This window comes from Nakamurella sp. GG22 (assembly GCF_052976845.2).
On sequence record NZ_JBRIIO020000018.1, the window covers coordinates 57,672 to 115,342 of the forward strand.

The 57,671-nt window shown below is 68.4% G+C and carries 49 protein-coding genes, 1 tRNA gene and 3 pseudogenes (2 of these 53 cut by a window edge); 23 read left to right on the forward strand and 30 right to left on the reverse strand.

Annotated features, from left to right (window positions below):
• From ACVBEQ_RS17925 to ACVBEQ_RS17945, 5 genes are all read right to left on the reverse strand, one after another.
• A protein-coding gene (locus ACVBEQ_RS17925) for an acetyl-CoA acetyltransferase (protein WP_447154659.1) crosses the window boundary here: on the reverse strand, positions 1-793 show its 5' portion. The gene continues 770 nt to the left of window position 1, outside the view; 793 of the gene's 1,563 nt are visible here — the first part of the coding sequence; the start codon lies at positions 791-793; its stop codon lies off the left edge, out of view.
• Positions 790-1,803 (reverse strand): MBL fold metallo-hydrolase, encoded by a 1,014-nt coding sequence (locus ACVBEQ_RS17930; protein ID WP_447154660.1) that lies wholly within the window; start codon positions 1,801-1,803, stop codon positions 790-792. Before ACVBEQ_RS17930 ends, ACVBEQ_RS17925 begins: the two co-directional genes overlap by 4 nt.
• 1 nt (position 1,804) lies before the next feature.
• The gene (locus ACVBEQ_RS17935; protein ID WP_447154661.1) at positions 1,805-2,632 is read right to left on the reverse strand and encodes an enoyl-CoA hydratase-related protein; all 828 of its coding nucleotides are present in this window, start codon (positions 2,630-2,632) and stop codon (positions 1,805-1,807) included.
• Positions 2,633-2,886: 254 nt separating this feature from the next.
• Positions 2,887-4,290: an MFS transporter gene (locus ACVBEQ_RS17940; RefSeq protein WP_447154662.1), complete on the reverse strand. Its 1,404-nt coding sequence runs from the start codon at positions 4,288-4,290 to the stop codon at positions 2,887-2,889.
• A gap of 358 nt (positions 4,291-4,648) precedes the next feature.
• Positions 4,649-5,551, reverse strand: a complete 903-nt coding sequence (locus ACVBEQ_RS17945) for a LysR family transcriptional regulator (RefSeq protein ID WP_447154663.1) — start codon at positions 5,549-5,551, stop codon at positions 4,649-4,651.
• Positions 5,552-5,698: 147 nt separating this feature from the next.
• On the opposite strand from ACVBEQ_RS17945, the gene ACVBEQ_RS17950 reads away from it, so the two are divergent.
• Together ACVBEQ_RS17950 and ACVBEQ_RS17955 are read left to right on the forward strand one after the other, a co-directional pair.
• Complete coding sequence (locus ACVBEQ_RS17950; protein ID WP_447154664.1) at positions 5,699-5,854, forward strand: hypothetical protein; 156 nt, start codon at positions 5,699-5,701, stop codon at positions 5,852-5,854.
• A gap of 59 nt (positions 5,855-5,913) precedes the next feature.
• Positions 5,914-6,677 (forward strand): annotated as a pseudogene (locus ACVBEQ_RS17955) (IS3 family transposase); the annotation flags it as partial.
• Positions 6,678-6,740: 63 nt separating this feature from the next.
• On the opposite strand, the gene ACVBEQ_RS17960 reads toward ACVBEQ_RS17955, so the two are convergent.
• The gene (locus tag ACVBEQ_RS17960; RefSeq protein ID WP_447152261.1) at positions 6,741-6,974 is read right to left on the reverse strand and encodes a hypothetical protein; all 234 of its coding nucleotides are present in this window, start codon (positions 6,972-6,974) and stop codon (positions 6,741-6,743) included.
• Here ACVBEQ_RS17960 and ACVBEQ_RS17965 point away from each other — a divergent pair.
• Together ACVBEQ_RS17965 and ACVBEQ_RS17970 are read left to right on the forward strand one after the other, a co-directional pair.
• A complete protein-coding gene (locus ACVBEQ_RS17965) occupies positions 6,964-8,187 on the forward strand; it encodes an IS110 family RNA-guided transposase (protein WP_447152262.1) in 1,224 nt (407 codons plus the stop codon). The genes ACVBEQ_RS17960 and ACVBEQ_RS17965 overlap by 11 nt on opposite strands.
• Positions 8,188-8,209: 22 nt before the next feature.
• Positions 8,210-8,713: pseudogene (locus ACVBEQ_RS17970) on the forward strand (IS3 family transposase); the annotation flags it as partial.
• Positions 8,714-9,045: 332 nt separating this feature from the next.
• Here the strand turns inward: ACVBEQ_RS17970 and ACVBEQ_RS17975 are convergent.
• The 8 genes from ACVBEQ_RS17975 to ACVBEQ_RS18010 form a co-directional block, all read right to left on the reverse strand.
• The gene (locus ACVBEQ_RS17975) at positions 9,046-9,339 is read right to left on the reverse strand and encodes a hypothetical protein (RefSeq protein WP_447154665.1); all 294 of its coding nucleotides are present in this window, start codon (positions 9,337-9,339) and stop codon (positions 9,046-9,048) included.
• Between the two features lie 133 nt (positions 9,340-9,472).
• On the reverse strand, positions 9,473-13,243 hold the full coding sequence (locus ACVBEQ_RS17980; RefSeq protein WP_447154666.1) for a multifunctional oxoglutarate decarboxylase/oxoglutarate dehydrogenase thiamine pyrophosphate-binding subunit/dihydrolipoyllysine-residue succinyltransferase subunit: 3,771 nt from the start codon (positions 13,241-13,243) through the stop codon (positions 9,473-9,475).
• A gap of 115 nt (positions 13,244-13,358) precedes the next feature.
• Positions 13,359-14,171, reverse strand: coding sequence for an amino acid ABC transporter permease (locus ACVBEQ_RS17985; protein WP_447154667.1), 813 nt, complete (start codon positions 14,169-14,171; stop codon positions 13,359-13,361).
• Positions 14,168-14,815: an amino acid ABC transporter permease gene (locus ACVBEQ_RS17990; protein ID WP_447154668.1), complete on the reverse strand. Its 648-nt coding sequence runs from the start codon at positions 14,813-14,815 to the stop codon at positions 14,168-14,170. Before ACVBEQ_RS17990 ends, ACVBEQ_RS17985 begins: the two co-directional genes overlap by 4 nt.
• Before the next feature lie 63 nt (positions 14,816-14,878).
• Positions 14,879-15,769, reverse strand: coding sequence for a glutamate ABC transporter substrate-binding protein (locus tag ACVBEQ_RS17995; protein WP_447154669.1), 891 nt, complete (start codon positions 15,767-15,769; stop codon positions 14,879-14,881).
• Between the two features lie 28 nt (positions 15,770-15,797).
• Entirely contained in the window at positions 15,798-16,595 is a 798-nt protein-coding gene (locus tag ACVBEQ_RS18000) for an amino acid ABC transporter ATP-binding protein (protein WP_447154719.1), read from the reverse strand.
• A gap of 135 nt (positions 16,596-16,730) precedes the next feature.
• Entirely contained in the window at positions 16,731-17,942 is a 1,212-nt protein-coding gene (locus ACVBEQ_RS18005; RefSeq protein ID WP_447154670.1) for a CaiB/BaiF CoA transferase family protein, read from the reverse strand.
• Positions 17,939-18,892 (reverse strand): hydroxymethylglutaryl-CoA lyase, encoded by a 954-nt coding sequence (locus ACVBEQ_RS18010; RefSeq protein WP_447154671.1) that lies wholly within the window; start codon positions 18,890-18,892, stop codon positions 17,939-17,941. The genes ACVBEQ_RS18005 and ACVBEQ_RS18010 overlap by 4 nt, the downstream gene beginning before the upstream one ends.
• Before the next feature lie 469 nt (positions 18,893-19,361).
• Here ACVBEQ_RS18010 and ACVBEQ_RS18015 point away from each other — a divergent pair, with 469 nt between their 5' ends.
• A complete protein-coding gene (locus ACVBEQ_RS18015; RefSeq protein ID WP_447154672.1) occupies positions 19,362-20,054 on the forward strand; it encodes an IclR family transcriptional regulator in 693 nt (230 codons plus the stop codon).
• A 352-nt stretch (positions 20,055-20,406) separates the two neighbouring features.
• Here ACVBEQ_RS18015 and ACVBEQ_RS18020 read toward each other — a convergent pair whose 3' ends face one another.
• Entirely contained in the window at positions 20,407-20,730 is a 324-nt protein-coding gene (locus ACVBEQ_RS18020) for an RraA family protein (RefSeq protein ID WP_447154720.1), read from the reverse strand.
• Positions 20,731-21,558: 828 nt separating this feature from the next.
• On the opposite strand from ACVBEQ_RS18020, the gene ACVBEQ_RS18025 reads away from it, so the two are divergent.
• Complete coding sequence (locus tag ACVBEQ_RS18025; RefSeq protein WP_447154673.1) at positions 21,559-22,536, forward strand: cyclase family protein; 978 nt, start codon at positions 21,559-21,561, stop codon at positions 22,534-22,536.
• Between the two features lie 321 nt (positions 22,537-22,857).
• A pseudogene (locus ACVBEQ_RS18030) lies at positions 22,858-23,187 on the forward strand (alpha/beta fold hydrolase); the annotation flags it as partial.
• A 96-nt stretch (positions 23,188-23,283) separates the two neighbouring features.
• Here the strand turns inward: ACVBEQ_RS18030 and ACVBEQ_RS18035 are convergent.
• Positions 23,284-23,366 (reverse strand) — tRNA-Leu (locus ACVBEQ_RS18035).
• A gap of 111 nt (positions 23,367-23,477) precedes the next feature.
• Here ACVBEQ_RS18035 and ACVBEQ_RS18040 point away from each other — a divergent pair.
• Positions 23,478-24,815, forward strand: coding sequence for a M20/M25/M40 family metallo-hydrolase (locus ACVBEQ_RS18040; protein WP_447154674.1), 1,338 nt, complete (start codon positions 23,478-23,480; stop codon positions 24,813-24,815).
• Between the two features lie 27 nt (positions 24,816-24,842).
• On the opposite strand, the gene ACVBEQ_RS18045 is transcribed toward ACVBEQ_RS18040, so the two are convergent.
• From ACVBEQ_RS18045 to ACVBEQ_RS18070, 6 genes are all read right to left on the reverse strand, one after another.
• Positions 24,843-25,727, reverse strand: a complete 885-nt coding sequence (locus ACVBEQ_RS18045; RefSeq protein WP_447154721.1) for an aminoglycoside phosphotransferase family protein — start codon at positions 25,725-25,727, stop codon at positions 24,843-24,845.
• Position 25,728: 1 nt separating this feature from the next.
• On the reverse strand, positions 25,729-26,043 hold the full coding sequence (locus ACVBEQ_RS18050; protein WP_447154675.1) for an AzlD domain-containing protein: 315 nt from the start codon (positions 26,041-26,043) through the stop codon (positions 25,729-25,731).
• Entirely contained in the window at positions 26,040-26,735 is a 696-nt protein-coding gene (locus ACVBEQ_RS18055; protein ID WP_447154676.1) for an AzlC family ABC transporter permease, read from the reverse strand. Before ACVBEQ_RS18055 ends, ACVBEQ_RS18050 begins: the two co-directional genes overlap by 4 nt.
• 6 nt (positions 26,736-26,741) lie before the next feature.
• Positions 26,742-27,041 (reverse strand): DUF5703 family protein, encoded by a 300-nt coding sequence (locus ACVBEQ_RS18060; protein WP_447154677.1) that lies wholly within the window; start codon positions 27,039-27,041, stop codon positions 26,742-26,744.
• A 129-nt stretch (positions 27,042-27,170) separates the two neighbouring features.
• Positions 27,171-29,120 carry an AAA family ATPase gene (locus ACVBEQ_RS18065; RefSeq protein WP_447154678.1) on the reverse strand — a complete coding sequence of 650 codons (1,950 nt, stop codon included), beginning with the start codon at positions 29,118-29,120 and terminating at the stop codon, positions 27,171-27,173.
• Positions 29,121-29,183: 63 nt separating this feature from the next.
• Positions 29,184-30,122 (reverse strand): aldo/keto reductase, encoded by a 939-nt coding sequence (locus ACVBEQ_RS18070; RefSeq protein WP_447154679.1) that lies wholly within the window; start codon positions 30,120-30,122, stop codon positions 29,184-29,186.
• Between the two features lie 270 nt (positions 30,123-30,392).
• Between ACVBEQ_RS18070 and ACVBEQ_RS18075 the strand changes: the two genes are divergently transcribed.
• The 8 genes from ACVBEQ_RS18075 (at position 30,393) to ACVBEQ_RS18110 (ending at position 36,833) form a co-directional block, all read left to right on the forward strand.
• Positions 30,393-31,445 carry an LLM class F420-dependent oxidoreductase gene (locus ACVBEQ_RS18075; protein WP_447154722.1) on the forward strand — a complete coding sequence of 351 codons (1,053 nt, stop codon included), beginning with the start codon at positions 30,393-30,395 and terminating at the stop codon, positions 31,443-31,445.
• A complete protein-coding gene (locus ACVBEQ_RS18080; protein ID WP_447154680.1) occupies positions 31,442-32,272 on the forward strand; it encodes an undecaprenyl-diphosphate phosphatase in 831 nt (276 codons plus the stop codon). Before ACVBEQ_RS18075 ends, ACVBEQ_RS18080 begins: the two co-directional genes overlap by 4 nt.
• Positions 32,273-32,305: 33 nt before the next feature.
• The gene (locus ACVBEQ_RS18085) at positions 32,306-33,133 is read left to right on the forward strand and encodes an MSMEG_4193 family putative phosphomutase (protein ID WP_447154681.1); all 828 of its coding nucleotides are present in this window, start codon (positions 32,306-32,308) and stop codon (positions 33,131-33,133) included.
• Between the two features lie 27 nt (positions 33,134-33,160).
• The gene (locus ACVBEQ_RS18090) at positions 33,161-33,724 is read left to right on the forward strand and encodes a DUF3090 domain-containing protein (RefSeq protein WP_447154682.1); all 564 of its coding nucleotides are present in this window, start codon (positions 33,161-33,163) and stop codon (positions 33,722-33,724) included.
• The gene (locus ACVBEQ_RS18095; RefSeq protein WP_447154683.1) at positions 33,711-34,529 is read left to right on the forward strand and encodes an SCO1664 family protein; all 819 of its coding nucleotides are present in this window, start codon (positions 33,711-33,713) and stop codon (positions 34,527-34,529) included. The genes ACVBEQ_RS18090 and ACVBEQ_RS18095 overlap by 14 nt, the downstream gene beginning before the upstream one ends.
• A complete protein-coding gene (locus ACVBEQ_RS18100) occupies positions 34,514-35,263 on the forward strand; it encodes a M10 family metallopeptidase domain-containing protein (RefSeq protein WP_447154684.1) in 750 nt (249 codons plus the stop codon). Before ACVBEQ_RS18095 ends, ACVBEQ_RS18100 begins: the two co-directional genes overlap by 16 nt.
• A gap of 67 nt (positions 35,264-35,330) precedes the next feature.
• On the forward strand, positions 35,331-36,548 hold the full coding sequence (gene mshC / locus ACVBEQ_RS18105) for a cysteine--1-D-myo-inosityl 2-amino-2-deoxy-alpha-D-glucopyranoside ligase (protein WP_447154685.1): 1,218 nt from the start codon (positions 35,331-35,333) through the stop codon (positions 36,546-36,548).
• Positions 36,549-36,617: 69 nt separating this feature from the next.
• Entirely contained in the window at positions 36,618-36,833 is a 216-nt protein-coding gene (locus ACVBEQ_RS18110) for a hypothetical protein (RefSeq protein ID WP_447154686.1), read from the forward strand.
• Between the two features lie 27 nt (positions 36,834-36,860).
• Here the strand turns inward: ACVBEQ_RS18110 and ACVBEQ_RS18115 are convergent, their stop codons facing one another.
• Together ACVBEQ_RS18115 and ACVBEQ_RS18120 are read right to left on the reverse strand one after the other, a co-directional pair.
• The gene (locus ACVBEQ_RS18115; RefSeq protein ID WP_447154687.1) at positions 36,861-37,223 is read right to left on the reverse strand and encodes a VOC family protein; all 363 of its coding nucleotides are present in this window, start codon (positions 37,221-37,223) and stop codon (positions 36,861-36,863) included.
• Complete coding sequence (locus ACVBEQ_RS18120; protein WP_447154688.1) at positions 37,220-38,086, reverse strand: PAC2 family protein; 867 nt, start codon at positions 38,084-38,086, stop codon at positions 37,220-37,222. Before ACVBEQ_RS18120 ends, ACVBEQ_RS18115 begins: the two co-directional genes overlap by 4 nt.
• Positions 38,087-38,179: 93 nt before the next feature.
• Here ACVBEQ_RS18120 and metH point away from each other — a divergent pair, with 93 nt between their 5' ends.
• The 3 genes from metH to ACVBEQ_RS18135 are packed head-to-tail and all read left to right on the forward strand — an operon-like array spanning position 38,180 to position 42,824.
• Positions 38,180-41,725, forward strand: coding sequence for a methionine synthase (metH, locus tag ACVBEQ_RS18125; RefSeq protein WP_447154689.1), 3,546 nt, complete (start codon positions 38,180-38,182; stop codon positions 41,723-41,725).
• Positions 41,722-42,435 carry an HAD family hydrolase gene (locus tag ACVBEQ_RS18130; RefSeq protein ID WP_447154690.1) on the forward strand — a complete coding sequence of 238 codons (714 nt, stop codon included), beginning with the start codon at positions 41,722-41,724 and terminating at the stop codon, positions 42,433-42,435. The genes metH and ACVBEQ_RS18130 overlap by 4 nt, the downstream gene beginning before the upstream one ends.
• Positions 42,432-42,824: an SRPBCC family protein gene (locus tag ACVBEQ_RS18135; RefSeq protein WP_447154691.1), complete on the forward strand. Its 393-nt coding sequence runs from the start codon at positions 42,432-42,434 to the stop codon at positions 42,822-42,824. Before ACVBEQ_RS18130 ends, ACVBEQ_RS18135 begins: the two co-directional genes overlap by 4 nt.
• A 101-nt stretch (positions 42,825-42,925) precedes the next feature.
• Here the strand turns inward: ACVBEQ_RS18135 and ACVBEQ_RS18140 are convergent, their stop codons facing one another.
• The 6 genes from ACVBEQ_RS18140 to glgX form a co-directional block, all read right to left on the reverse strand.
• Positions 42,926-43,567, reverse strand: coding sequence for a winged helix-turn-helix transcriptional regulator (locus tag ACVBEQ_RS18140; protein ID WP_447154692.1), 642 nt, complete (start codon positions 43,565-43,567; stop codon positions 42,926-42,928).
• Positions 43,568-43,572: 5 nt separating this feature from the next.
• Entirely contained in the window at positions 43,573-44,007 is a 435-nt protein-coding gene (locus ACVBEQ_RS18145; RefSeq protein ID WP_447154693.1) for a VOC family protein, read from the reverse strand.
• A 155-nt stretch (positions 44,008-44,162) separates the two neighbouring features.
• Positions 44,163-45,659, reverse strand: a complete 1,497-nt coding sequence (locus ACVBEQ_RS18150) for a cryptochrome/photolyase family protein (RefSeq protein WP_447154694.1) — start codon at positions 45,657-45,659, stop codon at positions 44,163-44,165.
• Positions 45,660-45,664: 5 nt separating this feature from the next.
• Positions 45,665-47,443 carry a malto-oligosyltrehalose trehalohydrolase gene (treZ, locus tag ACVBEQ_RS18155; RefSeq protein WP_447154723.1) on the reverse strand — a complete coding sequence of 593 codons (1,779 nt, stop codon included), beginning with the start codon at positions 47,441-47,443 and terminating at the stop codon, positions 45,665-45,667.
• Between the two features lie 42 nt (positions 47,444-47,485).
• Positions 47,486-49,822: a malto-oligosyltrehalose synthase gene (treY, locus tag ACVBEQ_RS18160; RefSeq protein ID WP_447154724.1), complete on the reverse strand. Its 2,337-nt coding sequence runs from the start codon at positions 49,820-49,822 to the stop codon at positions 47,486-47,488.
• Positions 49,823-49,928: 106 nt separating this feature from the next.
• The gene (gene glgX / locus ACVBEQ_RS18165; RefSeq protein WP_447154725.1) at positions 49,929-52,301 is read right to left on the reverse strand and encodes a glycogen debranching protein GlgX; all 2,373 of its coding nucleotides are present in this window, start codon (positions 52,299-52,301) and stop codon (positions 49,929-49,931) included.
• 264 nt (positions 52,302-52,565) lie between these two features.
• Between glgX and uvrC the strand changes: the two genes are divergently transcribed.
• The 4 genes from uvrC to whiA form a co-directional block, all read left to right on the forward strand.
• Positions 52,566-54,755 (forward strand): excinuclease ABC subunit UvrC, encoded by a 2,190-nt coding sequence (gene uvrC / locus ACVBEQ_RS18170; protein ID WP_447154695.1) that lies wholly within the window; start codon positions 52,566-52,568, stop codon positions 54,753-54,755.
• A 79-nt stretch (positions 54,756-54,834) separates the two neighbouring features.
• Positions 54,835-55,692, forward strand: coding sequence for an RNase adapter RapZ (rapZ, locus tag ACVBEQ_RS18175; RefSeq protein WP_447154726.1), 858 nt, complete (start codon positions 54,835-54,837; stop codon positions 55,690-55,692).
• Complete coding sequence (locus tag ACVBEQ_RS18180) at positions 55,692-56,726, forward strand: gluconeogenesis factor YvcK family protein (protein WP_447154696.1); 1,035 nt, start codon at positions 55,692-55,694, stop codon at positions 56,724-56,726. Before rapZ ends, ACVBEQ_RS18180 begins: the two co-directional genes overlap by 1 nt.
• Before the next feature lie 90 nt (positions 56,727-56,816).
• Positions 56,817-57,671, forward strand: the 5' portion of a protein-coding gene (whiA, locus tag ACVBEQ_RS18185) for a DNA-binding protein WhiA (RefSeq protein WP_447154697.1). Its footprint extends 126 nt past the window's final position; the window shows 855 of its 981 coding nt (coding positions 1-855); the start codon lies at positions 56,817-56,819; its stop codon lies beyond the right edge, outside the window.

A 57,671-nucleotide genomic window follows, 5' to 3' on the forward strand; every position in this document is an offset into this window, starting at 1 on the left:
GGACGGCAGCACCCTGGTTCACCTGATCACGGGCGACGACGAACCGCGGATACGGGTCGGTGATCATCCGGTTCCGTTCGGTCACAGTGACCAGTTCGGCGGCGGAACGCTCCACCGGTGCCGCGGCGAATGGATTGGCCGCCGCGACGGTGGTGAACGGCGCGAACAGCTCACCCATCTCCGTGGCGTACTCCGCGCGGCTCTTCCCGGTCCGGCGCCGTCGGGCGTTCTCGAGCAACGCGTACTGCGACGGTGCATCCGTGAGACCGTGCGCGATCTGCGCCTCGTCGATCAATCCTTCCATCCCGTATCCACGGTCTTCGAGGTCCCCATCGGTGTTCTCCGTGAAGTCGGGTGCGTCGGGCTTTCCGGCCCACGCGCGGGTGGTGGAGATCGCCTCGGACCCGACGACGAGCACCATCTGCGCATCGCCGCGGCCGATCGCCGTGGCGAACTCGGTGACCAGATGTTGTGACGACTGACCACCGACGACCTCGAGGACCGCGCGGTGCGGATCGGCACCGACTCGTCGGGCGACGGACCTCGGATAGTTGTCGGATCGCCCCAGGGGGGCCGTGAAGAAGTCCCCGGAGATCTCAAACTGGCGCACCCCGGCGATGGTGTCGATGAGGGCGGGGTCGCAGCCGGCGTCGGCGATCGCGGCTGCTGCGGCGGCGGCGGCCAGATCGACTGCGCTCCACCGGTGGTAGTCGGGGGCGTCCAGCGGGTCGCTGGACTGGCCGACGCCGATGAGCACGGGCGTCGTCGGGGCCAGGTCGTCGAAGGCGTTCATTGGGTGGGTCCCATCGTGAGCGGTTGAGTGTTCGTGGTGGTGGTGGTGGAAATGAGGTCCAGGCGCATCGCCGTTTGTGCCAGCGCGGAATACAGCAGGAAGCCCCGCATTTCCTCCCAGCCGCGCGACCAGGTCAGTGCGGCGGCGACCTGGTAGACGGCCGCGGCGGGATCGGCGCCGATCACGGCTCGGACCTCCGAGGTGCGCCGTGCGTGGTGGCCTGTGACCGTGCCGATGCGTTCGGCGAGCCCGGTGAAGCGGTACTGGTGCCCCGGTAACACCTCGTGGTCGTCGAAACGGGTCAGCAGGGCGAGGCTCTCGAGATGGTCGGCGATCGGGTTGGTGTCCGACGGGCCGCCGAGGCCCAGACCCGGATAGCTGGCCGGTAGGACGTGGTCGCCGGTCAGCAGGAGGTTTTCGGTGGGCAGTCGCAAGCAGATGTGGCCGGTGGTGTGGCCGGGCGTGTGCAGGACCTCGACGGGCAACCCTGGATAGGACAGGGCGTCGACAGCACCGTGGATGACCAGATCGGCGTTGACCGGTCGGTACGCCTCGCGCGAGCGGGCCGGCACGTCGAGTTCTGGTCGGCGGCCCGGCGGGACGCCCCAGCCCTCCAATTCGACGGGCTGGTCCTCGAGCATGGATCCGAGGGCTACGACCTCCTTCTCGTGCATCACGATCGGTGCTCCGCAGTGCTCCCGCAGCCGTGGCGCCATCGCCAAGTGATCGGGGTGCAGATGCGTGACGATGATCGATCCGAGCGGACCGCCCACCCGGTCCAATGCGGCGGCGAGCAGCGCGGCGTTGTCGTCGGAATCCCAGCCGGGATCGACCACGTGAACATGGCCGTCTGTGCTGCGCAGCAGATAGGTCAGCGTGTACCGCAGTCCCATCACGCCGCCGGGCATGGGCGTCGCGAGAGCCCAGACGTTGTCACGGATCCGCTCTAGCTGCGGCAGGCTGCCGTCGTCGAAGGCCCGTCGCTGAGCGGCGCTGGTCGCGACGGTCACGTCAGCGTCCCTGCCAGCGGGGTGCGCGCTTGTCTGTAAACGCCCGCATCCCCTCCATGGCGTCGGCGCTGCGCATCAGCAGGGCACCCTCGGCAGCGCTGCGGGCCCAGTCCTGGTCCTCAACGGCGACGTGAGCGTCCGTGATACCCCGGGCTATCCGCTTGCTCGTCTGTACCGCCAGCGGGGCGTTCGCGCTGATGGCGTCCGCGAGCGTGAACGCGGTGGCGAGCAGCTCCGACCCGGGTACCACCCGGTTCACCAGGCCCAACGCCAGGGCCTGCGCCGCGGGCATCGGATTCCCGGTGAGGATCGCCTCCATGGCGATCTTCTCGGGGATCTGCCGGGGAAGTCGAAAGGCGCCGCCAGCACCGGCGAAGATGCCGCGGGTGACCTCCGGCAGCCCGAAGACGGCTGTGTCGACAGCAACGGCGAGGTCGCTGGCGAGCACGATCTCGGTACCACCGCCGAGGGCGAAACCGTTGACGGCGGCGATCGTGGGCTTGGAGATCGCGTGGCTCACATAACCGGCGAAGCCCCACCGCGCCAGGCGCTGGTCGGTTCCCGACAACTGCCCTGCGGCAGCCTCCTTGAGGTCCGCGCCTGCGCAGAACGCCGTATCCCCGGCGCCGGTGAGGATGACCGCCCGCACGTCAGCGGTGTTCTCGGCGAAATCGAGCGCGTCGCCGACCCCGATGGACAGCGGCACGTTGACGGCGTTCCGGGCCTGCGGCCGGTTGAGCGAGATGAGCAGGACGTGGTCGTGGAGCTCGGCGACAACGGTTCCCTGACCGCCGATCTGGACGGGGAAAGGGTTCGGCGATTGAGGCATGGGCTACTTTCTGGTTCATCGATCAGTCGCAGTCAAACGGGACGGGTGGCTGTGTTCCACGAAGGCAACGTCGCCGGGGCAGCCTCGGCGCTGCACCTGAACGCTTCACCTGTCCGTCGTACGCTGCGCCACCACAAGCGCATCGCCGCAGGCACTGTGTTCAGGGTGGGCGTGCCTCGTGACTTACTCCCGGCCGGCCGACGTCCCGCCGGTCTCCATCGGCTGCGCGGAGCTGAGCCGTCGGCGGAGGCATCTCAGTGGGCGATCTCGGTGAGTGCGCGCTGCCGGGTGCGTGGACCGAACGCCACTGACACGGTCGCGATCAGTATCGATGCGGAGAGCACGAGCATCGCCCATTCGGCGCCGAAAGCGGCGAGTACGGGCAACACGATGAACGGCGCGACAGCACCGCCCAGGTGGCCCACGCCGTCACCAATGGCCGCCGCCGTACCGCGGCTGCGGGTCGGGAAGATCTCCGCGGTGTAGGTGAAAGCGGGAGGAACGAGAATTCCGAGGGCGAAGGTGAACAGAAGGTTGGCCACGACGAAAATGAACCCTCCTTCGCCGATGATCAGTAGCCCGAAGCTCGCGATGATGGCAAGCGAACTGATCACGATGATCGTGCGGCGCTCGAAGCGTTCGATCAGGCCGAGCAGGATGAGACACGACAAGACACCAGAGACGCGCCCGACAACGGTCAACCAGAGGGCCTGGGATCGTTCGACGCCGAGTCCCTCGAGCAGGAGCGGCTGATAGGAGGAGAAGGCGTAGAACCCGATGTAGAAGAAGAACCAGAACGACGAGATCAGCAGCACCCGGCGGAGCAGCGGCCCGCGGAGCAGTGAACGCAGGGGGCTGTGATGATCGTCGATCGGCGCTTCGGCCACGACGTCGGCCGTCCGAAGGACCGGGACTGCCCCGTCCCGATAGGCTCGCCGCTCCATCTCGGCGGTGATCCGCTCGGCACGATCGAGATCGCCGTGCCCGGCGAGCCAGCGTGGCGATTCGGGTACACAGCGATCGGTGAAACCCGGTAGCACGAGCAGAACTAACGCGCCGAAGCCGATCAGAATGCGCCAGCCGACGGGGCCGAGGTCGAGCACCGGGAGCGAGCCGAAACCGACGACGCTGATCAAGAGGGCCTGTGCCAGATAGATGAGTGTCAGGTAGCGGCCCCGCTTGTCCCGCGGTGCGATCTCGCCGATGTAGGCCGAGGCCAGGGCCAGGACCGCGCCCATGCCACAGCCGCAGATGAAGCGGAAGACGGCGAAGGACCACACGTCCCATGAAAGCGCGGTCAGGAGTCCACCGATGCCCAGGACGACGATGGTGCCGCGGAGACCGACCAGTCGGCCCCGTCGGTCGGCGATGTGCCCGAGTGCGTAGGCGCCCACCGCGTAGCCAATGAGGTTCAGGGTGACCGGCCAGGACAGGTCCGTCACTTTGAGATCGAGATCGGCGGACAACGACGGCAACGTGATGCTGACGACGCCGATGTCGTAGTTTGCGAAGAAGAAGGTGAAGAGCAGCACGGCGCTCGCAACAGTCGGCAGGCCAACCCTCGGCAGCCGGTCGATGCGTGCCCCGACGGCCGCCGATCGGCGGGTTCGGTCCGCGCCGGCCGGCACGGTAGCTGTCGTGTCTTTGTGGGGGTCCATGAGCATCCTTACGACGTTGTCAGGACGTGCGGGAGGCACGCGGCACCGCACCGGCGGGGGTGAGCCGGCGGTGGCGCGGTTCGATTCAGGAGCGCCAGACGATGAGCGCGTCGAGTGCTCTTAGTGTCGCCCTCGACGCGCAATGGATTTACCTGGAGGGCGGCGAGTTCGGGGCCCACAACATGCCGACCTGAGGATGGTCCCGCGATGTCCGCCGCGCGTCGAAAGTGGTTGCTGCACCTGTCATATGGCTGCGCTCCGTTGGGTGGGCCGCGATGTCGTGCCCGTTCGGCGGGGCGACTCCCTGTACCCGAAGACTAAGAAACAGCGGCCCGAGGGGCCAGGATCAAGTTGATCGCTACGGCGGACCAGAATGGTCCTCGACCGACGCCGTTGTCGCTCGTAGAATCCGCTTGACGATACCGCTCAGGTCAGACCGTCGCCGGGGCCAGATCAGGCTCGTCGTCGCATACACCGGCCGGAACGGAGGCAGCAGCGACAACCCCAGGTCGGCCAGACGTGCGGCGTTTTCTGCGGACGTCGCATCCGCCACGCAGGTGAACGCCGCACCGTGGCTGACAAGCGCGAGAAGGGCATGGGCGTCTGCGCCGGCCACGACTCGGATGTCGGTGCAGTTGACCTCGTGTAGGTAAACGCTCAGATCGTCGACCAGTTTCGGGGGGTAGCTCGTGACGAACTGCAGGCCGGAGAGATCGGTCGGCGTGCCGTCACTGGCGAATCGATGCCGTAACCGGGGTGTCGTCACGAGGGACAGCGGCTCGCGGACCAGCGTCGAACGTCCGAGCCGAGGGTCGGTGTCGACGACCCTAACGGTGGCCAGGTCCATGGTCCCGGCGAGTACGGCGTCGGTGTGCTGCACCGACGAGCCCGGCCGGTAGTCCACGACGGTCCCCGGGCGCTCCGCCTCGACGGCGTGGTCGATGAGGCGGGTGATGTGCAGCGGGACCGTGGGCACGAGCCCGACGGACAACGGTCGGGTACCACTGAGGCGACCCCTGGCCGACTCGATCAATGACATGTCTGCGATGACCTGATCGGCGAGCGGCAGCAACTGGTGTCCGGCGTGTGTGAGTGTCAGCGGCTGGGTGCCGCGGTTGAACAGCGGGCCACCCATGTAGCGCTCGAGGTCGCGGATGCGTCGGTTGAGCGGCGACGCGGAGACACCCAGCTGGTCAGCGGCACGCACGAAGGAGCCGGTCGTGGCCACTGCGACGAAATACCGGAGGTGATGTATGTCCATGGGCCTGCTGATCGTGTCACGACGGTGGTGAACCTGCGAGGTCCCTGATTGTCCCCCGCAGGTGGGGTGCTGTCACGACATGGCCGCCCCGTGACCGGTTCAGACTTTCGCCGCCAATTCGGTGTGGATTATGCTGGCCGCGATGGCTTGCGACGTGACCCGCGCCGCCGGCTGCTGGCCGATCGGTTCGACGTCAAGGACGTCACCGCGACATTCCCTGGCTACCTGATGATCAACTTCGTCGCACGGTTCACCCGCTTCGCCCGACGCACCGCCCAGCGGCTACCGAAAGACTGGCCCTGAGCAACCTGAACCGCCCCGGAGTGTGTCCGGAGACTTCGAACCTTGGGAAGGTTGGAGTCATGCCAGGGAACAGCACCAGGAGGTATCCGCCTGAGCTGAAAGAGCGGGCGGTTCGGATGGTCGCCGAGATCATGCCGGAACAGGAGTCGGAGTGGGCGGCGATGGGCCGGGTCGCTGAGCTCCTCGGGGTTGGAACGGCGGAGACGGTCCGCAAGTGGGTACGTCAGGCAGAAGTCGACGCGGGTGCCCGGCAGGGCATGTCGTCGGAGGAATCGGTGGAGGTCCGCCGGCTCAAGCGTGAGGTCGCCGAGCTGAAACGGGCCAACGCCATCCTCAAAGCCGCCTCGGTTTTCTTCGCGGCCGAACTCGACCGGCCACAGCGGTGATCGTCCGATTCATCAACGAGAACAAAGACTGTCGTGTCGGTGATGGTTTGCGGTGGGGTGTCGAGTCGATCTGCGCGGTGCTCACCGAGTACGGCGTGAAGGTCGCCCCATCGACCTATTACGAGACCGTGGTGCGCCGGCCCGGTCGTCGTGAGCTCCGCGACGAGGACCTGAAACCGCAGATCCGCCGGGTCCACGAGCAGAACTTCGCCGTGTATGGCGCGCGGAAGGTGTGGTTGCAGCTGAACCGCGAAGGGATCCCGGTGGCCCGCTGCACGGTGGAGCGGCTGATGGCCCGGATGGGTCTGGTCGGCGTTCGCCGCGGGGTGGTCAAACGCACCACGATCGCCGATCCCGCCGCGGAACGGGCCCGTGATCTGGTGTTGCGGAACTTCCAGCCGCTGGCCCCGGACCGGTTGTGGGTTGCCGACATCACGTAATGGGAGGGCCGGGTCCCCTGACCTGGTGCCCGTGGTGAACTGGCGGGGGCCCCTGAGATATCACCGGCCCAGGCCGGGGGGCATGGTGGTGGTGAGCCGCTGGAGGGTGTCCACTCCCTTGTCTGAACCGGCCGTCGAGGTCTGAACGTAGACGGTGGCCCCGCCAGTCGCCGGGTACGTGATCGGCTGGTGAGATGCCGCGCCGTCGAGCGCTTCCATTAGGTCGCCGCACGCACCCTCGGGCTCAACCGCGAAGGGATCGACGAGCGAACGGGAGAGCGAATTGGGAATCACCTGCGGGATCGATTGGGCGGAGAAGCACCACGACGTCGCTGTTGTCGACGAATCGGGCCGGGTAATCGGCAGACGAAGGATCACCACCGGCGTGGCCGGCTTCGGTGAGCTGATGACGTTGCTCGCCGAGCACACCGACAACCCGCCGGCCGTCCCGGTGGCCATCGAAACAGACAAGAACCTGATCGTTTCCGCGCTGCGGGCCGCCGGCTTCGTCGTCTATCCGATCAACCCGCGGGCGGTGGCGCGGTATCGGGAACGGTATGGACAGTCGGGGAAGAAGTCCGATCCGGGTGACGCGGCGATCCTGGCCGACGTCCTGCGCACCGATCGGCATCAGCATCGGCCGATGCCAGCGATCACCGACAACGCTCTGGCGGTGAAGGCGTTGGCCCGTCAGCACCAGGAGGGGATCTGGGCGCTGCATCAGACCATCAACCGCCTCCGATCGGTGCTGTTGGAGTTCTACCCTCAAGCGCTGCAGGTGTTTCCAAACCTGAAGCACCGCGCGGCGATGGCCGTTCTGACCGCTGCCCCCACTCCGGCCCAAGGACTGAAACTCACGCCCCGTCGGGTCGTTGTCCTGCTGCATCGCTGCGGGCGACGCAACGATCCCGCCCTGGTCGAGGCGATCATCTCCGGTCTGAAGACGCCGGCGTTACGGCAGCCCCCGCAGGTCGAGGCCGCGCTCGGCCGAACCGTCGCGTCGCTGATACGCATCATCACCGTGATGCTCGACGGCGTCGACGACCTGGAACAGGCGCTGTCGGCTGAGTTCGACAACCACCCGCTCGCCCCGGTGCTGAGGTCCGCTCCCGGTCTCGGGCCGCTCTTGGCCGCCCGGGTGCTGGCCGAGATCGGCGACGATCCAGCCCGATTCGCCACCGCGAACGGGCTGCGCGCCTTCGCCGGCACCGCACCGGTCACCCGCGCCTCCGGCCGCTCCCACTTCGTCAAAGCACGCAAGGTCCGCAACCGACGCCTCGGCGATGCCTGTCACTGGTGGGCGTTCGCGATGCTCACCAGGTCCGTCGGCGCCCGAGCGCACTACGACAAAAGAAGAGCCGCCGGCGACAGCCACAACGCCGCCCTGCGCAACCTGGCCAACAAGCTCCTCGGCCGACTCTGGTGGTGCCTTCAACACCAAGAGCCCTGGGACGACGCAGCCGCCTGGCCCAAGCCCAAAACCGAGGCCGCCCCGATCGCTGCTTGACACCTGACTCGCGTGGGATGTCTACGTCTCGACGTGGTCCGGATGGGTGTATGTGGCATTCGTGATCGACGCCTACGCCCGCCGCATCCTGGGCTGGCGGACCGGGTCGACGATGTCGACGCAGTTGGTGCTCGATGCTCTGGAGCAGGCGATCTGGACCCGGGGACGAGCCCGTGCGGATTTGACAAGCGTTGTGGCGCATAGCGATCGCGGGTCGCAGTACACAGCGATTCGGTACTCCGAGCGCCTAGAACAGGCCGGGATCGCCGGCTCCGTCGGCTCCGTCGGGGACTCGTTCGATAATGCGCTCGCCGAGACGATCAACGGGCTGTTCAAGACCGAAGTCATCAAACCCCGCGGGCCATGGCGGACCCTGGAACAGGTCGAGTACGCCACCGCCGAGTGGGTCGACTGGTTCAACCACAGCCGGCTCTACGAGTACTGCGGCGACATCCCACCGGCAGAGCTCGAGGAAGCCTTCTACGCTCACCACACAGCTCAGCCGCCGGCCGGGCTGACCGTTTGAGACAGCCTCCGGACACTCCGGGGCGGTTCAACCGCCTGACAACGGCTGTTCACCGCGGTTCGTACTGAAGGCGCAAGTACGGAGCCGATGTACGCGACTAACGGCGAGCGTCGTCGATGATGAATTGGGCATCTGGCCATAGGCGGGCGATCCGCCAGGGCGCGTCGACGGGGAAGCTCAAGTCGCGTCCCGGCGCCGCCATCCACGGAGAGCGCGCGTAGCCCACCCGAGATGGTCTTAAGCCGTGAACACCCTGATCACCAGAGACGCGAAAGATCGAGGCTCACTCATTGCGGGTATAGCCATTCGGCCGGGCAGGAAGCGTGGCGCGGTCATGCCTTTGAGGAGACGCGCCACTTTTGAAGGTGATCAACGATGCCTCGTGCGGCCTGATCCCTGTGCCCGAGCAGTCGTTGTTCTGCATACTTGTGCACCGCGCGCTCATGTTCGAGGGTTTCTTGTAGGACTGCTACAGCGTGGGGTGAACCCAATTCGAGAAGACGGTCGTATTTCGTGAGAAAGCCTGTAGTCAGTTCCTTGGTTTCGGCCATCCACGCGTCCCAGTCTGCGGAGCGCTCGAGCTGGCCGTCCACCGCGACGCGACGGTGTTCGTCAACGGCGCGCACGCAGGGCAGTGTCGCAACGGCTAACGACCTTCCGGGAGCCTCTGAATGGTCACCTGAGGTACAGCGAACCTAAGATCATTCGGTCGCGTTGAGGCCCGCGCCCATCAGGATTTGGATTCCGGGAGAGATGCGTTCATGGGTTGACCGGGGCGAAGGCGGCGGTGATGACGGCAGCTTGTTCGACGTCATGGACCCGGGCGGATCCGGCGGATGGTGCTGCCATCGCCCGCCGGGAGATCCTATTGATGCCGGTCAGTCTGGGCATGAGTTCGGGTAGTGCGAGGCCAAGGAACGGCCAGGCGCCCTGGTTGGCGGCTTCTTCCTGGACCCATCGGATGTCGGTCGCGTGGGGGTAGCGGTCGAGGATGACGCCGAGCCGTCGTTGCGGGACGGGGTAGAGCTTCTCCAATCGGACGATGGCGGTGGTGGTGTTGTTGGTGCGTTGGCGGTGGGCGTCCAGTTCGTAGTACAACTTGCCGCTGGTCAACAGCACGGTGGTGACGTTTTCCGGGTCCGCGGTGTGGTCGTCGATGATGGATTGGAAGGCCCCGCTGGTGAATTCGGCGACTGGGGAGACGGCGGCCTTGTTGCGGAGCATGGATTTTGGGGTGAACACGATCATCGGCCGGTGCACAACGTCCAGGGCGTGCCTGCGGAGCAGGTGGAAGTAGTTGGCCGGGGTGGTTGGGACGGCGACGGTCATCGAGTTTTCGGCGCACAGTTGTAGGAACCGTTCGATGCGCGCCGAGGTGTGGTCGGGTCCTTGTCCTTCATGGCCGTGCGGGAGCAGCAGGACAACCCCTGATTGCTGGCCCCATTTGGCTTCTCCGGAGGACAGGTATTCGTCGATGACCGATTGTGCGCCGTTGACGAAGTCACCAAATTGGGCTTCCCACAGCACCAGCGCCTCCCGGTTCGCGACGGAGTAGCCGTACTCGAAACCGAGGGCGGCGTATTCGGTGAGCGCGGAGTCGTAGATCAGCACCCGGCCTTGGTCGTCGGACAGGTGCTGCAGCGGTTGGTAGTCCGTTCCGGTGCGATGATCGACCAGCACGGAGTGCCGTTGTGAGAAGGTGCCGCGGCGGCTGTCCTGTCCGGTAAGGCGGACCAACCGGCCGCCCATGGCGATTGATCCGAGGGCGAGGAGTTCGGCGAATGCCCAGTCGATGTTGCCGTGGCGGGCTGCGTGGGCGCGTCGCTCGACGAGGCTCTGCACCCTGGGGTGGGGGGTGAATCCGGCGGGCTGGTGCAGGGCAGCGTCGGCGATGCGGTGCAGGGTGTCTTCCGGCACGGTTGTGTCGGTGGCCAGGTTCAGGACCTGCCGGGTTTCCACCGACGGCGACGGGGTTGGGGTGGCCTTCTCCAGGGCGTGGACCTCTCTGAAGACTAGATCCAGTTGCTGCTGGTAGTCGCGCATGGATTCTTCGGCTTCCTCGCCGGTGAGGTCGCCGCGGCCGATGAGGGCTTCGGTGTAGAGCCGGCGTACGGAGCGTTTGGTGTCGATGATCTGATACATGAGGGGGTTGGTCATGGACGGGTCGTCGCCTTCGTTGTGCCCGCGGCGGCGGTAGCAAATCAGGTCGATGACGACATCCCGGCCGAAGGTTTGCCGGTATTCGACGGCCAGCCGGGCGATCCAGCAGGAGGCTTCCGGGTCGTCGCCGTTGACGTGGAAGATCGGTGCCTGAACCATTTTCGCGACGTCGGTGCAGTAGTCGCTGGACCGGGAGGCGTCCGGGGCGGTGGTGAATCCGACCTGGTTGTTGATGATCACGTGCACGGTGCCGCCGGTGCGGTACCCCCGTAGCTGTGACAGCTGGAGGGTTTCGGCGACGACGCCTTGGCCTGCAAATGCGGCGTCGCCATGGATCGCAATGGGCAGGACGGTGAATCCTTCCTCACCGAGGTCACGCAGGTCCTGCTTGGCACGGGTCACGCCTTCCAGCACCGGGTCGACAACTTCGAGGTGCGAGGGGTTCGCGACCAGCGTGACATCCAGGGATCGGCCGCTACCGGCCGGCGGGGTGTAGGTGCCCTCCGCGCCCAGGTGGTATTTGACGTCCCCGGATCCCTGGCTCTGCCTAGGGTCCATGTTGCCCTCGAACTCCCGGAAGATCTGCGTGTACGGTTTGCCGACGATGTTGGCCAGAACGTTGAGCCGGCCGCGGTGGGCCATCCCGATGACAACCTCGTCCGTGCCCGATGCGGTCGCCTGGGCCAGGGCGGCGTCGAGGAGGGCGATGACGGTTTCCCCGCCTTCCAAGGAGAATCGCTTCTGACCGATGTATTTGGTCTGAAGAAACGTCTCGAAGGCTTCGGCCCGGTTGAGCCGGCCGAGGATGTACTTCTGCTCGTCGACGGTGGGTTTGTCCCGGAGCACCTCGACCCGGCGCTGCAACCACTCACGCTGCTCCGGGTCGATGATGTGCATGTACTCGACCCCCACGGTGCGGCAGTAGGAACCGCGGAGCACTCCCAGGACGTCGCGGAGTTTCATGAACTGTTCTCCGTTGAACCCGCCGACCGGGAAATCTCGGTCCAGGTCCCAGAGGGTCAGTCCGTGGGTGAGGACGTCGAGGTCCGGGTGCCGGCGCTGCCGGTAGTTCAGCGGGTCGGTGTCAGCCATCAGGTGCCCGCGGCTGCGGTACGCATCAATCATGCCCAGCACACGGGCGGTTTTGTCGACGGCGCCGGCGCGCCCGTGGTCGAGGTCCTGCACCCACCGGACCGGCTCGTACGGGATCCGCAGGGAGGCAAAGATACCGTCGTAGAAGAAGTTCTCACCCAGCAGTAGCTGGTGGATCCGTTTGAGGAACTCACCGGACTCGGCGCCCTGAATGATCCGATGGTCATACGTCGAGGTCAGCGTGATGATCTTGCTGACACCCAGGTCGGAGAGCGTCTGTTCGCTGGCGCCCTGGAATTCGGCCGGGTACTCCAAAGCGCCGACGCCGATGATGGCGCTCTGCCCGGTCATCAGCCGGGGCACGGAGTGATTGGTGCCGATCCCGCCGGGGTTGGTCAGCGTAAGTGTTGTGCCGGCATAGTCTTCGGCCGCTAGCGAGCCGGTGCGGGACTTCCGGACAACGTGTTCGTACGCGCTCCAGAACTGGGTGAAATTCATTGCTTCCGCGGCTTTGATCGGGACGACGACCAGGTTCCGCCCGCCTCCCTTTCCTGGCAGGTCGATCGCCAGGCCCAGGTTGACGTGGACCGGGGTGATCACCGAGGGTTTGCCCTCGGTGACGGCGAAGCTGCGGTTCATGGTGGGGTAGTCGGCGGTGGCCCGCACGATCGCGTAGCCGATCAGGTGGGTGAAGGAGACCTTCCCGCCGCGGTTCCGCTGCAGGAAGTTGTTGATCACGATCCGGTTTTCCGCCAACAGTTTCGCCGGCACGCCCCGCACCGACGTCGCGGTGGGCACCTCCAACGAGGCCGTCATGTTTTTCACCACCGCGGCGGCGATGCCCCGCAACGGGGTGGAGACCACGCCGTTGACACCGGTCGGCTCGGCGGGCTTCGGGGTTGAAGTGGGGGATGCCGCGACCGTGTCGAGCTGGGTGGTCGCTGTTGGTTGCGGTGCCGGTACTGGTTGGCCGCTCGGTTCATTGGACCCCTGCCCGGCCGGGTGTTCCGGCCGGGCAGAGGTGGTCGGGTGCGGGTCGTCGGCCCGGTCCGCGGGCCCAGGGGTGGGCGCCGGGCGGGCTGGCCCGCTCCGGGCGAAGAAGTCCCGCCAGATGGGGTCGACTTGGCTGGGATCGGCCAGGTACTCCTGGTATTTCTCCTCGACGAACCAGTCGTTGGGGCCGAACTCGGGCGCCGCGTTTGCGGCGAACCAGCCCGGCTGTTGCTCGCCGGAATCGGCGCTGCCATCGAGGGTCACCGGGTCGGTGGTCGAGGTCATCGCGGTGTCGTCCTATCTGTATGGAGCGAGGTGGTTTGCGGGATATGCAATGCCTGTTCGTGGCCGCGGGCGTCCGGGATTGTGCGTTCGGGATTGGGCTGAACGGTGTCGCCGGTCAGGCCTTGACCGCCTTCACCCCGGGGTCCCTTTCGAGCTGCTTGGCGAAGCGGGAGAGGCTGATGTTGACCAACAGGTAGATGACGGCGACCGCGGTGTACACGGGGATGGCGTAGGCGCCGCCGAGATATTCCACCGCGACCCGGCCCTGCCGGAGCAGTTCGGCGTAGCCGATGAAGAAGCCGAGCGAGCTTTCCTTCAGGATGGTGACGACCTGGCTGACCAGGGCGGGCAGCATGTTCCGCACGGCCTGCGGCAGCAGCACCAACCGCAGCGTGGTGCTCTTGCTCAGCCCGACGGAGTAGGCGGCTTCGGCCTGCCCCTTGGGCAGGGACCGGATGCCGGCGCGGAAGATCTCGCTCATCACGGCGGAGTTGTAAAGGCTGATACCGATGACCAGCGCCCAGAACACCGGGACGTCGACCCCCAGGGCCGGCATGCCCAGGAACAGGAAGAAGATCAGCACGAGGAGCGGCAACCCGCGGAAGATCTCGACCCACACCCGGACCACACCGCGCAGGATGCGGCTCTCCGCGAGCCGCATCGCGGCCAGTAGTACACCGAACACCACGGACAACACGATGGACACCGCAGCGGCGGTCAGGGTGTACCAGAGGCCGCCCAGCAGCAGTTGCGCGAGGTCCTTGTTCAGCAGCACCGACCACAGGTCAGGTGCAAGGGCGCCGTTGATGTAGAGCCGGTAGAGAACCAGCGCGGCGAGGATGGCTACCACGACGCCGGCGACGATGCTGCCGGTGCGGATTTTGGCCAGGGTCCGGGGACCGGCCATGTCATACAGGACGCTGCTCATCGCTGGACCGCCAGTTTGTGTTCGAAGTGGTGGGCAACCAGGCCCGCGGGGATTGTGATGGCCAGATACAGCAGGGCGACGACACCGAGGATGGCCATCACGTCCTGACTGTCGACCGCGATCAGTTGTTCGGCGGAGGCCAGCAGTTCGACGACACCGAAGGCGCTGGCGATCGCGGAACTCTTGGTCAGCGCGATGAACACGTTGATCAGTGGTGGGATGACAGTGCGCAGTGCCTGCGGCAGGATGACCAACCGCAGCGACCGGCCGAAGGTCAGGCCCACCGAGCGAGCGGCTTCGGCCTGTCCGCCGGGGATGGAGTTGATTCCGGACCGGATTGCCTCGCAGAAGAACGCTGAGTAGTAGACGGACAGCGCCGTGATGGCGGAGGCGAAGAAAGAGATCCGGATGTCGACCTGTGGCAGCACGAACAGGGTGAAGAAGAAGATGACCGCGGTCGGCACGTTCCGGAAGATGTCGATGTAGCCGGCGCTGATTTTCTGCAGCAGCGGGATCGGGGAGACCCGCATCGCGGCCAGGATGGTGCCGCCGATCAACGCGAGCACGGTGGACACGGCGATCAGTGCGAGGGTCCAGGCGAACCCGCCCAGCAGGACGCCGTAGTTCTCAAACACGGTGGACATGGGAATCCCTCACTGGGAGAAGTGGTGGTCGAGAGGAGCGCGGTTGGTGTGGCGCGCCCGCGGTCATGAGCATTCCGCGAACTGCGGTTTGACGATCGGCAGCTCGGAGTACTTGCCGAGGTAGTCGTCCCATGACTTCTGCGCGGAGCCGTCCGTGTAGAACTCGTCGATTGTTTGGTCCAGCCACTGGCAGAACTGCACATCACCCTTGGCGATGCCGATGCTCCAGGCCTCTGCGCCGAGGGAGGCACCGGCCATCTGCAGGTCGTCGGGATCCTGCCCGACATACCCGATCCCGATGGGTGCGTGGGTGATCAGCGCGTCCACTGTGCCGTTCTTGAGGGCCTCAATGCACTTGGAGGACACGTCGAACTCGATGAGGTTGGTGTCCGGGAAGTCCTTACGGGTGTAGACGCTGACAGTGCCACCGACGGTGGAGCAGACCTTGACCCCGTTGGGGGTCTGCGGGTCGGTGATGTTCTTCGGGTTGCCCTTGGCGACGACCATGTCGTAGTGCACGTCGAAGTAGGGCCCGGCGAAACTGATGACCTGTTTGCGCTTTTCACTGGCGGTGTAGGTGGCGACGACGATGTCGACCTTGTCCTGGATGAGGAACTGTTCCCGGTTCGCGGAGTTCGCTTCGGTCCATTGGATCTGGTCGGCGGACAACCCGAGCTTGGCAGCAATGTATTCGACCATGTCGATCTCGAAGCCCTCCTGTTGGCCCTTCAGGTTCCGGGCGGACAGGCCGGGGTGGTCATAGCGGGTGCCGACCCGGATGGCCCCTTCTTCCTGGAGTTTGGCCATGGTGGACCCGGCGGGGAACTCGGGGTTCTCCGCGACGGCGGAGGTGATGCCCGGGTTCGCGACGCTGCTGGTGCCGAACACGGCGACCAGCGCAATGGCCAGCACGACGATCAACGGGAGGATGAATGCTCGTAGCTTCTTACGCACGGCGGTGTGCCTTTCGTCTTTGAGAACGTCAGTGGGACAGGATTTTGGACAGGAAATCCCTGGCCCTGGCGGACTTCGGCGCGGCGAAGAACTCGGCCGGGGGGGCCTGTTCGACGATCTGTCCGGCGTCCATGAAGATGACCCGGTCGGCGGCGGACCGGGCGAAGCCCATTTCGTGGGTGACCACGACCATGGTCATCCCGCTCGAGGCCAGGCCCTTCATCACCTCGAGGACTTCGTTGACCATTTCCGGGTCGAGCGCGGAGGTGGGCTCGTCGAACAGCAAAACCTTGGGGTCCATTGCGAGGGATCGGGCGATCGCGACCCGTTGCTGCTGTCCACCGGAGAGCTGGGCGGGCATCTTGTCGGCCTGCGATCCGACGCCGACGCGGTCCAGGATTTCCCGGGCCCGCTTCTCGGCTTCCTTGCGGGGGATGCCGCGAACCTTGATCGGACCCAAGGTCACGTTCTGCAGGATCGTCATGTGCGCGAACAGGTTGAACGACTGAAACACCATGCCAACCTCGGAGCGCAGCTTGGCCAGTTCCTTGCCTTCTGCGGGCAACGGCACCCCGTCCAGGACGATGGTGCCGTTGTCGACGCCCTCGAGCCGGTTGATGGTGCGGCACAACGTGGACTTACCGGACCCGGACGGACCGATCACGACCACCACTTCACCGCGGCCGATCTCCAGGTCGATGTTCTTGAGCACGTGCAGCGCGCCGAAGTGCTTGTCGACACCCTGGATGATGACCAACGGATCGAACTTGGTGGCCGTCTTGTTGTCGTTGTTCGCTGCGGACTTGTTTGCGATGTTCGAGGTCATGAGGTTCTCCTGCCATGGGGGTGGGGTTGTCCTGGTGATGTCCCAGTCCAATGTGTGCGTCATTGCGGTGACATTTGACCGCCGATCAGGGCGGACCCAAAAGCGTTGGTGCTGCCGGTGATTCGGGTGTTCCGATCAGCCGACCGTGACGGTCTCCTGCTGGTCGATACCGAGCACGCCGGCGTCCTGGAGTTGTTCGATCGCCTCGTCGGTGTAGCCAAGGTCCCGGGCGATGCTCTGGCTGTGTTCGCCGGGGCGTGGTAGGTCGAGCCGCTTCGCGAGCCGCCGGCCGTCCATCTCCAGCGGAAGCGCGGGCAGTGGCAACGTGCGCCCACCGGGCAGGGTGAGTTCGGTCATCGCACCCGGCATGGCCAGGTGGGGGTCGTCGAACAGGTCCTCGGGCCGCTGCAGGGGGGCGAACGGCAACCGGGCGGATTCGAGCAGGCGGGACGCCTCGTCCCGGGTGCGGGACCGGAACTGTTCGCGTAGGAGTGGCAGCAGGGTGTCCCGGGCCTTGACCCGTCCGGCGTTGGTCGCGTATTGCGGGTCGCCGACAAGATCACGCAGGTCGAAAGCAAGGCAGAACGCGGCCCACTGAGTATCGCTGACCACTCCGACGAAGATCTTCTCGTCGTCCGCGGTGTCGAACAGGTCGTAGACGGCCCATGCCGATTCCCGCACCGGCATCGGCGCGGCGGGGACACCGGTGACCCCGTATTGCGCCATGTGCTGGCCGACGAGGAAGACGTTGTTCTCGAACAGGGAGCTACGGACCAGTTGCCCGGTGCCGGTGGTGGTGCGCTGATGCAGCGCAGCCATGATGCCGATCGCGGCGAACAGTCCACCCATGATGTCGTTGACCGACGTGCCCGCCCGCAGCGGCTGCCCGGGCGGACCGGTCATGTAGGTCAGGCCGCCCATGGTCTGCACGACCTCGTCCAGCGCGGCCCGCTGCTCGTACGGCCCGGACAGGAAACCCTTGAGTGAGCAGTACACCAACCCGGGGTTGTCCACCTTGAGATCCCGGTAACCCAGACCCATTCCGTCCAGGCCGCCGGGCCGGAAGTTCTCGGTGACGACATCGGCGCCCGCGACGAGCCGCTTCACGAACGCGATGCCCTGCTCGCTTTTCAAATCGACGGTCAGGCTCCGCTTGTTCCGGTTGAACATCGGGAAGTACCCGGCGCCCGACCCGCCGAGCCCCCGGGTCTTGTCGCCGCCGCCCATGGGCTCGACCTTGATCACGTCGGCGCCCAGGTCGGCCAGGATCAGCCCGCAAGTCGGACCCATCACCATGTGGGAGAACTCGACGACCCTCACCCCTTCCAGGGGCAACCCGGTGCTCATGCCGCACCCGCAGTGGTCAACGTGCCGGCGTACTGGAAGCCCTTGGTCACTCCGACCTCGGACACGTTGCCGTACAACGGCTCTCCCGGGAGACCCTCGATGATCAGGGCCCGGGCGGCGATCAATTTGTCCAAGTCGATCCCGGTCCGCAGGCCCATCGCCTCCAGCAGGAACACCAGGTCCTCGGTGACGATGTTCCCGGTCGCGCCGGGAGCGAACGGGCACCCGCCGAGACCGGCGTGCGAGGAATCGAAGGTGGTGACCCCGACCTCGAGGGCGGCGACCACATTGGCCAAGCCCTGCCCGCGGGTGTTGTGGAAGTGCGCCCCGCCCGCCTTGTCGCCGAGCTCGGCCCGCAGCCGGGTGAACAACCTCCTCACCTGGGACGGGTTGCCGTAACCGGTGGTGTCCGAGAGCCCGACGCTATCGGCACCGACCTCGGCGCACATGACCGCGAGCTCGATGACCCAGGCCTCGGACACCGGGCCCTCCAAGGTGCAACCGAATGCGGTGGACAGCCCCACCTCGACCCGGAACCCGGTTCCGCTGCTGCGCAGCGCGCAAACCTGGCCGACCTGGTTGACGGCGTCCTCCGGGGTCATCCGGATGTTGGACATGCTGTGCAACCGGGACGCTGACACCGGCATGTTCACCGCGGTGGCACCCGCCTCGGCAGCTCGTTGCGCGCCGCGCAGATTCGGGACCAGCGCCAGCACACGCAGGTCGGGAATCGTCAGCGCTCGGGTGAGAACCTCCGCGGCGTCGGCCATCTGCGGCACCGCCTTGGGAGAGACGAACGAGGTGGCCTCGATTTCCCGGATCCCGGAATCGGCCAGCGCGGCGATCCACCGGTTCTTGACCTCGGTCGGCATGACCTGAGGGATGGCCTGCTGCCCCTCCCGGGGACCGACCTCACTGATCAACACATCCACCTGGGACGTCCGCGACATGAAGACTCCTTCATCTACTTCGTTGGAGAGACAGCAACACTTATCGATTCGGCCTGTTCTGTCTGACAGAACGGCAGTGCGTCTGATAGAAACTTTAGGGAAGGCCGGCGCGCCTGTCAATGGGGTAGATGCAGGATTCTGAGCACCCGGGCCGAGCGGTTCAGTCGATTGAGCAACCCCAGGATGAGACCGTTCGCATCCGCACCCGTGTTGGGCGACCAACCGGCACCGCGGCCAGCCCGGGCATCCCGGCTGGTGCGTACCGGTCTCCGCACAACCTGGGGATAATGAGGGCTCGCCTTCGAGGCCCATGGCCATCCGATCACGAGTGTGCACGGCACAGAACAGCGGTCCGTCTGATAGAAAGATGGCACGCGCGTTGTTGTCACCGTCCGGGTGCAAGCCGAGCACCACGGTGCTGAACGCTCACCAAGCGGTTACCGAATGCCGAGATGAACAGGCGGACACGATGGCTGATCCAGGACGGGTCGAATCGGTCGAGCGCGCACTGTCGTTGTTGGACGCCTTCAGCGACGGCGACGACCGGCTGAGTTTGGCCCAGCTGACCCACAAGACCGGGCTCTACCGGAGCACCATCCTGCGGTTGGCTGGCTCGTTGCAACACACCGGATATCTGCACCGCGACGCGGAAGGCTTTTTCCGGTTGGGTCCGACACTGTGGCGGCTTGGTTCGCTCTACCAGCGGTCGTTCAAGCTTGCTGACTACATCCGCCCGGCCTTGGCCGATCTCGCACAGACCACCGGCGAAACGAGCGCCTTCTACATCAGGGAGGGCGACGAGCGGATCGTCCTCTACCGGCATCACGCGGATCGGCTGATGCGACACCACCTCGAGGAGGGCGCGAGCCTGCCGCTGGACCGGGGTGCCGGCGGGCGCATCCTGCGCGCCTATACCGGTGGCAGCACACCCTCGGACGCCGACGTCCGTTCCGCAGGTTTCTATATCTCAGACGGAGAGCGGGACCCGGAGACGACCGCAGTCGCCGCTCCGGTGTTCACCATCGACGGCACCTTTGTGGGCGCCCTCGGTGTCATCGGATCACGAACCCGGTTGAACGGCGATCACCTGACCTGGGTCAAGGACGTTCTGCTCAAGCAGGCCGCGGAGCTATCGCAAAGCCTTGGTGCCACCAGTCACTGACGTCGATCAATGTTTGAGGATGCCCGTCCCCTGGGTGGACTCGGACCCGGGCGGTGTTCCTACATCGAGCTCGTGCGGCCCTGGTAGCCGGGCCCATCGGACTCGATGTCGATCACGGTTGGAAGAGGATGCCCATCCGCAGAAGTCGAGCTCTCAGGCCGTCGTGTCGCCGGCACCGGCCGATTCGTCTGGCTTTCTCTTGTTCTGCCCTCCGCCTGGTGTGTGGCGCAACATGAATCCTATCGGCGTCGACGACTGGTACATACCCCACCCCATCGTCGTCTGCGATGATCAGATCGCCTGCACACAACGTCCTTTCGTCGATGGCAACGGTGGCGTTCACTTCGCCGAATCAATTTGTAGGACCCGCTATGGTGCCGCCTAGACAGGTAGGCGCTACACGAACGGCGGGGGAGTCGCGGACGGCACCGCTGATGACAATGCGGCCAACCCCTTTTCGTTGTGCAGTGGTTGTATGAGTTCGCCGAAGACCGCGGGTGAGGTCACCGCCCGCATCGACAACAATGTCGTCTCCTTCCGTCGCCAGATCTAGGGCGGCGTGCTCCATGAGGATGTCGCCCGGACGGGTGCGGACGGTGATAGCCCCCGCAGAGATAGCCGCCGACGTTGCAAAGGTCGGAGGCGGTGGCCGCCGGCTGCCAGTCGAGACATGCAGTCGCTGACGTCAGCGACCGGCGGGCCGGTATCGGTCCTGAAGCCAGCCCTGGGACAACGCGTCGACGTTGGCGTATTCGGGACAGCCAGCGATTGTTGGAGGACCAGTCCCTTCAAAGTTGGTTGCGTTGGTCCGGGCGGGTTCATGTGGCCATCCGAGAGAAACAGGATGGCCAAAAGTGCGGACACCAGCGACCATTTTCAGATCCGATGAATTTGCACCGCGAGGACAAGTGTGCCGGTGTCAACACTGTGGGCGTTGCGGGCTGCCTCGCCTATCGCCTTTCGAGTGGGTCGTCCCAAACCGATCCGCGCCAGCAGGACAAATCAGGTCGCACCGGACCAAGTTCCTTGAGATCAGGTCTGCCGCACAGGCTGATCCTGCGCTTCAAAGAGCGCTATAGGCACCGGGTAACCCTGGGTTCAGAGCCGGCAGCTGCACGAAGCCTCGCGGCCGGAGAATCGATCTCGCATACCTTCGGGCGGGAGCGATGCGCAGTGTCGATCCCTATAACAGCTCCACGTGCCAGATGACAACCCGCTTGTGGGGGAATCTAAGCCGTTTGACCCCGGGCAGTCAGACCATGCTTCGCGGCTTCGCTCACTGTGCACCAACGACCGCAAAAGACCACTCATCGAAGATTCAGATTCCGCGGGAAGTTCGCTGACCAGCCCGAAAGCACCCTCTCGCGCACGGTCCAGCCGTCGCCGTTGACGGATGGCCGACCTTCATCTACCATTCTGCACACCGCACTCATAGTCTGTCAGACGCACTACTGTTGGCACTCCTCCGGTCCCGTTGGCCCGCTCGTCGTCGAGAAGGAGCATTATGCCCATCATCGTGCCGTCGTACTCCCAGCTGATGACCCGGCAGGAAGCTCCCACCGGTTCCAGCTGGGGTCTCTTCGATACCGATCCTGAACGGGGAATGGCGAACTTCGCCGGCGCCCACGAAGTCTTGCGCGGGGCGGAATCGATCATCGATGGCCGAGTGTTCTCGCTGGATTACGCGTTAGACGCGTTCAACCCGCCAATGGCCCGCACCCGTCGGGCCCCCGTCCATGAGATCACCAGCAGCCATGCTCAATCGCGGGACGACGTTCTGCGCGAGTTCTACCCACAGGCGAGCAGCCAGGTCGACGGCCTTCGGCATCGCAGGGCGTCCGGGCACGGCTTCTATAACGGGACCGCAGACAGCCTGATCAAGCCCGGCTCGCCCGCAATCGGCATACAGCGCTGGGCCGAAGCGCCGATCGTCGGCCGGGGACTACTGCTGGACATTGCCGGTCTCGCCATCTACAACGGCCATCCTTTGGACCACATCACCGGCCCGGGCCTGCCCGCCTCAATTTTGGATGACGCCCTCGCCGCACAGGGAACCGCGTTGGAGGCCGGCGACTTGATTCTTGTTCATACCGGTTGGGCCGACTGGTATCTCAACGCTGACGTCGCTTCCCGTGAAGAAGTCCGGCAGGCGAGGCGCAGCACTGGGTTCATCCAGCACCAGGATCTGCTGGCATGGTTGTGGGACAACCACATCGCATTGTTCGCCACCGATACCTATGCCGTCGAAGTACTACCACCCGTGGCCGACAGCCCCTTCGCCGATACCGCACCCGAAGATAACGGCATGATGCATCAGGAACTACTCGCCAAGCTCGGCGTCCCCATGGGGGAGCTGTGGAACCTCACCGCCCTCACGGCAGACAGTCGCTCAACAGGCCGTTGGGACGCCTTTGTCACCGTGAAACCTCTGCACGTCGTCGGAGGGGTTGGATCACCACCGAACGCGACAGCAATCCGCTGACAGGTCTTCGAGGGCTCAACCGGCTTGGTGCCCAATCCATGGCCACGAGCCAAATCCGCTGCGACGGGGCGAGGCCTATTACCAACGCGAACCCGGCAGCAAAGCCAAAAAAGGCTGCGCGGTCTGACTGAAGAGCGATGACCGGTACTGCCGCGTAATTCGGGTCGGGAGTTGGTCAGGCGGATTCGCGTTTGACGAGTTGGAAGATGTCGGCCTGCTGCTGATCCAGGGCCTGGGCGCCCACCTGCTGGGCTGGCACTCCGAATTCAGCCAGCAGCTCGCCGACAGGGCTAATACGTCGTCCGGCACGACAACCGCGACATCGGCCTGTCCGACAAATTTCCGGGCGGCGGGTACACCATCACCGACATGGCCACCGACAGCGCCGAACTCCTGCAAGCCCTCGACTCGCCCCCGGCGCACATCGTCGGCCAATCCATGGGCGGGATGATCGCCCAGGAAATCGCGATCACCCACCCCGACGTTGTCCGGTCGCTGACCCTGATCTACACCACCGCGCACAAAAACAACATCATCCTCGACGGCCCCGTTTCCCAGCGGCGGGAACTGCCCGCCGCCCGGAACCGGGACGAAGCCATCGAGCTCTACCTGCTCAACGATGCTTGCGAGAGCGACACCCGGCGAGTTGCTCGAAATCTACAGCTTGATGCAGCTCAGATTGATTTACCTACCCGGGTCCAAGACCGAGAAAGCCGAGGTCAGCGCGGGGGCGTGCGAGAACGTGCGTGTCCGAGGGGGGACTTGAACCCCCACGCCCCTAAGGGCACTAGCACCTCAAGCTAGCGCGTCTGCCATTCCGCCACCCGGACAGGTGTTCGCGGCGCCGGGCACCGCGACGGCCAAGCTTACTCGATCACCGCCGTGCTCCCAACCGCGTCCGGCGGTCACGTCGCGCAGCGGCAGGGTGGTAGGAAAGGCGGATGACCGCTCCGGACCCCACACCCGACGCCGCACAGTCGCAAGCCGAGCGCGAAGTGGTGCAGCTCTGCAGCGAGCTGATAAAGATCGACTCCGTCAACACCGGCGACCCGGCCACGATCGGCGACGGAGAGGCCCGCGCCGCCCGGTACCTGCAGCAGAAGCTGGACGAGGTCGGCTACGAGACCACCTATGTCGAGGCGGCACCGGGCCGCGGGAACGTGATCTGCCGGCTGGCGGGGTCGAACCCCGACCGCGGCGCGCTGCTCATCCACGGGCACGTCGACGTGGTCCCCGCCGACCCGACGGAGTGGACGGTCGACCCGTTCTCCGGCGCGGTCCGGGACGGCTACGTGTGGGGGCGCGGCGCCGTCGACATGAAGGACATGGTCGCGATGACGGTCGCCGTCGCCCGCGAGTTCAAGTCCACCGGGTACGTGCCGCCGCGGGACCTGATCTTCGCCTTCATGTCCGACGAGGAAGCCGGCGGCGACTGGGGCGCCCAGTGGCTGGTCGACCACCACCCGGAACTGTTCGAGGGAGCCACCGAGGCCATCTCCGAGGTGGGCGGGTTCTCCATCCCGATCGCCGACGACCGGCGCGCCTATCTGGTCGCGGCGGCCGAGAAGGGCGTTGCCTGGGCGCATCTCACCGCGACCGGACGCGCCGGCCACGGGTCGATGATCAACGACGACAACGCGGTCAGCCGGATCGCCGCGGCCGTCTCCAGGCTCGGTACGCACGAGTTCCCCATCACCCACACCGCCACGGTCGACGCCCTGCTCGCGAGGATCACCGAGCTCACCGGCCTGGAGTTCCCGGAGGAGGACCTCGAATCCGCGGTCGCGAAGGTGGGTCCGGTCGCCCGGATTCTCAACGCGACGCTCCGCAACACTGCGAATCCGACCATGTTGAACGCCGGCTACAAGGCGAACGTCATCCCGTCCACCGCCACCGCCACCGTCGACTGCCGGGTACTGCCCGGCTCAGAGGACACCTTCCGGGACGAGGTCGCCCGGATCGTCGGAGACGATGTGCAGATCGACTGGACCTGGCACCCGCCGCTGGAATTCCCGTTCGAGGGCGACTTGGTGAACGCGATGACCGCAGCGCTGCACGCGGAGGACCCGGCGGGGACCACCGTGCCGTACATGCTGTCCGGAGGCACGGACAACAAGGCCTTCGCTCGACTGGGCGTCGCCGGCTACGGGTTCGCACCGTTGCGTCTGCCCGCCGACCTGGACTTCTCGGCGCTGTTCCACGGCGTCGACGAGCGGGTGCCGGTCGATGCGCTGCAGTTCGGCACCCGGGTGCTTGACCGGCTGCTGCGGACCTGCTGACCGCGACCGGGCGACCGCAGAATGGGATCACCAACCCAACGCGGCCGCCAACCGCGCGCACCGAACCGGGTCCTCGGTGAGCCCAGCGGACAAACCCCACAACCAGTAGTCGATCGTGCGCAACCTCGCCCAGGCCAGCGCCCTGCGGTCGTCGAGCTCGGCGGTCCGCACCAGCGTGTCCAGGTGCGCCAGAATCGCTGCATCATCCGGCATCTCGTCGAGCCTGGTCCAGAGCACCCGTGCGAGGTCGTACTCCGGGTCACCGCGGAGCAGCACCGGGTCGACGACCAACCACGGCTCGCGCGTCGCTTGCAGGACCTGGTCGGCGTGCAGGTCGCCGTTCACCGCCACCGCCGAGACGGTGGCCGAGAGTGCCAGAGCCGTCTGCTGGGCAGCCGACAGCACGGAACGGGGAAAAGGGCGGCCGAGGCGTTCCCAGTCGAGCGCGAGGGAGCTCATCAGATCCGCGGCAATCCGGTCTGTGCCGTGCACCGGCGCCGGGGCGGGAACAGTCATCCGGCGGAGCACCGTCCCGACCACGATCATCGACTCGCCGACGGGCCGACTGCTGGCCGGCGTCCCCGGAACGATCCGCTCGAGCAGCATGGCGGCTGCTGCGGAGTCATGTTGGATCAGCCGCACTGTTCCCCGGCCGTCCCAGAACCGCAGCGCGGCAACCTCCTTCGTCGTCGCAGGGTCGGGCGGGGCCAACCGGAGAACCAGCCGCTCGCCGTCCCGCAGCACCGGCACCACCAGGGCGTTCGAGCCGTGCCAGGGTCCGCCGGCGCCCTGATCGACGGTCAGCTCCCAGCGGCGCAGGCTCGCGTCGACGAGCGCCGGCAGCGCCGCCAGCCAGTCCGCACCACCGTGCCACCAGCGCGGTTGGTCCAGGTAACCCTGCGGGATCTCGATGTCACGTCCCCGGGAGCCACAGCCGCACCATCGCGGTGGTGAAAGCGGCCAGCGCGACCACCACCAGGAATGGCGCCCGCCGCCAGACGGCGATGCCCGCAACGGCCAGGCCCGCGGCCCTGGCGTCGAGTACCAGCTCCGATCCCAACGAGAAGGTCTGCACGGCAACGAGAGCGGACAGCAGAACGATCGGCAGCAGCCCAGCGATCCGCAGCACACTGGGTCGCTCCAGGACGGTCTTCGGAACCGAGAGACCGGCGAGTTTCAGCAGGTAGCAGCCCAGACAGCCGACGGCGATGCCGATCCACAGGGTCACGGCGCCGCCCCGGTGCGCCGGGGGATCAGGCCGGCAACGACCCCGACGAGGGCGGCGATCAGGACGGGGAAACCGACCGGCACGAACGGGACGGCGACGAGCGCGACGAGTGCGGCGGCGAGGGCGATCGCCCAGGCCTCACGGCCGCGCAGCCGGGGCGCCAGGAGAGCGAGAAAGGCGGCCGGCACGGCAGCGTCGAGACCCAGCACCCGCGGATCCGACAACCAAGACGCCCCGAGGGCGCCGACGGCGGTGCCCAGGTTCCAGAACACGTACACCCCGATGCCGGTGGCATAAAAGCCCAGCCGGGCGGCGCGTTCGGAGTCCCGACCGATCGACATGGCCGTGGATTCGTCAAGGACGAACTGTGCCGTCAGCAGCCTCCGCCCGCCGGTGACCCGCAGGAACTCCGACAGCCGCAGGCCGTAGAGGGCGTTACGGGCACCGAGCATGATCGCCGTCGCTGCGCCGGCGAGCGGCGCGCCGCCGCCGGCGATCACTCCGATCAGGCCGAACTGGCTGGCACCGGTGAACATCAGGAGCGACAGTGCCATCGTCTGCCAGAAGCTCAGTCCAGCGGCCAGCGAGATAGCCCCGAACGAGATCGCGTAGGCACCTGTTGCGATGCCGACGCCCATCGCGTCGCGAATCACCTCGGAGCGGGTCAGCCGCCAGGCAGGGTCGGTGGACACGCCCCGTCAGGGAGTCAGGTCGGGCAGCAGCGCCGAACTGCGCCGGCGGCGGAGCCACACCCGGCGGCTCCCGTCGGGGAACCGCAGCACCCGCGCGAGTTCCCACCCGGAGAACTCCGCCCGGATGGCCAGCATGGTGGCCGCGGCCGAGCGGGACACCCGTGCATCGATCCGCAGCGGCTGGTAATCGAATTCGTCCGACGTGGTCCACGGGGCACTCTTCGGTGCCCTCGGCTGATGCCCGGGGCCGGAACCGCCTGCGGACTCCTGGGTTTCCTGATCAGCGATGCCCATCACCTCCGTCACCAGGGGCCGCACCGGCGACCCGCGAACGCTCCACGACTGTCTGAGGCGATCACGCGCAGACTACCCACCGGCGCGCCCCGACCGCACGCTCGCGGAGTGAGCGTCGTCGTCCGGTTGAACGTCAGCTGGTCAGGTCGCCGGTGTGAGCTCGTCCTGCTCGGACTCGTCCTGCGGGTCGGGAGCCGCGATTTCCGTTCGCAGCAACGCGGCCAATCTGGTCCGGCGCGGGATCGAGCCGATGTCCCTGACGGCCCTGGCCAACGCCGGCCCGGCGGCGTGCACCACCGAGAGGTGCCGCCGCGCCCTGGTCAGCGCGGTGTAGACGAGGGGCCGGGAGAGCATCGCACCGGCCTCCGGGGGCATGACGGCCACTACGGCCTCCCATTCCGACCCTTGGGCGCGGTGCACGGTGATCGCCCAGCCGTGCAGCAGGTCGCCCAATGCCTTGCCGGCGATGGCGGATTCCCCGCCGGTGAACGCCACCTGCAGCGAGTTGTCCCCGCAGGACAGCACGGTGCCCACCTCTCCGTTGGCGTAGCCGGTCGGCTCCGCGTCGAGGTGATTGGCCGTGGCGACCACCCGGTCGCCCTTGTCGAACCCGCGCACGGTGCCGGTCCCCGGGTTCAGCACCGCCTTGAGCGCCCTGTTCAGGGCCTGGGTGCCGGCGGGTCCTCGGTGCACCGGGGTGACGACCTGGATCTGGTCGGCATCACAGGCGAAGACCCGTGGGATGGAATCGATGACGAGTTGCACGACCCGCTTGGCGGCGTCGTCGGAACCGCGGGCCGGGACCACGACCACCTCGTGGGTCGGGTCGGCGACCGGTACCAGGTCGCCGGCGCGGACCGCGATCGCCAGCCGGGCGATCGCGCCGCCCTCGGTCTGCCGGTACAGCGTGCTGAGCTCGGTGACGGGCAGCATGCCGCTGTCGATCAGATCGCCCAGCACCCTGCCGGGGCCGATCGACGGCAGCTGCGCGGGATCACCGACGATCACCAGGTGGGTGGTGTCGGACAGCGCGCGGATCAGCGCCGCGCCGAGTTCGACGTCGAGCATGGAGGTCTCGTCGACAACGACCAGGTCGGCGTCGATCGGGTTGAGCTCGTCGCGTTCGAAGACCGAGCCGGTGGCGCCGGGTGCGGGCGGCCGCGCGCCCAGCAACCGGTGCACCGTCGTGGCGTTGTTGCCCGCCAGTTCCTCCAGCCGCTTCGCCGCCCGCCCGGTCGGCGCGGCCAGTGCGATCGATGCGTCGACCTTGCGGCAGAGGGCGACGATGGCGGCCACCGTCCGGCTCTTGCCGGTTCCCGGGCCACCGGTCAGCAGGCTGACACCGTGCGCCGCGGCCAGCGAGACCGCGCCGGCCTGGACCTCGTCCAAACCCTTGACCGCCGTGCTGACCGCGCGTTGGCCGGCCATCGTCGATGCCGTACTGACCAGCCGCGCTATGCCGACCGCGATGTCGGATTCCGCCTGCGACAGCACCTTACGCGCGATCCACGGCTCGCCCGACCCGGTCGGATCGTCGATCGCGACCACCCCGCCGGCGTCGATCGCGGCCGCGACGGCAAGCGCGGCGTCGACGCCGAACGGCCGCATGCCGTCGGCCACCAGTGCCGCCGGCGCCGCGGTATGCCCGTCCCGGGCGTAGCGCGCCAGCGTCCACTCGACCAGCGCCCGGCCGCGGCGGGGGTCGTCCCGGCGGACATCGGGCTCGATCGATCGGGCGAGCCGGTCGGCCTGGCCGACCGCGGCGTCGGGCAGCGCGAGCAGCCGCCATGGGTCGGCACGAAGGGCGGTGCCGGCGTCGTCGCCGAGCGCCTCGGCAAGCCGGGCCGACCAGCGCGCCGGGATCTCCTGCGGCACCAGCAGTTCGGCGATGTCGTAGAGCCGGCCGGCGCCGATGAAGCTGGTGACCAACCGGTTCGCCCGCCGGTCCGTCATCCGCGGTATCGACGACAGCTTGGCCGCCGTGACGTCCGCGGGGGACCGGATACCGGCCTCGGCGAGTCGTGCCGCGGTCGGCTGGCCGAGCCCCGGCCACAGGCCGGCGGCGCAGAACTCGGCGAACACGTCAGGCACGCCCGGACCCTACCCGCGGCGGCGGGCCCGTCAACGACACAGACCGCGGAGGCAGGTGGCGGTTCAGCCGGCCGCCGGGGTGCCGGAGCTGACGTCCTCCAGTGCGCTGCGGATCTCGGCCGGGAGGGTGATCTCCTCGGCCGCGAGCGAGCCGAGCAGCTGCGCACGGTCGCGGGCACCGATCACCACGCTGGACACCGCGGGGCGGTCCCGGACCCAGGCACAGGCGACGGCGAGCGGCGAGGTACCCAGGCCGTCGGCCGCGGTCGCCACCGCCTCGACGATCCGCGCGGCCTGTTCGGTGCGGTACCGGCCGACGTACCGGGTGAAATGCGGTGACGCTCCCCGCGAGTCGGCCGGGGTGCCGTGCCGGTACTTGCCGGTGAGCACGCCACGGCCGAGTGCCGCCCACGCCAGGAAGCCCAGCCCGTGCACCTCAGCGGCCGGCAGCACCGAACCCTCCGGGCCGCGCTCCAGCAGTGAGTACTCCGATTCCACCGACACCAGCGGGGTGCCGGGGGAGCCCGCCTTCAGGTAGCCCGCCAGGGTCGCCAGTTGCCAGCCGTTGACGCCGGACAACCCGACGTAGCGGGTCCGGCCCGAGTCCACCGCCGTCCGGAGCGCCGAACAGGTCTCCTCGAACGGCACCGCCGGGTCAAACCCGTGCACCTGCCACAGATCGACGTGATCGGCGCCCAGCCGCGTCAACGACCCGTCGAGCGCCGCGAGCAGCTTCCCCCGTCCACCGCCGACGCCGACTGTGGTGGTCGACAGCACGACGGAGGAGCGGCTGACCACGTCGGGAACCAGGGTGCCGAGGATGGCCTCGGCGTCGCCGTCGCCGAAAATGTTCGCGGTGTCGATCAGCGTGCCGCCCGCCCCGACGAACGCCTCCAGCTGCGCGGCGGCCGCGTCGGCATCGGTGTCCCGGCCCCAGGTCATCGTGCCCAGGGCCAACCTGGACACTTCGAGACCGCTTCGGCCGACACGACGGGACTCCATGGCCGCAAACCTATCGAGTGGGCGAGCCGTGACAGGTCAAGGGGCAGGTCACGCGGCGTCCCGGTGTCCTGCGGGGCGCCGAACCCGGACCGTCGCCGCGCCCGGGTACCGTGACCGGGGCGTAACGGCAGCTCCCGGGTGTGATCCCGGGTGGTGCTGCTGCCGCCGGCCCGCAGCCGGCCGACACCGCCGGGCAGCCAGGACACCGGCCGGGTCTCTCAACGGGACCACCATCAACAGCAGGGGGCGATCAGCAGCGTGGCAACTCGGATGCGCATCGGGCTGAACCTCGGGTACGTCACGACCGCGGAGGAACTCGCCGACAACCTCGCTCTGGCGCAGGCGGCGGAGTCACTCGGCTTCGACACCGTCTGGGCCGCGGAGGCCTACGGGTCGGACGCCGTCACCGTGCTGGCCGCCGTCGCGGCCCGCACCCACCGCATCGGGATCGGCTCGGCCGTTCTGCAGATCCCGGGCCGCACCCCCGCGATGACGGCGATGACGGCCGCCACCCTCGATGCCCTCTCGCAGGGCAGGTTCCGGCTCGGGCTCGGGGTCTCGGGACCGCAGGTTTCCGAGGGCTGGCACGGAGTGCGCTTCGCCGACCCGGTCGGCCGGACCCGGGAGTACGTGCAGATCGTCCGGCAGGCGCTCAGCCGCCGCCGGGTCACCTCCGGCGGGAGCCATTTCACCCTGCCGCTGCCCGACGGACCGGGCAAGGCGCTGGTCCTGGCGCTGCAGCCGGTCCGGCCGGTCGTACCGATCTACCTCGCAGCGCTCGGTCCGAAGAACCTTGACCTGACCGGGGAGATCGCGGACGGCTGGCTGGCGATCTTCTTCGACCCGGAATCGGCGTCCGGTTCTATCGCCCGGATCGCGAACGCCGCACGGGCCGCGGGCCGCGACCCGGCAGAGATCGACATCTGCGCGTCCATCCCGGTGTCGGTGGCAGACGACCCGGTCGCCGCGGCCAACCGGGTCCGGCCGTATGCCGCCCTGTACATCGGCGGCATGGGATCGGCGAAGACCAACTTCTATCACCGCACGGCAAGTGAGATGGGCTACGGGACCGAGGCCGACGAGGTGCAGGAACGGTTCCTGGCCCGCGACTACGCCGGCGCGGCCGCCGCGGTGCCGTACGAGTTCATCGACCGGACCAGCCTGCTCGGACCCGTCGAACGGATCGCGGAGCGGCTGCAGCGGCTCGCCGACGGGGGAGTGACCTCGATCAGCGTCAACTGCTTCGACACCGACCTGGAGTCCAAGATCGCAACCCTCGGCACCGTCATGCAGGCGGCCGAGCGGGTCGGGGCGGGCGCGTGACGATCTGGCAGGCCATCGTCCTCGGCATCGTCGAGGGTCTCACCGAATTCCTCCCGGTCTCCTCGACCGGGCACCTGACCATCGTCGCCCGGATGCTGGGCCTGTCCATCGACGACCCGTCGGTCACCGGCTTCACCGCCGTCATCCAGGTCGGCGCCATCGCGGCGGTGATCATCTACTTCTGGACCGACATCGTGGTCCTGCTCCGGGCGTGGTTCAGGGGCCTGTTCAACGCGAAACACCGCGCGGACCCGGACTACCGACTGGCCTGGCTGGTGATCATCGGATCGCTGCCGATCGTGGTGGTCGGCTTCGTCGCCCGGGACTTCATCTCCGGGCCGCTGCGCAGCCTGTGGGTGGTCGCGATCGCGCTGATCGTGTGGGGCGTCGTCATGTTGATCGCCGAGGCGGTCGCCAAGCAGGACCGCGGCGAACGCGACCTGAACCTGCCGGATGCGCTGCTGATCGGGTTCGCCCAGTGCCTGGCGCTGGTCCCGGGCGTGTCCCGGTCGGGTGCGACCATCTCGGTGGGCCTGATGCGCGGACTGGACCGGGTGACGGCCACCAGGCTGGCGTTCCTGCTCGGGATCCCCGCGCTGGTCGGGGCGGGCGTCTACCAGCTTCCGGAGGCGCTGCAGACCGGCGGCGTCGGGTGGTTGCCGACGCTGATCGGCACCGTCGTGTCGTTCGTCGTCGCGTACGCCTCGGTCGCCTGGCTGCTGCGCTACGTCGCCGGCCACACGATCCGGGTGTTCGTCTGGTACCGCTGGGCACTGGGCGCCGCGATCATCATCGCCCTGACCACCGGCGCGCTCACCGCCACCTGACCGGCTCCCCACACACCCAGGAAGACGGACGAGATGACCGCCGACACCGCAGCACCCGCGATTGCAGATCCGGATAAAACCGCGCCCGACACCGCAGAACCCGAGGCAGCAGCACCGGACGCAGGAGCACCCGCCAAGCCGCCGGCCCCCCCGGTGGTCACCGTGGTGCTCGTCCGGCACGGCCGGTCCACCGCGAACACCGCGGGCATCCTCGCCGGCCGTACGCCCGGCGTGCGGTTGGACGACCACGGCGAGGGCCAGGCCGCGGGCGTCGCCGACCGACTGGCGGGCATCACCATCGACCGGCTGATCTCCTCGCCGCTGGAGCGGTGCCGGCAGACCCTGGAGCCGTTCGCGACGGCGTCCGGGATCGAGGTGGAACTGGACGAACGCTTCGCCGAGGTCGATTACGGGAACTGGGCAGGGAGGCCGCTGAAGGACCTGGCGACCGAACCGCTGTGGCGCACGGTTCAGCAGCATCCGTCAGCAGCCGTCTTCCCGGGCGGTGAGGGCCTGGCCACCGTTTCGAGCCGGGCCGCGGAGGCCATCCGTGACGTTCGGCTGGCGGCCGTCAAGGACCAGACCGTGCTCATCTGCTCCCATGGAGACGTCATCAAGGCCATCCTCGCCGACGCGCTCGGCCTGCACCTGGACTGCTTCCAGCGCATCGTGGTCGCCCCCGCGTCGCTGTCGGTGATCCGCTACACCCCGCTTCGTCCGTTCGTCGAACGGATCAACGACACCGGTGATCTCGGCCTGCTCCGACCGCCGCCGCCCGCGGTCACGGCGGCGGACGCGGCGGTACTGGCCGGGAGCGCCACCCCGACGTCGGACGCCGTTCCCGGCGGGGTCACCCACTGATCGCGTTGCCCTAAGCTCGGAGGTGCCATGTCGCGACAGATCCACATCTTCCGCTCGCCCGACCGCTTCCTCGCCGGAACCGTCGGGCAACCCGGCGAACGCGAATTCTTCCTGCAGGTGGTCGACGGCCGCCGCGTGCTGTCGGTGGCCTGCGAGAAGCAGCAGGTCGCCGTGCTCGCCGACCGGCTCGGGTCACTGATCACCGAGGTCGCCCGCCGGTTCGGCGCCGAGGCCGACGCCGATCCCATTGCGCCGATCGCCGACCTCGGCCTGGCCACCCCGGTGGACGCGGAGTTCCGGGTCGGCACCATGGGCCTGGCCTGGGACGGCGAGGGATCGCAGGTGATCGTCGAACTGCTTGCGCTGTCAGAGGAAGAGGTCGGCGAGGACATCGTCCTGGAGGACCGCGAGGAGGGGCCGGACGCGCTGCGGGTGTTCCTGTCGCTCAGCGAAGCCCGGGATTTCGCCAAGCACGCCGAGTTGATCGTCGCGGCCGGGCGGCCACCGTGCCCGCTGTGCAACAACCCTCTCGATGCAGAAGGCCACATCTGCCCGCGGCTGAACGGTTACCACCGCGGTGCCATCGGCTGACCCGGCGTCCGATCCCATCGAGGAGGACGTCGTCGCGGAGATCATCGGCCGCGGCGAGATCTCCGTCACCGGCCGGTTGAGCGACGCCTCCAACCTGACGTTGCTCGGCGAGGCCACGCTGGACGGGCTGACGGTCGCCTGTATCTACAAGCCGGTGCGCGGCGAGCGGCCGCTGTGGGACTTCCCGGACGGCACGCTGGCCGAACGGGAACGCGCAGCCTTCCTGGTGTCCCGGACCGCCGGGTGGGACTGCGTCCCGCTGACCATCCTCCGGGACGGACCCTACGGGCACGGCATGGTGCAGCGCTGGATCGAGGACGCGGACCCGGAGGACGTCGTCGACCTCGCCCCGGTCAGCCGGATTCCCGCAGGCTGGCTGGCGGTGTTGCGCGCGGTCGACGTCGACGGCAGCGACGTCGCCGTCGTGCACGCCGACACCCCGGCGCTCAGCACGCTGGCCGGCTTCGATCTGGTGGTCAACAACGCCGACCGCAAGGGCTCGCATGTGTTGCCGCTGCCGGACGGCCGGGTCCTGGGTGTGGACCACGGACTGACCTTCCACACCGACGACAAGCTCCGGACGATCCTGTGGGGCTGGGCGGGCAAGCGGCTGACACCCGCGGTGCTCGAGGGCATCGAACGGTTGCGCCGGGAGGTCGACGGCGAGCTGGGCGACCGGCTCGGGGAGCTGCTGACGCTCACCGAGATCCGTGCGCTCAGGACGCGGCTGGACCGGCTCGCCGCGACCGGGAAATTCCCGCGCGCACCCGGTCACCGCACGCCGATCCCATGGCCGCCGCTGTGAATCCACCGCCGAGCCCGCTGGCCGGCCTTGCCCGGGTGGCCTCCCGAGCCGTCGGTGGCCTCGCGCTGGACGTCTCCAGCGGATTGGCCAGGGCCGCTGAGGCGGCGAGGGCGGCCGCGACGGGAACATCGATCGGCCCGGCGTCGCTGCGGGTCTCGGTCGTCATCCTGTCCGACGAGAAGGGTGTGCCACTCACCACACCGGAGGCGATGGCGCCGTCCATCGAGCTGGCCACCTCGGTGCTCACCGCCGAGGCCGGGATCCGGGTGCGGATCACCGACGTGCAGGTGATCGAGGAGCCTGCGCCGGCGCGTGCCCTCGACCCGCGGGCCAACCGGATGCTGCTGCTCGACGACGTGCTGGGCCGGACGGAGTTCTACCGCCGGCACGCGGCCCCCGTCGACCTCGCGACGGCCGTCGTCGGGGCACCGATCACCGTCATCGTCGTCCGCGACATCGCCGGCCGGGTGACCGGATGCTCGCTGGGCATCTCCGCCGACTGGGTGATCGTGCAGGGCTCGCTGTTCGACCGTGCCCGCGAGAACACCTACGACGAAACGGTTCTCGTCCACGAGTTGGGTCATGCGCTGAACCTTCCGCATGTCCGGATGCGGCGGAACCTGATGTTCCCGGCGTCGTCTCCGCCGGGGGACCTGCGGGGGACCGAACTGCAGGGCTGGCAGGCGGCGATCCTGCACGCGAACCGTCACGTCGTACCGGGCGTGCCGGCCTGACCGTCGCGGGTGGCATGGGTCGGTCCGAGCGCCGGACCCGGGTGCCGGCGACGTTTAGGGTGGACCGGTGCAGTCCTGGAATCGTCCCCCCGTCCCGTCCCTTCCCGGTTCGCCGGAACCGCTCCGGCTGCACGACACGGCCACCGCGTCCGTGCGCCCGACCGCTCCGGGCGACACCGCGACCATCTACGTCTGCGGCATCACCCCGTATGACGCCACCCACCTCGGCCACGCCGCCACCTACCTGGCGTTCGACCTGGTGCAGCGGGCCTGGCTGGACAACGGGCACCGGGTGCACGCCGTGCAGAACATCACCGACATCGACGATCCGCTGCTGGAACGGGCGGCGAGGGACGGCATCGACTGGCGCGACCTCGCGGCCAGGGAGATCGAGCTGTTCCGGCAGGACATGACGGCGCTGCGGGTGCTCCCGCCGACGGACTACATCGGTGCGGTGGAGGCGATGGACGAGGTGTCGTCGGCGGTCGCCGCCCTGCTGGAGACGGGTGCGGCCTACCGGGTCGACGACCCGGCGCACCCCGACGTGTACTTCGACGTCGCCAGCGCACCGAAGTTCGGCTACGAATCCCGCTACGACCTGGCGACCATGCTCTCCCTCGCGGCCGAGCGCGGGGGTGACCCGGAGCGACCCGGCAAGCGCAACCCTCTGGACCCGCTGCTCTGGCGGATGGAGCGGGAGGGCGAGCCGTCCTGGGCGTCACCGATGGGTCCGGGCCGGCCGGGTTGGCACATCGAGTGCGCCGCCATCGCCGGCAATCGGCTGGGCCCGACCATCGATGTGCAGGGTGGCGGCAGCGACCTGATCTTCCCGCACCACGAGTGTTCCGCCGCGCACAGCGAGGTGCTGACCGGGGTCAGGCCGTTCGCCCGGCACTACACGCACGCCGCGATGATCTCGCTGGACGGCGAGAAGATGTCGAAATCCCGCGGGAACCTGGTCTTCGTCTCCCGGCTGCTCGCCGACGGTGTCGACCCGATGGCGATCAGGGCGGCGTTGCTGGCCGGACACTACCGGACCGACCGGCCCTGGACCGACGACCTGCTGACCACCGCGCAGGCACGGCTCGACCGGTGGCGTGCCGCAGCTTCCCGGGCCGGGGCCGACGCTGGCCAGGTGCTGCAGGATCTTCGCCGCGCACTGGCCGATGACCTCGACACACCGGAAGCGCTGGCGGTTCTCGACCGTTGGGCGGCGGACGACACGCTGGACGGCGCGCTGATCGCGGACGCCGCGGACGCCTTGATGGGTTTCGACCTCCGCTGACGGGTACTGGTGGGTCGGAACACGAAACGGACCGCCCCCCGGCGGCGCCGACCCATCGAAAGGGGAGTCATGACCGACGCCGAGCCACAGCGCGACCAGCCCACCGAAGACGAAAAGCGGGCCGCGGCCGGTGCCGAGGATTACGACGGCCAGCCGATCAGCGACGCGGAGTTCGCCGAGGTCTGGGAGGCGCCGTCAGCCCGCGGCGACATCGATGCGGACCAGTCCGGCGGCGACATCGCGGGCGGGGACCAGGCAGGCACCGGCGGCGGCGAGCCCGCCTGAGTGGGATTACGTGAGCTGCGGCCCGCGTCAGGTGCCTGATGCCCGGCGCGGGCCCAGCACGCAGAACTCGTTCCCCTCCGGATCGGCGAGTACCACCCACGGCACGTCGCCCTGACCGACGTCGACCCTGGTCGCGCCGAGGGACAGGAACCGCTCGACCTCCGCGTCCTGGTCCGCCGGGCGGAAATCCAGGTGCAGCCGGTTCTTTCCGATCTTGGGCTCGGCGACCGGCACGAACAGCAACCCCGGCATGGTGTCCGGCGCCGGCCTGATCTCCACCTCGTCCGGGTCGTCCCCGACGAACACCCAGCCCAGAGCGTCGGCCCACCAGCGTCCCAGCGCCTGCGGGTCGGCGGCATCGACGATGACCTGCTCCCATTCGAGCGTCATCGGGACCGTCCGCCGGCCTCCCCGGGGCGCGGGCCCCGACGCCGCAAATACCGCTCGAACTCCGCGGCGATCGACTCGCCGGAAGCCGGCTGCAGCGGCTCGTCCTCTTCCTCGCGCTCTTCCAGCGCCCGGATGTACTCGGAGATCTCGTCGTCCTCCGACGCGATCTGCGAGACCTCGGTCTCCCACTCGGCGGCCTGGCTGGGCAGCGTCCCGAGCGGCACCTCGATGTCCAGGATCTCCTCGACCCGGTGCAGCAGCGCCAGGGTGGCCTTCGGTGACGGGGCCTGTGACACGTAGTGCGGGACCGACGCCCAGAACGACAGTGACGGGATGCCGGCCTGGACGCAGGCGTCCTGGAACACCCCGGAGATGCCGGTCGGGCCCTCGTACCGGGATCGGGCCAGGCCCATCCTGGCGGCGGTCTCCTGGTCGTGCGCCGAGCCGGTGACCTGGATCGGGCGGGTGTGCGGCACATCGGCCAGCAGCGCGCCGAGCCCGATGACGGTGGCCACCTGGTGGTCGACGGCGATCTTGAGCAGCTCGTCGCAGAACGCCCGCCAGCGGAAGTTCGGCTCGATGCCGTGGACCAGGATCACATCGCTCGGCGAGCCCTCGAGGCGGCACGCCGAGAGCCTGGTGGTCGGCCAGTCGATGGTCCTGGTGACGCCGTCGATCAGCCGAACGGTCGGTCTGGTGACCTGGAAGTCGTAGTACCCCTCGGGGTCCAGCTCGGTCAGCGGGGTGGCATCCCAGGTCAATCCCAGCTGTTCAACGGCAGCGGTCGCAGCGTCTCCGGCGTCGTTCCACCCCTCGAAGGCGGCGATCATCACCGGGTTGCGTAGGTCCGGGAACTCACTCACGCAGGTCAGCCTACGTGCGTTCGGGACCCGCGCGACCCCCCACGCCCGCGCCGGCAGCACCAACTACCGCCGCGAACGAATTACCCTGTAGCAGTGACCAATCCTTCTGCGCACCCCTTGTTGGCCGCGCTCGCAGAGCGCGTCGTCGTCGCGGACGGTGCGATGGGCACGATGTTGCAGGCCCAGGACCCGTCGCTGGACGATTTCGCCGGGCTCGAGGGCTGCAACGAGATCCTCAACGTCACCCGCCCGGACATCGTGCGCGCCGTCCACCGCGCCTACCTCGAGGTCGGCGTCGACGCGATCGAGACCAACACATTCGGGGCGAATCTGGCCAATCTGGCCGAGTACGACATCCCCGACAGGATCTTCGAGCTCGCCAAGGCCGGCGCCGAGCTCGCCCGCGCGGAGGCGGACGAGTTCAGCACCGCCGCGCAGCCCCGGTTCGTCCTCGGCTCGGTCGGGCCCGGCACGAAGCTGCCGACGCTGGGACACGCGCCGTACATCGCGCTGCGGGACGCCTACCGCCAGCAGGTGGCCGGGATGCTCGAGGGCGGCATCGACGCCGTCCTGGTGGAGACCTGTCAGGACCTGCTGCAGACCAAGTCGGCGGTGCTCGGTGCGAAACGCGCGATGACCGCGGCCGGCATCGAAGTGCCCGTCATCGTGCACGTCACGGTCGAGACCACCGGCACCATGCTGCTGGGCTCGGAGATCGGTGCGGCGCTGACCGCACTGGAACCGCTCGGCATCGACTACATCGGCCTGAACTGCGCCACCGGCCCGGCCGAGATGAGCGAGCACCTGCGGTACCTGTCGCGGCACGCCAAGGTCGGCGTGTCGGTGATGCCCAACGCCGGTCTGCCGCAGCTGGGACCGAACGGTGCCGTCTACCCGCTGACGCCGCCGGAACTCGCCGAGGCGCTGTCCGGGTTCGTCCGCGAGTTCGGACTCGGACTGGTCGGCGGCTGTTGCGGCACCACACCGGAGCACCTGCGGCAGGTCGTCGAGGCCGTCCGGGACATCACCCCGGCGCAGCGCCGGCCCCGCCCGGACCCTGGCCTGTCGTCGCTGTACCAGGCGGTGCCGTTCCAGCAGGACGCGTCGGTGCTGATGATCGGCGAGCGGACCAACGCCAACGGCTCCAAGGCGTTCCGCGAGGCGATGCTGGCCGAGAACTGGCAGCAGTGCATCGACATCGCCCGCGCACAGACCCGCGACGGCGCCCACCTGCTCGACCTGAACGTCGACTACGTCGGCCGTGACGGCGCCGCCGACATGTCTGCGATGGCTTCCCGCCTGGCGACCGCGTCCACCCTGCCGATCATGATCGACTCCACCGAACCGGCCGTCATCCAGGCCGGCCTGGAGCACCTCGGCGGCCGGTCGATCGTCAACTCGGTGAACTTCGAGGACGGCGACGGACCGGATTCCCGGTACACCCGGATCATGCAACTGGTGTCCGAGCACGGCGCCGCGGTGGTCGCGCTGACCATCGACGAGGAGGGCCAGGCGCGGACCCGCGAGCACAAGGTCGCGATCGCGGAGCGGTTGATCGGCGACCTCACCGGCAAGTGGGGAATGTCGGAGACCGACATCGTGGTGGACTGCCTGACCTTCCCGATCGCCACCGGCCAGGAGGAGACCCGCCGGGACGGCATCGAAACCATCGAGGCCATCCGGGAACTCAAGCGCCGGCACCCCGACGTGCACACCACGCTGGGTGTCTCGAACGTGTCGTTCGGGCTCAATCCCGCTGCCCGGCAGGTGCTGAACTCGGTGTTCCTCGCTGAATGCACCGCCGCCGGCCTGGATTCGGCGATCGTCCACCCCTCGAAGATCCTGCCGATGGCCCGTATTCCGGAGGAGCAGCGGACCGTCGCTCTCGACCTGGTTTACGACCGCCGGTCCGGCGATTACGACCCGCTGCAGAAGGTGCTGGAACTCTTCGACGGCGCGACCACCGCGGCCGGCCGGGCGACCAGGGCGGCGGAGCTCTTGCTGCTGCCGCTGGACGAGCGCCTGCAGCGGCGGATCATCGACGGCGAGCGCAACGGCCTTGAGGCCGATCTCGACGAGGCGATGCAGCACCGCAAGCCGCTGGAGATCATCAACGACACCCTGCTCGAGGGCATGAAGACCGTCGGTGAGCTGTTCGGCTCCGGCGCCATGCAGCTGCCGTTCGTGCTCACCTCGGCCGAGGTGATGAAGCTGGCGGTCGCCTACCTCGAGCCGCACATGGAGAAGGCCGACTCGGAGGGCAAGGGCACGATCGTGCTGGCCACCGTCAAGGGCGACGTCCACGACATCGGCAAGAACCTGGTCGACATCATCCTGTCCAACAACGGCTACTCCGTGGTGAATCTCGGTATCAAGCAACCGATCTCGACGATCCTCACCGCCGCGCAGGACGCCGGCGCGGACGCCATCGGGATGTCCGGTCTGCTCGTCAAATCGACGGTGATCATGCGGGAGAACCTCGAGGAGATGAACACCCGCGGCGTCGCGGAGAAGTTCCCGGTGCTGCTCGGTGGTGCGGCGCTGACCCGCTCCTACGTCGAGAACGATCTGTCCGCGGTGTTCAAGGGCGACGTGCGGTACGCGCGGGACGCCTTCGAGGGACTGCGGCTGATGGACGGCGTGATGTCCCGCAAGCGTGGCCTTGACCCGCAGGCGGCCGCTGCCGACGCGCTCAAGGTGGCCGAGCGCAAGGCGCGCCACGAGCGGTCGATGCGGATCGCCGAGAAGCGCAGGGCGGCGGAGGCCGAGACCGAGGTCGTGGTGCCCGCGCGTTCGGACGTCGCCGTCGACAACGCGATCCCGACGCCGCCGTTCTGGGGATCGCGCGTCGTGAAGGGCATCGCGCTGGCCGACTACTCGTCCATGCTCGACGAGCGCGCGACCTTCATGGGGCAGTGGGGACTGCGCGGCGCCAAGGGCGGGAACGGACCCAGTTACGAAGAACTGGTGGAGAAGGAGGGCCGGCCGCGGCTCCGCTACTGGCTCGACCGGCTGCACACCGAGAAGGTGCTGCAGGCGGCCGTGGTGTACGGCTACTTCCCGTGCGTGTCCGAGGGTGACGAGGTGGTCGTGCTCGCCGAGCCCGACATCAACGCGCCCGAGGTGGTGCGGTTCTCCTTCCCGCGGCAGCGGCGGGACCGGCACCTGTGCCTCGCCGACTTCTACCGGCCCCGGTCGTCCGGCGAGGTGGACGTCATCGGCTTCACCGTGGTCACGATGGGCCAGCGGATCGCCGACTTCGCCAACGAGTTGTTCGCGGCCAACGCGTACCGGGACTACCTGGAGGTGCACGGGCTCTCGGTCCAGCTGACCGAGGCGCTCGCGGAGTTCTGGCATCAGCGCATCCGGTCCGAGTTGGTGTTCCCCGACGGATCCTCGGCGGCGGCCGAGGACGCCGACGACATCGAGCGGTTCTTCGACCTCGACTACCGCGGTGCCCGTTACTCCTTCGGCTACCCCGCGTGCCCCGACCTGACGGAGCAGACGAAGGTCGTGACGCTGCTGGAACCCGGGCGGATCGGGGTCGAGCTCTCCGAGGAGTACCAGCTGCACCCCGAGCAGTCCACGTCGGCGCTGGTGGCGCACCACCCCGAGGCGAAATACTTCGCGGCCCGGTGACCGCCGGTTCTGAGGTCGAGGCCGACCTGGAGAGTCTGGGCGGGGTGCTGTTCGACATGGACGGCACGCTGGTCGACTCCGAGCGGCTGTGGACGGTCTCGATGGACCGGGTGGCGGCCGAGCTCGGCGGCGTCATCGCCCCGGAGACCCGGCTGGCGATGGTGGGTCAGCCGATCCCGCAGTCGGTCGCGATGATGCTGGACGACTTCGGGTCCACCAGCAGCGTCGAGGACACCACGGCCAAGTTGCTCGCCATCACCGCCGAGATCTTCGCCGAGGACCTGCTCTGGCAACCCGGCGCCGAGGAGCTGATCGACGCGACCCGGGCCGCCGGGCTCAAGACGGCGCTGGTCACCAACTCGACGCGCTCGCTGGTCGAGGTCGCCCTCGGCCTGCTCGGCCGGCACCGGTTCGACGCCACCGTCTGCGGCGACGACGTCGAGCGCGCGAAGCCCGATCCGATGCCGTACCTCGTGGCGATGGACCGGATCGGGCTGTCCGCAGCCCAGTGCCTGGCCGTTGAGGATTCGCCGTCCGGCACCCAGGCGGCGGTGTCGGCCGGCATCGCCGTTCTCGTGGTGCCGTCCGAGGTGCCGGTTCCGGAGGGACCCGGACGGATCTTCGCGAATTCCCTGCTCGGGGCCACCGTCGACGAGCTCCACCACATTCATCGCGAGTTCCGTCGTTCCGTCCGCCGCGGGATGGCGTGAAACTGACCATCGGGGCGACCGGAAAAGCGTCCCCCGAGGTTGCGTGGAACCGCTACGTGCACCCCGCGTTGTGGCGGACCTGGTCCCCGCAGATCACCTCGGTCGACGCCACCGACGAGACGCTCCGGCCCGGCACCACCGGCACCGTGCACGGCCCGTTGGGCGTCTCTGTTGCGTTCCGGATTCTCGACGTCGACCACGAGAAGCGCAGCTGGAGCTGGGAAGTCGAGGCCGTCGGGATCACCCTGACGTTGCACCACGGCGTGCGGCTATCGAATGCCAAGAAGCTCGGCGGATCCGCGACGACGCTCGTCATCGACGGCCCCGCGCCCATCGTGCTCGGGTACGCGCCGCTCGCCAGGATCGCGCTCGGCCGGCTGGTGCGCTGAGCCACTCGGTTCAGCGTCGCTACCGGATCGAGTCGCCGCTTCCGTGCCCTTCCGCCGCTTGGAAGGGCACGTTACTGGCGACTCGATGACGTGATCCTTATTCAGGCGGCCAGGTGGAAGGTGCTCGCGAAGCGGCCGAGGAGGTCGCCGCGCCCGCGAAGCACCTCGACCACCCCGGTCTCGATCGCCCGATCCGGAGCCAGTTCGCCGGAGATGAGCCGGAGGATGCCCGGACCCGCGGCGAAGGCCAGGTCGACCGGCCCGTCCCCGCGGGTCACGTCGAGAGTGGGGCCGTCGACCCGAATCAGCAGCTCCGCGGGACCGAAGCGCCCGGCGTACGCGGTCGGCGGCAGCGTCTCCGCAACCTCGGGCCGGAAGGCGGCGCGGAGGTCCATCGTCATCGAGTCCGGGGTGATGATCTGATCCGCCCGCGGATCACCCAGCGCCTTGAAGCCCCACGCCCCGAGCGCGAGCACGACGGGCTCGAGCTCGCGGCCGTAGGGGGTCAACTCGTAGACGATGACCCGCGAATGGGGAACCCGGCGCAGGACGCCGGCGGCCTGCAACTCCTTGAGCCGCGCCGCCAGGATGTTGGTCGGGATGCGGGGGAGCCCGGCGGCGAGCTCGCCGTAGCGACGCGGTCCGACCAACAGGTCCCGGACGATGAGCAGGGCCCAGCGTTCGCCCACGAGCTCCAGCGCCCGCGTGATGCCGCCGTACTGTCCGTACTCCCGCGCAGCCACGGACCTCAGGCCTGCTGGTTCGCGAAGGCCTCGGGGCCTTGGGCGGCCGCGACCGGATCCATGTACCCGAACTCGAGGATGTTGCCGTCCGGGTCGTTGAGTTGACGCTGGTACATGAAGCCGTAGTCCGTCGCTGGGTGCGCTTCGGAGCCGCCGGCCGCGATGCCGTCGGCGACCGTCTTGTCGACCGCCTCCCGGTTGTCGAGGAAGATCGCCGTGGACACCGACGGGTTCACCGCCGGGTTGCCGATCGGCAGGTCGGTGAAGGTCTGGAAGTACTCGCGGGTCAGGATCATGAAGTAGCTGTGGTCCTCCTCGACGACAATGCAGGCCGCGTTGTGATCGCTGAAGGCGGGATTGATCCGGAATCCGATTGCCGTGTAGAACGCCTTCGCGCGCTCCAGGTCGGTCACCGGCAGGTTGACGAACATCGCGGTCATCGAGGACTCCCTCTTGTGGGCCCGGTTGGTGGACGACGCCCACACTTGCAAAAAACAAGTGCGACGTCAAGACCTCCGACACGGTGCCGCGGATCCGGGGGGTGCCGCGGATCAGGGTGCCGAGCATCGGCGACCAGCGAATCGGGTACCCGGATTCAGGGTGCGGCGGACCCGCGGTGGTTCTCCTGCTCGACCAGCGCCTCCAGATCCTTGAGCCGGTTCAGACCACGCAATGGCTGGGCGAGCCGGTGGTTTCCGGTGAAGTCGGCGCGGTGCCGGTTCAGGAACCACCAGTAGCCGGCGGTGTAGGGGCACGCGTGATCGCCGACCCGGACCGACGGGCGGTAGGCGCAGCCGCCGCAGTAGTCGCTCATCCGGTCGATGTAGGCGCCGCCGGCGGCGTACGGCTTCGTCGTGATCCGGCCGCCGTCCGCATACTGCGACATGCCGATCGCGTTCGGCACCATCACCCAGTCGTAGCCGTCGATGAAGGCGCGGTGGAACCAGTCCATCACCTGCTCGGGTTGCCAGCCCCGCTGCATCGCATAGTTGCCCAGCACCATCAGCCGCGGGATGTGGTGCACCCAGGCGTGATCGCGCACCCCGGCCAATTCCGACGACAGGCAGCGGGCCCGCACCGCGTCGGCGTCCAGTTCCGCGAACCAGCGGGGGAGTGCCCGTCCCGCGCCGAGGGCGTTGTGCCGGCGGTACTCGGGCCCCAGGTACCAATACAGATTCCATACGTAGTCCCGCCAGCCGATCACCTGCCGGACGAAACCCTCGGCGGAGCTGATCGGGACATCCCCTGCGCGATAGGCGGTCTCGACCCGCCGGACGACGTCCAGCGGATCCAGCAGGCCGAGGTTCAGCGACGCCGAGATCAGCGAATGTGCCATCCAGGCGTCACCGGCGAGCATGGCGTCCTCGTACGGGCCGAACGCCGGGAGCCGATGCTCGATGAAGTGACCGAGCCGGGCTGACGCCTCTGCGGTGGTGGCCGGGAACAGCCGCGGACCGTCCACGCCGATGAACGACACATCACCGTCGCGTTCCCACCGGTCCAGGTCGAAGCGCACCTCGTCGTCGATCTCGTCCTCGACGGGCCACCACGGCTCGGCGACACCGATACCTGCTTTGCCCTTCGGCGGCGGCTCGCGGTTGTCCGCGTCGAAGTTCCACCGACCACCCACCGGTTCGTCACCGTCCATCAACACTTCGAGCCGTCGCCGGGCGATCCGGTAGTGGTCCTCCATCAGCAACCGGCGGGCACCACGACCGTCCGCCCACGACCGGAACTCGGCCATTCCCGTCGCGAACCCGCGAGCCGGCAGCACACGCACGGTCGGCATCCGCTCGACCAATCCCAGCGCTGCGAAGCTGGTCGGGTGACACACCGAGACCGGTGCCGAGCCGACCGCCTCGGCGTAGGTCGACGCCTTCCGGTAGTCACAGCGGTCGCCGAGTTCGGCCGCCCGGTGACGCATCGCGGAGAGCACGAGATGCGCCTTCTGCCGGTGGAACCGCCGGCGCTCGAACACCTTCCGCGACTCGACCAGCAGGATGCGCTGATGGTCGGTATCCAGGAAGTGCGGCCCGAGTTGGTCGCCGAAGAGCCAGCGAACATCGTCGGAGACCGCAGCGGACACCGACATCGAGGTCATTCCCCGGCCGGCGCCAGGATCGCGGCAGTGTGCCCGAGAACCGCCACCGCGGTGATGTGGACCGCGACGCCTGGCTGGGTCGCCAGCAACACCGATCCCGCGGCTCCGTCGAGCTTGATGCTCTGCTCGTCGGGGGAGAAGTTGACGATGATCCGCAGCCCCGATCGGTTGATCAGCAGCCAGCGTGCGTCGTCGTCGAAGTCGACGACGTTGTTGGCGAACCGCGGGTCGGTCAGTTCGGGCCGTTCGCGGCGCAGCCGGGCGAGTTCCCGGTACAGCTCGAGGATCTGGGCATGGTCGCCGTCTGCGGGCTCGTCCCACTTCAGCTTGGCGCCCAGGAAAGTGGACTCCGCCTGCGGGTCGGGGACGACGTTCGGGTCCCAGCCCATCCTGGCGAACTCCTCGAGCCGTCCCTTGCGGGTCGCCTCGCCCAGGGCCTGGTCGGGATGGGAGGTGAAGAACGGCCACGGCGTGGACGCCGCCCACTCCTCGCCCATGAACAGCATCGGGGTGAACGGCCCGGTCAAGACCAGCACGGCCGCGATGGCCAGTTCGGCCGTCGACAGCTGCGCGGTCAGCCGGTCCCCGATGGCCCGGTTCCCGATCTGGTCGTGGTCCTGGGCGTAGCCGACGAAGCGCCAGCTGGACGTGACCGGGTCGACCGGCCGTCCGTGGTCTCGGCCGCGGAAGCTGGAGAAGGTGCCGTCGTGGAAGAACGCCTTGGTGATCACCTTGGCGATTGCCGACATCGATCCGAAATCGGCGTAATAGCCGTCCGTCTCACCGGTCAGTGCGACATGCACGACGTGGTGGAAGTCGTCGTTCCACTGCGCCGTCAGGCCGTAGCCGCCGGCCTCCCGCGGGGTGATCAACTTCGGGTCGTTGAGGTCCGATTCGGCGATGAGCGTCAGCGGCCGGCCGACATGCGGGGCCAGGGCGTCGACCTCGATCGCGATCTCCTCGAGCAGGTGCCTGGCCTGGCTGTCGGCCAGCGCGTGCACGGCGTCGAGCCGGAGCCCGTCGACGTGGTAGTCGTTCAGCCACATCAGCACGTTGTCCAGGATGTACCGCCGGACCTCGCCCGAATCGGGCCCGTCCAGGTTGATCGTGTCGCCCCAGGTGCTGCGCGCCCCCGAGTCGGTCAGGTACGGCCCGAAGTTCGGCAGGTAGTTGCCGCCCGCGCCGAGGTGGTTGTAGACGACGTCCTGGATGACGGCGATGCCGCGCTGATGGCAGGCGTCGACGAATCGCTGGTAGGCGCGCGGGCCGCCGTAGCTCTCCTGGACGGTGAACCACAGGACGCCGTCGTAGCCCCAGTTGTGGGTGCCGTTGAACCCGTTGACGGGCAACAGTTCCACCATCGTCACGCCGATCGACACCAGGTGATCGAGCTTCTCGATGGCGGAATCGAGCGTGCCCTCGGGGGTGAACGTGCCGACGTGCATCTCGTAGATCAGTGCACCGCCGAGCGGGCGCCCGGTCCAGGACGCGTCGCCCCACGGGTAGCTCGTCGGGTCGAAGGTGCGGCTCAGCGCTTCCACCCCGGCGGGCTGACGGCGTGACCGCGGATCGGGCCGGACGGCGGGGTCGTCGTCGAGCCGGAACCCGTAGTCGATCTCGTCGTCACCGGCGGACAATCCCGCCGTGCGCGCGGCCTGCTCGAGGTCGCCCGTCCACCAGCCGCCGTCCTGGGCATCCATCGGGTGGTCAGCGCCGCCGACCACCAACTGCACCTTGGAGGCCCGCGGTGCCCACACTCGTACCGCTCGGGTCATCATCGCCTCGCTCGTTGTCGTCTGGGTGTCTCGGCCGGCCGGTCAGGAGTCCCGCGCGAGAAGTGCCACGGGGTACCGCCCGAGCAACTCGCCCACGGGGGTCGCGCCACCGGTGAACGAACGGCCGTTGAGCTGGTCGGTCCAATTCCCCGGCGGCAGCTCGAGCGACGTGTCCCGCCATCCTCCGGACGCCGTCAGACCGGCCGGCAGCCGGGTCGCCACGGTGAGTGCCCCGCCCCGGTCGAAGGCAAACACGTGCTCTGCGGCCGGCCCATCGGCCGTCAGCGGCTGGTATCCGGTGAACAGGTCCTGCCGGTCCCGACGCAGCCGCAGCGCCCTGCTGGTGACGAGAAGCTTTGCGGCGCCCTCGTCGTCGATCTCGGGGAGCCAGCCGTCGTCGATCCTGACGAGCAACCCGACCCTGCGCTGGTAGTCCACCGGGCGACGGTTGTCCGGGTCGACCAGCGACAGATCCCACAGCTCGGTGCCCTGGTACACGTCGGGGACGCCGGGCGCGGTGAGCTGGATCAGCTTGGCGGACAACGAATTGGACCACCCGAACGCCCGGAGCCGGTCGGCCATCGCGACGACCCCGGCGTGCAGTGCCTCGTCGTCGTAGATGCCGTCGACCAGCGCGTGCATCCGCTGCTCGAAGTCCGCGTCGGAGTCGATCCACCCGGTGGAGACCCCGGCTTCCCTGGCCGCCTTCTCCGCGTAGGCGTGCAGCCGTTCGCGCTCGATCGGCCACGCGCCCACCGCCGCCTGGAACACCAGGTTGGCCAGCGGGCCGTCACAGATCGGTGCCAGCCGGTACCACGTGCGCACCGCGGCCGCCCACTCGTCCGCGAGCTCGGCGATCACCGAGATCCGCGCCCGGACATCCTCGGAGCGTTTGGTGTCGTGGGTGGACAACGAGGTCATGGTGTCCGGCGTCCGCTGCAGCCTGCGCAGGTTGATCTCGTGCAGCTGCTGCGGGCTGAGCGAGAACTCCGACGGTTCGCCGCCGACCTCGGTCAGCGAGGTGAGCCTGGTCCACCGGTAGAAGGCGCAGTCCTCGACGCCCTTGGCCATCACCATGCCGGAGGTCTGCTGGAGCCGGATGGTGAACTCCGAGGCCGGATCGTCGAGCCGTTCCACCACGGCGCGCAGGGTGTCGGTCAGCTCGGGCCGGTTGCTGATCGCGCGTTCCAGTGCCTCGTCGAGGTACTCGCGGCCGAGCGGCAGGTACGTCCGGTAGACGCTGAACGAGCTGAGCAGTTCCGCGATCGCGTCGTCGGTGTCGGCCGGCAGATCCGGCACCAGCCGGGCCAACCGCAGCACCTCCGAGCGGAGGATCCCGTCCGCCACGGCGCGCTTGGTGGCCCTGGTCATGGCCGGCCAGTCGACCCGCAGGCCGTCCCGCAGTTGGGTGTCCAACCGGTCGAGCACCGGCTCACCGGCCGGATCGACGAACAGCCGGTCCAGCGCGGCGAGCGCCTCGTACCCGGTGGTGCCGGCGCACGCCCAGGTCGCGGTGAGCTCCTCGTCGCCCTCGATGATCTTCTCGACCAGTACGTAGCGGTGATCGGTCAACTCGGCCAGGTCGTCGAGGTACCCGCCCGGGTCCGCGAGCCCGTCCGGGTGGTCGATTCGCAGCCCGTCCATCCAGTCGTTCTCGACCCATTGCCGGACCTGTGCATGGGTCATCTCGAAGACCTCGGGCAGCTCCACCCGCACGCCGGCGAGGGTGTTGACCGCGAAGAACCGGCGGTAATTCAGCTCCGCATCGGCCCGGCGGTAGTTCATCAGCTCGTAGTGCTGGCGGGCATGAACCTGCACCGGGGTGCCGTCCCCGGTGCCCTCGGCGATCGGGAACCGGTGGTCGTAGTAGCGCAGCTCGCCGTCCTCGATCCGCAGCGCATCCAGCTCGTCGTCGCCGTCGCCCAGGACGGGCAGCCGGAGCTTGCCGTGCCCTGCGTCCCAGTCGATGTCGAAGGCGGCGGCATGCTCGGAGTCCCGGCCGTTGCTGAGCACGTCCCACCACCACACCGAGAGCGCGGGGGTCCCGACACCGACGTGGTTGGGCACGATGTCGATCAGCACGCCGAGGCCGGCCGCCCTGGCCCGCTTCGCAACCTTCGCCAGCGCCCAGTCACCGCCGCGGCTGTCGTCGACCTCGCCGTGGTCGACCACGTCGTAGCCGTGCTCGGAGCCCGGCTCGGCGGCCAGCACGGGGGAGAGGTACAGCCAGTCGATGCCGATCGACTGCAGGTACGGGACCAGTGCCGCGGCGTCCGCGAGGTCCCACTCCGGGGTGATCTGCAGCCGGTACGTCGACAGCGGCACCCGGGTCCGCGGCGCGGCGGGAGGGTCCCCCGCCGGCCGCGGCACCGGTTGCATGGCGGCGCCCTTCGGCACCGCCTCCGCTGTCTCTGTCCGTGTCGCCGCGTGCCCCGTCACATCTTGCTGCGTCACAGTCCCGAACTTCCTTCTTGCGTTGGCTGGATTACTTCTTCTTGGAACGGCGCGGTTTGGTGGCCGGCGCGTTGGAGGACTCGGTGTCCTGCTGTCCGAGCGTCGCGACCTCCTCCGGACGGACCGGTGCCGTGACCGGGTGGTCCGCTGCCGGCTCAGCAGGATCGACGGACGCGACGACGTCCCGCACGGGGCTGTCGCCGATGCTCATCCCGGACTCCGCCCGCATCGGAACCGGGACCGGAGCGATCGTCGGAACCGCAGCGGCCGCCTGGCCGATGGGCGATTCCTCCTGGACGCCGGCCAGCGCCTGCAGGACCACGGTGCCCTTGCCGGAAACCTGGACCTTGCCGCCACCCGGGATCGGGTCGAGCTGATCCGGCACCCCGGAGGTGTCGATGACCAGCCGCCACGCCGGCGCGAACTCCTCCGGCGGCAGCACCCAGTCCATCGTCTCGTCGTGCGCGTTGAACAGCAGCAGGAAGGAGTCGTCGACCATCCGCTGGCCGCGGGCGTCCATCCCGCGAATGCCGTTGCCGTTGAGGAACATCCCGACGGAACGGCCGAAGCCGGCGCCCCAGTCCTCCGGCGTCATCAGGGTTCCGCTGGGCGTCATCCAGACGATGTCCGGCAACGGCTCGCCCTCGGCCCGGGCCGCGGGCCGGCCGTCGAAGAACCGGCGGCGACGGAAGGTCGGGTGCTGGCGGCGCAGCCGGGCCACCGACGCGGTGAACTCGACCAGCGCCTCGTCCGCCTCGAGCCAGTGGATCCAGCTGAGCTCGGAGTCCTGTGCGTAGGTGTTGTTGTTGCCCTGCTGCGTGCGGCCCAGTTCATCGCCGTGGGCGATCATCGGAACACCCTGCGACAACAGCAGTGTCGCGAGGAAGTTGCGCTGCTGACGGCCGCGCAACGCGAGGATCTCGGGGTCGTCGGTCGGGCCCTCGACGCCGCAGTTCCACGACCTGTTGTGCGATTCGCCGTCGCGGTTGCCCTCGCCGTTGGCCTCGTTGCGCTTCTCGTTGTACGAGACGAGGTCGTTCAGCGTGAAGCCGTCATGCGCCGTGACGAAGTTGATCGACGCGACGGGACGGCGGCCGGAGGTCTCGTACAGGTCGGCCGAACCGGTCAGCCGGGAGGCGAACTCGCCGAGCGTCGCGGGCTCCCCGCGCCAGAAGTCGCGCACGGTGTCGCGGTACTTGCCGTTCCACTCGGTCCACTGCGGGGGGAAGTTGCCGACCTGGTAGCCGCCGGGGCCGATGTCCCAAGGCTCCGCGATCAGCTTCACCTGGGACACGACCGGGTCCTGCTGAACGAGTTCGAAGAAGGTCGACAGCCGGTCGACGTCGTAGAACTCGCGGGCCAGGGTGGCCGCGAGGTCGAAACGGAAGCCGTCGACGTGCATCTCGGTCACCCAGTAGCGCAGCGAATCCATGATCAGCTGGAGGGAGTGCGGGTGCCGGACGTTCAGCGAGTTGCCGGTGCCGGTGTAGTCCATGTAGTAGCGCTTGTCGTCCTCGACGAGGCGGTAGTAGGCGCCGTTGTCGATGCCGCGGAAGGACAGGGTCGGGCCGAGGTGGTTGCCCTCCGCCGTGTGGTTGTAGACGACGTCGAGGATGACCTCGATGCCGGCATTGTGCAGCGACTTCACCATCGCCTTGAACTCCTGCACCTGCTGCCCGCGCTCACCGAACGCCGAGTAGGTGTTCTGCGGAGCGAAGAAGCCGATGGTGTTGTAGCCCCAGTAGTTCGACAGGCCCTGGTCGATGAGCGTGCTGTCGTTGACGAACTGATGCACCGGCATCAGCTCGATGGCGGTGACGCCGAGCCGGGTGAGGTGGTCGATGACCGCGGGGTGTGCAACGCCGGCGTAGGTGCCGCGCTGGTTCGCCGGGACCTCGGGGTGTAACGCCGTCAGACCCTTGACGTGCGCCTCGTAGATGACGCTGTCGTTGTACGGAATGCGGAGCGACCGGTCGCCCGTCCAGTCGAAGAACGGGTTGATGACGACGCCGTGCATCATGTGCGGGCCGGAGTCGGCGTCGTTCTTGGTGTCGGGCTCGCCCAGGTTGTACGAGAACAGCGCGGGGTCCCAGTCGATCGCCCCGGACACCGCTTTCGCGTAGGGATCGAGCAGCAGCTTGTTCGGGTTGCACCGCGACCCGTGCTCGGGCTCGTACGGCCCGTGCACCCGGTATCCGTACCGCTGGCCCGGCTGCACGGTCGGCAGGTAGCAGTGCCAGACGTAGCCGTCCACCTCGGGCATCGGGATGCGCGTCTCGCCGCCGCGTTCGCCGATCAGACACAGTTCGACGCGCTCGGCAGCCTCGCTGAAAATCGCGAAGTTGGTGCCGGTACCGTCGAACGTTGCGCCCAGCGGGTACGGCTGTCCCGGCCAGATCTCCATCAGAAACTCCTCGACTATCAAGTTGCGCATCTGCGCCATATCGGTCATGTACCCACACGGTGGGCGTCTGAACGTTCACTGTCATCACCGGGCGTGACCGACCGGGCCGGGTACTCGTGCGAGTTGTCCGGCCGGTCAACCCTAACCGGGGCACGAGCCCGCGCCGGTCGGTTTCGGTGTGCCGATGATCCCGATTGATCCGGGTGGTGGGGGGTACTGCGGGAGCGGCGTCCGCTGTCGCCCGGCTCGATTACCCTCGCCGTTGTGCCGGATCCTGCTACATACCGCCCTGCCGTCGGCACGATCCCCGAATCACCCGGCGTGTACCGGTTCCGCGATCCGACCGGCCGGGTCATCTATGTCGGGAAGGCCAAGAGCCTGCGGCAGCGGCTCAATTCCTACTTCGCCGATCTCAGTTCGCTGCACCCGCGGACCGCGCAGATGGTCACCAGTGCCGCAGGTGTCGAGTGGACCGTGGTGTCGACCGAGGTCGAGGCCCTGCAGCTGGAATACAACTGGATCAAGGAGTTCGACCCGCGGTTCAACGTCCGCTACCGGGACGACAAGTCCTATCCCGAACTCGCCGTGACGCTGTACGAGGAGTACCCGCGGCTCCAGGTCATGCGCGGCCCGCACCGCAAGGGCGTCCGGTACTTCGGTCCGTATGCGCACGCATGGGCCATCAGGGAGACCCTCGACCTGTTGCTGCGGGTGTTCCCGGCCCGTACCTGCTCGGCGGGCGTCTTCCGGCGCTCGCAACAGATCGGCCGGCCCTGCCTGTTGGGCTACATCGGGAAGTGTTCAGCCCCCTGCACCGGCCGGGTCAGTGCCGAGGAGCACCGCGAGATCGTCGACGACTTCTGCGATTTCATGGCGGGCAAGGCCGATCCGCTGATCCGCCGGCTGGAGAAGGAGATGACCGCCGCCGCCACCGAACTCGACTTCGAGAAGGCCGCCCGACTCCGCGACGATCTGGGCGCGGTGCGCCGTGCTGTCGAGAAGCAGGCGGTCGTACTCGGCGACGGGACCGACGCCGACGTCATCGGGATCGCGGCCGACGAGTTGCTGGCGTCGGTGCAGATCTTCCACGTCCGCGGCGGCCGGGTGCGCGGCCAGCGTGGCTGGATCGTCGATGTCGACTCCGACAGCGCCGGTTCCGAGGGCCTCCCGTCGCTGGTGGAGAATTTCCTGCTGCAGTTCTACGGCGGCCGGGCCGATGACGACGGCGCGACCGCCGTGCCGCGGGAAATCCTCGTGCCCGTGATCCCCAGCGAGGAGGCCGCGACGGAATCCGAACTGGTCTCCTGGCTGTCGGACCTGCGCGGCTCCAGGGTGTCCCTGCGGGTTGCGCAACGCGGCGACAAGCGTGCGCTGGCAGAGACTGTCACCCGCAACGCCCGCGAGGCGCTGGCCCAGCACCGGCTCAAACGGGCCAGCGACCTGACCGCGCGATCGGCCGCGCTGACCGAACTGGCCGACACACTGAGCATGGATGTCGCGCCGCTGCGGATCGAGTGCATCGACATCTCGCACGTGCAGGGCACCGATGTGGTGGCGTCGCTGGTGGTCTTCGAGGACGGCCTGCCCAAACGCAGCGACTACCGGCGGTTCGCGATCAGGGAGCACCCGGGCGATGACGTCGCCTCGATCGCCGAAGTGGTCCGCCGGCGCTTCAGTCACGGCATGAACAAGTCGGTCGGCTCCTCAGGGGCGATCCCCGGCGGCGCGTCCGAAGAGGACCCCGTGGCAGACGGTGCGCCCGCCCCGTCGACCGAGCAGCCGACCGAGCAGCCGACCGAGCCGACGTACCGCCGGGGGATCGACCCGGAGACCGGCCGCCCGCGGCGGTTCGCCTACCCGCCGCAGCTGCTGGTCGTCGACGGCGGCGCCCCGCAGGTCAACGCCGCCGCCACCGAACTCGCCGAGCTCGGCGTCGTCGACGTGACCGTGTGCGGGTTGGCGAAGCGGCTCGAGGAGGTGTGGGTCCCGGGCGAGCCGGACCCGATCATCTTCCCCAGGACCAGTGAGGCGCTGTACCTCCTGCAGCGGCTTCGCGACGAGGCACACCGGTTCGCGATCACGTATCACCGCGCGAAGCGGTCGAAGTCGATGACGGTGTCGGCCCTGGACAACGTCGCGGGCCTCGGTGAGGTCAGGCGCAAGGCGCTGGTCAGGCACTTCGGCTCGGTCGCCGCGCTGCGCCGGGCGGACGTCGAGGCGATCCTCGAGGTACCGGGGGTCGGCCGGCGCACCGCGGAGGCGGTGGTCGCCGCACTCAGCGAACCCGAGACGGTCGACACCACGCGCAAGCCCAAGACCGGCCCGCCACCGCCGATCGCTCGGCGATCGAGGGAGCCGTCATTACCGATACGGTCAACACCGATACGCTCCGTGTCTGCGGGATCGGGGCCCGTCGCATCGCAAGGGGGAGAGGCCGCCGATGGGAACACCTGAAACCGGGCAGCTGGACGACGGCCGCCCATCGCGCGACGGCGGCACGCCGGCGACTACCGAGAAGGAGACGACCGGCGGCATCCAGGTCGCCATCGTCTCCGGGCTGTCCGGCGCCGGCAGGTCGACCGCCGCGAAATGCCTGGAGGACCTGGGCTGGTTCGTGGTGGACAACCTGCCCCCCGAACTGATCACCACGATGGTCGACCTCGGGTCGCGGGCCAGCGGGGACGTCACCCGGATCGCCATCGTGCTCGACGTCCGCTCCCGGCTGTTCACCGAGGACCTGGCCGCGGTGATCAAGGATCTCGACGCCCGCGGCTACCGGCCGCGGGTGCTGTTCCTCGAGGCGAGCGACGCCGCGCTGATCCGCCGGTACGAGGCCAACCGGCGGTCCCATCCATTGCAGGAGGGCGGCCGGCTCGCGGACGGAGTGGCCGCGGAACGCGCCGTGCTGGAACCGCTCCGCGAGGAGGCGGACGTGGTGGTGGACACATCAGAGCTCTCGGTGCACCAGTTGCGGGCCGAGGTCGAGCGGGCGTTCGGGCACACCGCGCCCGACCGAAAGGCGTCGCTCACGGTGGTCTCGTTCGGTTTCAAGTACGGCCTGCCGCTCGACGCCGACCTGGTGATCGACATGCGGTTCCTGCCGAACCCGCACTGGATCCCGGAACTGCGGCCGCACACCGGGCTGCAGCCGGACGTCTCCGATTACGTGCTCTCGCAGGAGGGAGCCACCGAGTTCCTCGACCGGTATGTCGAGCTGATCGACCTGATCAGCGGCGGCTACAAACGCGAGGGAAAGCGGTACCTGACCCTGGCCGTCGGGTGCACCGGCGGCAAGCACCGCAGCGTCGCGGTCGCCGAGGAACTCCGGCGCCGGCTCGAGGGCGACGCGCTCGCCGTCCAGGTGGTCCACCGCGACCTTGGCAGGGAGTAGTGGACAGCCCAGCGGCTCCGGGCAGGGCCCGGGACGGGAGTCAGCCCGCCCGTCGACCGCGGGTGGTGGCCCTCGGCGGTGGTCACGGACTGCACGCCATGCTCTGCGCGCTGGTCCTGCTCGACGTCGACATCACCGCCGTCGTCACGGTGGCCGATGACGGCGGTTCGTCGGGACGGCTGCGCCGCGAGGTGCCGGGCATCGTGCCGCCGGGCGACCTCCGGATGGCCCTCGCCGCACTCGCCGAACCCGACCCGTCGGGTCTGCTCTGGACGAGGACGTTCCAGCACCGGTTCCAGGGCCAGGGGGCGCTCGCCGGACACCCAGTGGGCAACGTCGTGCTGGTCGGCCTGAGCCAGGTGCTCGGCGATCCGGTGGCCGCACTCGACGCGGCCGGCGCCCTGCTCGGTGCCCGCGGCCGGGTGCTGCCGATGGCCTGCGAACCGCTCGACTTCGTCGCGCAGGTGCAGGGTCTGGACGAGGACCCGGAGGCCGTCCGCACGATCAAGGGCCAGGTCGCCGTGGCCAGCACGCCAGGCACCGTCCGCAGTGTGCGACTGGAACCCACCGATGCCGCCGCGTGCCCCGAGGCCATCCAGGCGATCGCCGAGGCGGATCTGATCACCCTCGGCCCCGGCTCCTGGTTCACCAGCGTGCTGCCGCACCTGCTGCTCCCGGACCTGGCGGCCGCCATCGTCGCGAGCCCGGCCCGGCGACTGGTGGTTCTCAACCTGGCCGCTCAGGTCGGGGAGACGGAGGGTTTCTCCCCCGAGCAGCACCTGGACGTACTCTCAGCACACGCCCCGGACCTCCGGGTCGATTGGGTTCTGGCGGACCGTGCCTCGGTGCCGCTGCCGCAACGGCTGTCGACAGCGGCGGCGCGACTGGGCGCCGAACTGGAGCTGCAGGACGTGGCCGTGGTGGGAACCGAACGGCACGACCCGGACAGGTTGTCGGCCTCCTTGGCCACGCTGCTCGTCCGGAGGCGGGCCGACCCGCAGCACGTGGCCAGCATGGGGTCTCTACCCGGATGACCGACAAGGCCCCGATGACTGAAGGGCCCGGATGACTGACAGGGCCCCGATAACTGACAGGGCCCGGATAACTGACAGGGAGTGCACCGGATGGCGATGACGGCCACCGTCAAGGACGAGCTCAGCAGGGTGACGGTCAGCAAGGTGTCCGCCCGCAAGGCGGAGGTCTCGGCGCTGCTCCGGTTCGCCGGCGGCCTGCACATCGTGGCGGGCCGGGTGATCGTCGAGGCCGAGCTGGACACCGGGGCGGTCGCCCGCCGGCTGCGCAAGGAGATCGGCGAGCTGTACGGGCATGTCGCCGACGTGCAGGTGCTGTCGGCCTCCGGTCTGCGCAAGGGCACCAGGTACGTCGTCCGGGTCGTCGCCGGCGGTGATTCGCTGGCCCGGCAGACAGGTCTGATCGACCAGCGCGGACGTCCGGTTCGCGGGCTCCCGCCGCAGATCGTCGCGGGTTCGGTAGGCGATGCCGAGGCCGCCTGGCGGGGTGCGTTCCTGGCCCACGGGTCGTTGACCGAACCGGGGCGCAGCGCATCACTGGAGGTCACCTGCCCCGGCCCCGAAGCGGCACTGGCGCTGGTCGGCGCGGCCCGCCGGATGGGGATCGGCGCCAAGGCCAGGGAGGTCCGCGGCGCCGACCGGGTGCTGGTCCGGGACGGTGACGCGATCGCCGCGCTGCTGACCAGGCTCGGCGCGCACTCGTCGATGATGGCGTGGGAAGAGCGCCGGATGCGCCGCGAGGTCAGGGCGACGGCGAACCGGCTGGCCAACTTCGACGACGCGAATCTCCGTCGGTCGGCACGTGCGGCCGTTGCCGCCTCCGCCAGGGTGGAGCGGGCCCTGACGATCCTCGGCGACGAGGCCCCAGACCATCTGAGCCAGGCGGGCCGGCTGCGGATCGCCCACGGCCAGGCGTCCCTGGAGGAACTCGGCCAGCTGGCCGATCCG

Bases quoted from the DNA above. Each gene is read 5' to 3' on its own strand.
- ACVBEQ_RS17935 (WP_447154661.1), bottom strand. From the start codon at position 2,632: ATGCCTCAATCGCCGAACCCTTTCCCCGTCCAGATCGGCGGTCAGGGA.
- ACVBEQ_RS17940 (WP_447154662.1), bottom strand. From the start codon at position 4,290: ATGGACCCCCACAAAGACACGACAGCTACCGTGCCGGCCGGCGCGGAC.
- ACVBEQ_RS17945 (WP_447154663.1), bottom strand. From the start codon at position 5,551: ATGGACATACATCACCTCCGGTATTTCGTCGCAGTGGCCACGACCGGC.
- ACVBEQ_RS17980 (WP_447154666.1), bottom strand. From the start codon at position 13,243: ATGACCTCGACCACCGACCCGGTGACCCTCGATGGCAGCGCCGATTCC.
- ACVBEQ_RS17985 (WP_447154667.1), bottom strand. From the start codon at position 14,171: ATGAGCAGCGTCCTGTATGACATGGCCGGTCCCCGGACCCTGGCCAAA.
- ACVBEQ_RS17990 (WP_447154668.1), bottom strand. From the start codon at position 14,815: ATGTCCACCGTGTTTGAGAACTACGGCGTCCTGCTGGGCGGGTTCGCC.
- ACVBEQ_RS18000 (WP_447154719.1), bottom strand. From the start codon at position 16,595: ATGACCTCGAACATCGCAAACAAGTCCGCAGCGAACAACGACAACAAG.
- ACVBEQ_RS18005 (WP_447154670.1), bottom strand. From the start codon at position 17,942: ATGAGCACCGGGTTGCCCCTGGAAGGGGTGAGGGTCGTCGAGTTCTCC.
- ACVBEQ_RS18010 (WP_447154671.1), bottom strand. From the start codon at position 18,892: ATGTCGCGGACGTCCCAGGTGGATGTGTTGATCAGTGAGGTCGGTCCC.
- ACVBEQ_RS18015 (WP_447154672.1), top strand. From the start codon at position 19,362: ATGGCTGATCCAGGACGGGTCGAATCGGTCGAGCGCGCACTGTCGTTG.
- ACVBEQ_RS18025 (WP_447154673.1), top strand. From the start codon at position 21,559: ATGCCCATCATCGTGCCGTCGTACTCCCAGCTGATGACCCGGCAGGAA.
- ACVBEQ_RS18040 (WP_447154674.1), top strand. From the start codon at position 23,478: ATGACCGCTCCGGACCCCACACCCGACGCCGCACAGTCGCAAGCCGAG.
- ACVBEQ_RS18070 (WP_447154679.1), bottom strand. From the start codon at position 30,122: ATGGAGTCCCGTCGTGTCGGCCGAAGCGGTCTCGAAGTGTCCAGGTTG.
- ACVBEQ_RS18075 (WP_447154722.1), top strand. From the start codon at position 30,393: ATGCGCATCGGGCTGAACCTCGGGTACGTCACGACCGCGGAGGAACTC.
- ACVBEQ_RS18085 (WP_447154681.1), top strand. From the start codon at position 32,306: ATGACCGCCGACACCGCAGCACCCGCGATTGCAGATCCGGATAAAACC.
- ACVBEQ_RS18090 (WP_447154682.1), top strand. From the start codon at position 33,161: ATGTCGCGACAGATCCACATCTTCCGCTCGCCCGACCGCTTCCTCGCC.
- ACVBEQ_RS18100 (WP_447154684.1), top strand. From the start codon at position 34,514: ATGGCCGCCGCTGTGAATCCACCGCCGAGCCCGCTGGCCGGCCTTGCC.
- ACVBEQ_RS18110 (WP_447154686.1), top strand. From the start codon at position 36,618: ATGACCGACGCCGAGCCACAGCGCGACCAGCCCACCGAAGACGAAAAG.
- ACVBEQ_RS18115 (WP_447154687.1), bottom strand. From the start codon at position 37,223: ATGACGCTCGAATGGGAGCAGGTCATCGTCGATGCCGCCGACCCGCAG.
- ACVBEQ_RS18145 (WP_447154693.1), bottom strand. From the start codon at position 44,007: ATGACCGCGATGTTCGTCAACCTGCCGGTGACCGACCTGGAGCGCGCG.
- ACVBEQ_RS18150 (WP_447154694.1), bottom strand. From the start codon at position 45,659: ATGTCGGTGTCCGCTGCGGTCTCCGACGATGTTCGCTGGCTCTTCGGC.
- treZ (WP_447154723.1), bottom strand. From the start codon at position 47,443: ATGACCCGAGCGGTACGAGTGTGGGCACCGCGGGCCTCCAAGGTGCAG.
- treY (WP_447154724.1), bottom strand. From the start codon at position 49,822: ATGCAACCGGTGCCGCGGCCGGCGGGGGACCCTCCCGCCGCGCCGCGG.
- glgX (WP_447154725.1), bottom strand. From the start codon at position 52,301: ATGGAGATCTGGCCGGGACAGCCGTACCCGCTGGGCGCAACGTTCGAC.